This window comes from Gordonia effusa NBRC 100432 (genome assembly GCF_000241305.1).
Classification (GTDB): domain Bacteria; phylum Actinomycetota; class Actinomycetes; order Mycobacteriales; family Mycobacteriaceae; genus Gordonia; species Gordonia effusa.
The window spans coordinates 57153-99243 of the sequence record NZ_BAEH01000092.1; the positions used below are offsets into that span (position 1 = coordinate 57153).

Below are 42091 nucleotides of genomic sequence, written 5' to 3' on the forward strand. Positions count from 1 at the left end.
CTGGTCGCTCTACGCACTGTTCTTCGGCAGCGCCGGTGAGCCGGGCATGACTCACGGCTTTAGCTTCACCGTCTCGCCGACCGACGGCGCCGCCAATATCTACCTGGAGGTAGCCGCCGGCGTCACTACCTTCATCCTGGCCGGACGATACTTTGAGAAACGGGCCAAGCGAAATGCCGGTTCGGCGTTACGCGCACTACTCGACCTGGGCGCGAAAGATGTTGCGGTAGTGCGCAATGGTAGCGAGACCCGTATTCCGATCGATGACCTGCGCGTCGCCGACGAGTTCGCCGTACGGCCCGGCGAGAAGATCGCGACCGACGGAGTCGTCGTAACCGGCACATCAGCCGTCGACCTGTCATTGCTGACCGGCGAATCGGCCCCGGTTGAGGTTGGCCCGGGTGATTCGGTAACGGGCGCGACGATGAATGCCGGTGGACGCCTGCTGATTCGAGCCTCTCGCGTCGGTTCGGATACACAGCTTGCCCAGATGGCGAAGCTCGTCGAGGACGCGCAGTCCGGCAAAGCTGCCGTGCAGCGTCTCGCCGATCGAATCTCGGGCATCTTCGTGCCGATTGTCATCGCGATCGCGACCGCCACGCTCGGGGCCTGGCTGGGAGCTGGGTTCGGATGGACCGCGGCATTCACCGCAGCCGTCGCGGTGCTCATCATCGCGTGCCCGTGTGCGCTCGGATTAGCCACGCCGACAGCACTTTTGGTCGGCACAGGTCGCGGAGCCCAATTAGGGATCCTCATCAAAGGGCCCGAAGTACTTGAATCAACGCGGACGGTGGACACCGTCGTGCTGGACAAGACGGGCACGGTGACCACCGGAGCGATGGCACTCGTCGAAGTGGCGACCGCGCCCGGCGTACGTCGCGACGAGGTTTTGCGATTGGCCGGTGCGGTCGAGGACTCGTCCGAACACCCGATCGCCGCCGCGATCGCACGGGCAGCGCGCGACGAAGTCGGAAGTCTCCCTGCGCCTTCGGAATTCAGCAATATCGAAGGCAAGGGCGTACAGGGATCAGTTGACGGCCACGCGGTAATCGTCGGACGTGAATCATTATTGGCCGATTGGTCACAGCCGTTGACCGAGGGTCTCGCCGCCGATAAAGCTCGTGCCGAGAGTGCGGGCAAGACAGCCGTCGCGGTTGCCTGGGATGGGTCCGCCCGAGCCGTGCTGATTGTTGCCGACACGGTGAAACCGACTAGTGCGCAGGCGATTTCACAGCTGACCGACCTCGGGCTGGCGCCGATTCTGCTCACCGGAGACAACAAATCCACCGCCACTCGAATCGCCCAAGAGGTCGGCATCGACAACGTTGTCGCGGAGGTTCTGCCCGCCGAAAAGGTCGACGTCATCAAGGAATTGCAGGCCAACGGCAAAGTCGTGGCGATGGTCGGTGATGGCGTGAATGACGCTGCGGCACTTGCTCAAGCCGACCTCGGTATCGCGATGGGAACTGGAACCGATGTGGCTATCGAGGCATCTGACATCACGCTCGTGCGCGGCGACCTACGCGGTGCGGCCGACGCGATCTGTCTGTCGCGGCGCACGTTACGCACCATCAAGACCAACCTGTTCTGGGCATTCGCCTACAACGTCGCCGCCATCCCACTGGCCGCGTTTGGACTGCTCAACCCCATGCTCGCCGGTGCCGCGATGGCCCTATCCAGCGTGTTCGTCGTAGGAAATAGCCTGCGGCTCAAAGGATTTCGCAGCCTAAACTGACTATCGGCCCAAGTTTGGGACAATCAAGTACTTCTCGCCGGTCTTCTGCTGACTATAAGACGCCATCACGGTGGGGTCGAGAACGTCGAGAAGCGAAATCTGTTGGGTGTAGTTGCTGGCGAATGTCGTGGTCAGTGAATTCACGACTCGTTCGCGTAGCCGGTACTGGTCGTTGCCCAGCTTCGCCAGGGTCGGGGCAAGCAGCCAACCGTTTACGCCCCAGGCGAATCCGAATCCGCGAGCAAGTTCGGTCTTCCCGGGATTGAGGGACCCGTAGATATAGACCTGCTTATGGATGTTGGTCCCGTACACACTGAACTCGGTGGCGTCGGCGCTCAGCGCCGCCTCCATCGCGTTGAGAATATCGCTCGCCAGAGTTCCGCCACCGATAGCGTCGAAGGCGACCGTCGCGCCGGTCGCGGCAATCGCCGCGGTGAGATCAGCCCGGAAGGTTTCGGCGGTGGAGTCGACAATATGCTGTGCGCCAATCTCTTCCAGAATCTGCCGCTGAGCCTCACTTCGGACGATATTGACGATCCCGATGCCGTCTTCCAGACAGACTCGGTTAAGCATCTGCCCAAGATTCGACGCCGCCGCGGTGAAGACGATCGCGGTATGGCCGTCACGACGCATCGTCTCAACCATCGCCAGTGCGGTCATCGGGTTGACGAACCAGGACGCACCGTCCGCAGCGGTTGTCCCGGCCGGAAGTTCTTGGCACATGCGGTAATTGAGTGTCCGGTACTCGCCGAACATCGCTCCGCCGATCATGGCGACCGTCTTGCCGAGCAATGCCTGCGCTGCCTCCGACGATCCCGCATCGATCACGATGCCAGCGGCTTCGTTGCCGACCGGCAGCGACTTGTCCAGGCGCGCTGCCAATCTAGGCAGGGCGCGCTCGGGCACACTCGCGGTGACGACGCGATCTGCTCCCACACCGGTCGAGGTTGCGGTCGAGATATCTGCCTGCCCAAACATCAGGCCGAGGTCGGAAGGATTGAGCGGCGCGGCCTGCACTTCGACGACTACCTCGTCGGGCCCGGGTTCACCGATCTCGACTTCGGCGAAAGATAGCGCAAGCTCGCCCGTGGAGGTAATGAGCGACTGCAGTTGACGACCAGATGTCATCGGAGGTTCTCCTTCGTTAGAGCGGTTTCGTCGGCTCCGGTGGCAACCGGACGCGCCTGGTCGGCGGACCATTGAGACCACGAACCGGCGAACAGAGTCCCGCGCAATCCGGCGATCTGCAACGCCGCGATCTGATGTGCGGCGTTGACTCCCGAGCCGCAATACACAACGGGATCGTCCCCGTCGTTGATTCCCAACGTGGCGAAACGCACGCGCAGATCGTCGGGTGATCGAAAGGTGCCGTCGGCCGCGAGGTTCTCCGCCGTCGGCGCACTGATCGCACCCGGAATGTGTCCGGCCCGTGGATCGACCGGTTCGATCTCACCGCGGTACCGCTCGGCCGCTCGCGCATCCAGTAGTTGGGCGTCGGTGTCGCCGCCGATACCGATATTGTCGATCGTCACGCTGGGTAGGTGCCCGGCCGTCAATGTGACTGCGCCGGAACGGGGTTCGGTATCCCCTTGCGATACACGGAAGCCCGCCGATTGCCACGCGCCCAGCCCGCCGTCGAGCATGCGGACATCGGCGATACCTCCCCATCGCAGCAACCACCAGGCACGGGCGGCGGCAAGGTTGCCGGAGTCGTCGTACACGACGACCGGCACGTCGTCATCGATACCCCAACGTCGGGCGGCGCCTTGCAGGTCGGCTAACTCAGGCAGCGGGTGCCGACCCGATTCCGGCGAGGGCGGCCCGGCCAACTCGACGTCAAGGTCGACAAATACGGCACCGGGGATATGCCCTGCACGGTAGTGCTGATGCCCATCCGGGTCGCCTAGCTGCCAACGCACGTCGAGCACGACCGGCGGCGTCGAGGAAAGCATCGCGTCAGCGAGGCCATCGGGATCGATGAGAAGTTCAGCCACCACACCAACCTAGCCCGATGGAGATCAGTTGTGCCCTGCCGGCCGCTGGCAGACTCGAGCCACTGTGGTAACCGTGGAGGAGGACCGACCAAGAGAACGCGGGCGTGTCGACGCCCGCCGACAGGAGGGAGAATCCTTGACCACAACCGCTACCGAAGCCGTAGAAGACCACTATCCGTCGCGCCTCGCGACCGCCGCGCCGATGCTCGAGCGGATCGACCCAACCGTGTGGGGCACGCTGCCCGGGCCGTTTGCCGATACGGAGCTGAATAACTACGGAGACAACGGTTTTCATATCATCGATGGGCTACTGAACCCCTCACAGATCCAGCGCTGCTGGACCGAATTCGAGCGGCTATCCAATGACCCGTCACTTGCCAATAGCGATATGGTGATCCGCGAACGCGTCTCCGGCGCGGTCCGCTCGATATTTCGCGTGCACCGACTGAGCCCGCTGATTGATGCGCTCGCTCGGACGCCGAGGATCCTCGATCGGGCCCGGCAACTTCTCGGGTCAGAGGTCTACATCCATCAGTCGCGTATCAACGCGATGCCGGGAATGGTCGGTACGGGATTCTACTGGCATTCGGATTTCGAAACGTGGCACAGCGAAGACGGTTTACCCGCACCGCGCACGGTAAGCGTGTCGATCGCACTCACCGACAATTACGCCGTCAACGGCGGTTTGATGCTGATGCCCGGCGCGCATCGCATGTTTGTGCCATGTGTCGGACACACCCCGGCTGACAACTATCAGGAATCATTGCAGCGGCAGCGTATTGGCGTACCCGACGAAAAGTCGCTGACCGAACTCGGTTACGAGTTCGGCATCGAGCAGTTCATCGGCTCCGCTGGATCAGCACTGTTCTTCGACGCTAACTCGATGCACGGGTCGGCGAATAACATCACGCCATTCCCTCGCGCGAATATCTTCCTCGTATTCAACAGTGTCGAAAACGCGCCAACCCTCCCTTTCGGTGGCACTGCTCCGCGGCCGCAATACATCGCAGAGCGGGAAATCAACGCACTTACGCCGCTCTTCGACTCGCCGTTCACCTAATGCCTGTCGGCACCTGACCGGCGACGTCGCACGGGCCGGGCGTAGCGTCAGCGTCATCGGCAGATGAGGAGTTCGCAATGACGCAGACCGAGGGCAGACCGTTCGCACTTGATACTCGAGATGTGCGAGTCGCGGGCGATCATTGGGCGGCACGCGATCCGGGTGAGTCGGTGTCGTCGCTTGTCCTCTTGCATGGCGGCGGGCAGACACGTCACTCATGGGATCATAGTGCGGCCGACCTCGCCGCCGGTGGCCACGATGTGTACACCCTCGACGCCCGCGGGCACGGCGACAGCGGATGGGCATCGGATGGCAACTACGAAATCGACGGATTCGCCGACGATCTGCTGGGTGCGATAGACGCTCTTCGACTATCCGAACCCGTATTGATCGGGGCATCGCTAGGTGGCATTACCAGTTTGTGTGTCGTCGGCGAGAACCCCGGCGTCGCATCGGCTTTGGTACTTGTCGATGTCGTCGTGGACGTCGAGCGCAAGGGGATCGATCGGATCAAGAAGTTCATGACCGATCATGTGGCCGGATTCGACTCGCTCGACGACGTCGCCGACGCGATCGCGGCGTACAACCCGGAACGAAAGCGTTCCCGCAATCTTGAGGGCCTGCGGAAGAACGTCCGGCAACGCGACGACGGGCGCTGGTACTGGCATTGGGATCCGGCCTTCATCGCATCGGGTGAGGAGGCTCGACGGCACACCGACCCCGAACGCCTCGGGGCGGCTGCCCGTAAAGTGACGGTCCCGACGCTTATCGTGCGCGGCGGAAAATCCGACGTCGTAAGCGACGCCGGCATCGAAAGTATGCTCAAGTTGGTACCGCATGCCGAAGTCGCCGATGTACGCGCGGCTGGCCATATGGTTGCCGGAGACGACAATCAAGTGTTCGCCGGCGCCATCGAAGAGTTCCTGACCCGAAACCGCTTGTGACACCGCGGTTCTAGAGTCCAGCGCGTTCCAGCGCGTCCTCGAAGAGTTCGGTTGCCTCGTCCGCGGAGGCGCCCGAACTAATCGCGTCGTCGAAGACTTTGCGGAACTCGTCGCCACGTTCTTCGAACCGCCGCGACCATCGCTCAGAATCCTCGCGCCAGTAACCGATGATGTCGTAGCGATCGCGGGTGAGACCGAGTGCCCGCAACTGCTTCTTGGCCGCCCGGGTATCGGACGCTTCGCCCGAGAGCCAGACATAGTCCCGCTCGACGATCGACAGTTTCGCCAGGCGCGACGAAAGTCGGGTTGGCGCAACACCATTGCCCGAGCCGAGCACCTCGATCAACTCGACATTCGGCCGCGTCGAAAGATAGTCGAGTTCGCTGCGATCGAGAACCTCGGCGAGCACGGTGACCGGTATGTGGTCTGGAGTGGCCGCCAGAATCCTGGCTAGCGCGGGCAGCGCCGAGAGGTCCGCGGCCAAGATATGCCGCGTCGCGTCCGGCGGTGGGTCGTACCAAGAACGCGGGCCAGCCATCAGCAGCCGCCACCCCGGCTGCGCCGCTCGGAACCAGTCGATCGCCGGCCCATGTGGGTGAACCGCGACGTCGATGATCATTTCGCGGGTGCGCGCGTCATATTCGCGCACTGTGTAATTGCGGTGTCCGACACCGCGTTCCGGGTCGGCCACTTCCCAACCGCCGAGGGCTTGGGAATCCTCGCTGACGCGGGCCCGCAACTCGACGCCGTTATCGCTCAGATAGAGTGCGACAGCCTCATCTCCGGCGGTCAGCGGCTCGTATCCGTCGGCTAAACCTGAACCGATCTCAAAGCGGGCCCGGAGAAGGTTCGCCGCCACTGGGTCGCAATTCTTCAGTGTTCCAACGAAATTGGGCCACTTCACTATCTGGGTATCCTTCCGTATTTGCGTCTACACCCGAGGCTACCCGCCGTGTTCGGCAACCCTCACAGGATTCTTCCAGCGCCGCAGCAGATCCAGCCCAGACACCGACCATAGTTTGGATTATGCAAGAGATCGAAAATCCAAGCCGGACAACATAGTTCGCACAATTTATAGGAGATCACCATGCCGCAACGTCCTCAGATCGCCGGTAAGCACAACCGCAAGCCCAAGCCCAAGCGTCGCCAGTGGGACGCTCGGCGACGCCAGTGGATCTGGAAGTAAGATACAGCGCTTCGCACTGTCCGAACCGCCTCGCGTCCATCTCCCTGGACGCGGGGCGGTTCTCGTGTTGCCATCGGACTGCGCTCGCGCGGATCACACCCAGTAGATAATATCAGGTTATGCTTACCTCACTTGATCGATACGCGCCTTGGGCGATTGCCGCTTTCCGCGTCGTCGTGGGCTTTCTGTTCTTCTGTCATGGCACGACGACACTGCTGGGTTGGCCGACCGAGTCGCATGGCGGTGGCAGCCCATCGTTCGGGGCGTGGCCGTCGTGGTGGTCTGGAACGATCGAATTGATCGTCGGAGCGCTGCTCATCGTCGGCCTCGGGACGCGAATTGCCGCGTTCGTCGGCTCCGGCGCGATGGCGGTCGCCTACTTCTGGAAACACCAGGGTGACGGTCTGTTCCCAGCAGAGAACGGCGGTGATTCCGCGGCGTTGTACTGCTGGGCACTGTTCTTGCTGGTCTTCATCGGCCCGGGAAAACTGGCGCTGGACTCAATGATCGGCAGCGGGACGACCGCCGATCAACCCGCCACGGCCGCGGCAGACCGTCCGCTGGAAAAATCGTCCAAATAGTGCGCTGCCAAGGGCATACTGCCCTCGGCATCGGATTATTCGGACGATTTTCCCAGGTGGGTCAACCGCGCCCGACGTCGCGTATCGCTCTCGTGTCGTCGGGCGTGCTGAGCACCGTAATCTCATCGCCGGATTTGATCTCCCCGCGTTTGATCACTCGCAGATACGGACCGGGCCGCCGGGCGTCCGCGAACCGCTTGATCCAGGCGTCTTCGTCATCCATCCACCGCGCGAAGGTTTTGCAGGGAATACGCGGCGACGTCACTTCGACGATGACCCGCTCGCCGATCTGCCAGCGTTCGCCAATATGAGCGGCGTTGACCTCTATACCGACGGTTCGTAGGTTCTCGCCGAAGAAGCCGGGCGGGATTTCTCGTCCGAGTTCGGCGGCCCAGAAGTCCGCATCCTCCTGGGCGTAGGCATAAAGCGCCTTGTCCAGTCCACCGTGATGTTTGCGATCGGCTTGAACGTCCGCATATGCCCCGTATGGTCCGATGCGAACCGGACCGTCGACAGGCACTTTGTCGATCGCGGTTATCCCCACTTGACCAGGGTCGGGATGCAGGGTGCGTACCACGCAGATCGCGACCAATTCCGGCATGGGGCAATGATACGTGGTGCGGTAGTGCGGGTTTCGTCATGCGTCCGTGTCGTCGACTACCTCACCGCGAAGGCCGATCCGGTTAGACGCCGAGCGTGCGACGGTCCGCATACCGCAGGTTGTGATCTGATGTGTGATGTGGCAGCACGCAACTCCCCCGCCCCACAGGCGGCCGGCTCACTCTCGACCGACGACTGGCTGGCCGTCGGATACCGCCTTCTCGCCGAAGATGGCATCGCCGCTCTCAAAATCGACCGGCTCTGCGAGCGTGCCGGGGTGACCCGGGGCAGCTTCTATTGGCACTTCGCCACGATCGCCAGTTTTCGCACGGCGCTGGTGGAGTCGTGGACTCGGGCGCTGAGTACCGAACGGGACTACGTCGATAGCATCGCCCACCTACAACCACGACCGCGCCTGGCCGCGATGATCGACTGGCTGATGGGCGACCAGAAATGGCTACTCGAGCGCGCGATGCGCGAGTGGGCACGCCACGACGAGACACTCGCTAAGGCGGTCGGGCAGTCCGATCTACGTGTATGGAAGGCAGTCATCCGGATATTCGTCGATCACGGATTCGACGATGAACAGGCGTCGTTGCGCGCAGACCTCATCTTCTCCGCGGGAATCGGATCGATGCATCTCGCCGGCCCACGCCGCATCCGGTCGTCGGACCGGCGCGACGACCTACTGGATCTGTTGCTACGGAACGATTGACGCCCGTCATACCATCGACATCGGCGGCAATTTCTGGCCGATCGCTAGGGTGCCGGCCAGCAGGCGACTGATATCGAAATCGAACACGGCATGACCCGAAACGATGTCGACATCACGCTTACATCGCTGCAGCGGATTGTTCAGAAAGTGTGCACCAGCCCCGGCCGACTCCAACAATTCCGTTATCAGCGATCGTGATTCATGTACGACGTGGGCAGCCGCCATTCTGGCCTGGACACGGAGGTCCAGCGGCACCCTCGCGTCGGCGTTAACTGTGTCGTCGATGGTCGATGCGACGTCGTCGATGAGGGCACGCATGGCTCGCAGCCGGATGGTCGCAGAACCGATCCGCATCTTGGCGGTGGGCTGATCCTTTTGCGCTACACCGGAATAGGCGAGGACACGCTCGCTCACTCGCTTGGTGTAGAGCTCGAGTACACGTTCGGCCGTGCCAAGCACCGGCATCGCCGCGGTCAGCGCCAATCCCGCCACCAGCGGCCAACGGTATGTCCCGGCGTCGTATAACAATGCGCCGGGCGCGCAGCCTCGATAGAGATCCACCAGGTCAACGGTACGGTGCATCGGCACCCAGACATCGTCGACGACAATATCGTTGGATCCGGTGGCGCGCATGCCGGCGGTCTGCCACACATCCTCGACCCGCACCTGCTCTACCGGCATGACGACCATCTTCGGCGTGATCGAATCCCCTTCGGTGACAATCACATTCACGCCGACCCAATTGGCATCCATGACACCGGTAGCCCACGACCACCGGCCGGACACTCGGATACCTTCGCCATCGACGACACCAGTTCCGGTCGGCGCCAAGGTAACCGGCGAATAGGACGGGCCGTCGGCAAAGAACTCGTCCTGCGCCCGCTCGGAAAACTGCGAAAACATCCAGACGTGCAGCGCGTAGAACGACATCGTCCAGGCCGTCGACGTGCAACCGTGCGCTATACGGCGAGTGGGTTGGAGCAATTCGGCGATCGATCCCTGTTCCCCGCCATAGCGTTTGGGCAACAGCAGCTTGGTGAAATCACTGGCTTTGAGTTCGGCGACGGTGTCGTCGGGTAGACGACGGAGACGTTCTCCCTCGGCCGCGCGGTCAGCGAGCCGCCCGATCAATGCGTCGTCGACAAATGCGGTGGCACGGGTTTCTGTCTCGGTCATACTCCGACGCTAACATACTTTAAAGTATGGCCGATACAATTTCTGAGTGCTGTTCCATCCAATGGTGTTGGCTTGGTCGTGGAACCGGTCAATGAGATAACTTTGGGAGGTACGCATGCTGATCTTCAGCGAGCCATATGAAGCGCCGAACGGAACCGTGGTGGTCACGGTGACGCGTAACGGCTGGCGGTCCGGCGTCGAACACCCAGTCGGCGTCTACTCGGTCTCTGCGACTGGCACCCAGTGGCTTCCCGCCGTTGACGCGAACCGGCACGCACTCGTTGGTGTTTGCACGGGTTTCGTCGCGGCATTACTCGGCACCATTGCGGTTGTACGACGCCCGCCCTGGCCAAATCTGACGCCCGAGGTGATGCGAGCGATTGCCGCGGCCAAAGCCGCCGAATCGCGCGACTGACATGCCCCACAGTCGACTCACAGCGCATATCGCCGATACCGCAAGAATGAGTTCCTATCGTTGGTGAAGTCAGAGAAGACGGGGACAATGAAATATTCTCTGTCGCAACGGAATTCACTATCAGTAGGAGGCAATTATGCCACGTCCGAACAATACCCCCAACAACCGCGACCAGCCGCGCGGCGGAGCTCGCCGACAGCGCCGGCAGAATCGGCCGCGGCCGCGTCGGGGATTCCTGGGCTTCTTCGGAAGCTGACCCTCTCTCGGTACCGCCAACCGGTCGGGTGGTCGTCGCGAACACGCGGCGACCACCCTTACGTCGATCATCGGCTAGGTAGTCAACAAGTTCACTAGACTCACCGCATGGCGTTACGACACGCGATCCTCGCGACCTTGCTCAACGAAGGTCCGGCATCGGGTTACGACCTGGCGAAGAGTTTCGACATATCCATCGCGAAGTTCTGGGTCGCGACACCTCAACAGCTTTACCGGGAGTTGGACAAACTAGAGTCCGACGGCTGCGTCGTAGCGCAGGTTGTGGAACAGGAGAAGCGGCCGAACAAGCGGCTATTCAGCCTGACCGAAGTGGGTCGCGCGATGCTCGCGGAGTACACCACCATAGCCCCGAAACCAACTGCCATTCGCGACGACCTCCTCGTTCAGCTCCAAGCCATCGACGCCGGTGACGGGTCCGCGGTCTTGGCCAACGTCGGCGAACGACTACGAGGCGCACGGGAAAAGCTAACTGGATATCGCAAGCTGCGGGATCGGATCCTCAACGGCCGCAACGAATCGGACTTCTTCACAACCGCGGCACACGTCGGTCCCTACCTCACATTGCTGCGCGGCATCTCCTTCGAGGAAGAGAATATTCGCTGGTGCGAGATGGCAATCGCCGTATTGCGCGAGCGCGCGGCGGATACCGATTCGTCCCCCGCCGAGTAGATAATTCAACTTCCCGGGGATTTCCCAACACGGTATCCTTGGTGAGTCGCTCGAACGACCGAGCGCGCTCCACCCGCCGCGGCTCTGCCGGGGCACCCATGTGAAAGACGAGTTCGATGTCGCGGTCCATACATGGTTCCCTGTCGACGGAGCCCTGGGTTACCTTGCTGCCTTGGCTCGAAGACTATCGCGGCGGGCCTCCTATCCTCGCCAGTGATGAACTCATCGTCAACGCCTGGATTGATTCGACGCCGCAGCAAACCCTCACTAAGACGAATATCGACGCGTGCTGTTCGCGAATCGCCGAACGTTTCGTTGCCGACCGCCGCGCCCAAACCCTTGCGCTCGCCTTTCCCGCCAGCGTGAAAGTTGGTACCCTTCTCGACCTCGAGGTCTCTGCTGGCACGGTTAATGCGCTGACACACAACGGAATTCACGACATATCTACACTGACCGAGTATACGGTTGCCAGCCTCCTTGCCCTGCCGCGGATCGGTCATGGTGTAGTTCAGAATGTTCTCGTGGCCTTGGTCGCACTGAGCGCACAAGGCACGGCGGTTGAAAAGCCGGCCACCGCGCCGGAGCCGATTGCCGACTTTGTGCGGGGCCTGTCCAGTCGCGACCAGTTGGTCTTGCGTGAGCGCATATTGGCTGAGCGTCCCAGAACTCAGACTGAGCTGGCCACCCAGATCGGCAGTTCCCGCGAACGAGTGACACAGCTTGATCGGGTTATCCGAAGCAAGTTGGAAAGCCTTGTCACACAGGTTCATTCGCTGAGTACATTGCGATCCGACATACTCAGCCGCGCGCACCCGTTGCTCGCCGTCGACGCGCTCATCGCCGACCATCCGGATGCGGGCAAACCTGTTGCGGCACTTGACGTCGCGACCTGGCGGGTTGCCTGCGCCGGCACAGCTGGCATCACCACCAGTGAGGGATGGATCCTGCGGGGAAGCTTCCGGGACGTGACCGCGCAAACTCACGCCGCGGTCACCGCAGCCGCGACACCCGAGGGGACCGCCCCTGTTTTCCACGTCGCCACGTCGTTGGGACTACAAGCCGACGAGGCGGTCAGATGGCTGTCCCACAGCGGGTTTGCCATCCTTGGAGAACATGCGATATCGACGACGGCCTCCACGGGCGACCTGGTTGCCGCGGCATTGGGGATCGCGGGGACCGCACTCACTTTCGGCGAGATCGTCGCCGCACTGAGGGATTTCCCCCGCGCCGACTCGAGTATTCGCAATGCGCTTGTCTCCGACGACCGGATCATCAAGACCGACCGCAACCATTACGGGCTGGCCCGCTGGGGCGGCGAGCGCTACCTTCCCGTACATCGTCAGATCGGCGCTCTGCTCGACGCCGCGGGCGGTACCGCAACCATTGACGAGATAGCCGATGTGATCCAGGCCAAATATGCGGTGAGCGAAGCCAGTATCCGCGCCTATGCGAGTTCTGGTGAGTTCGAGACACGCGGACATACGGTCGCCAGACGCGCCCGACCGTACCGACCACGGAAGTCACCGAGCAGCACCCGCGCCCTCTATCGTGAGGGCGACACGGTCCATTGGCAGACGATGATCACCGCAGCACATATCAAAGGCGCGGCGTTCAATATTCCGAGTGCGCTCGCCGGGATCATCGGTGTTGGTCCAGGCTCACCGGTTACGTTGGAATCGCCCTTCGGCCCCCAGCACTTCACGTGGGCATCGGTGCAGGCACGCTGCGGATCCATCAAGCGATTCGTCACCAGAATGCCACTGGCACAAGGAAGTTCGGTCTTCATCGACTTCGGGCCGGGAACCTTTGACATCCGATCCGCGCCCCAACTGGCCGGCCGTTCAGCGACCTCGCAGATACTCGGGCACCTTGGTCGAACGCCCGCGCGACTGCGTAATGGCGACCTGATCGTGGTTCTCCGCGAAGCGCTCTGGTTGCCAGCCGACGCTACCGTCGACGCTGTGATCGCGACCCTCGAGCAACGCAAGGAATCCGCTCTGGCACAACTAGTTCGGTCCACTCTGGATTGACGACGCGTCGAGATTAAGACACGCGCCCGAAGCGGCACTCGCAAGGGTCGTCACGATGCGTGAGCGAATGCTGAGGTCCTCGTCGAATTCGATACGCGCCCCGGGCCAGTAATCGCGACTGCAGGCAACGGCGCATGCCTCCGCGAGCAAACTTTCCGCCGTCTCGCCCGATGAAGCCACGGTGGAGACGCGAGGGCCCTCGTCGTGGTCATGTTCGGTACCACCAGTTACGTCGAGGACCGTGAATTCATCGCCGATACAAAAGAGCGGACACGGAGAGTCCTGTGCGCCAATATATTCGGCGAGATCTTCGAGGATCTCGTCATATCTCGCCGGAGCCAATACACAATCGATTCGATCACCGTGTAGTTCGTCCACCTGTCGACCATCGCAGAGATCCACCGGAATAATGACCGAACCGAGATATACGAGCGCGTGCCAGGTAAGTACCGCTTCGATGCCGTCACACATGACCACCGCCACCCGGCTACCGCGGCTCACTCCACAGGCCGTCAACTCGTCGCACATGCAGTCGACCGATTCGGCAAAGCGCTCGAAATCGATTGCGGTGTCGCCCATCTGTACCGCGCACGCAAACGGATATTCGTCTTGCGCAGCAGCGAGCGGCGAACCCGCCACACTCATGCCACCCTCCTAGTACAACGCAAGAAGAGGCCCAACACGGGCGCCCGACTCGCTCGTCAACAAGCCATCGGAACGCGACGACTCCCAACGAAGTTAGGTTAGCTTTGCTTCAGTTGTAAATAGGGCTGCGGTAGATGTCCGAATCACGCCGACGTTCGACCAGGTCAGCGTCGGCTCCGTTGCGTCATCGTTACAGAAGTGCGTGACATATCACCAAGGGGAACCTTACTTTTTATTAGACTTTCCTAAGATTGCCGGTTACGGTACAACCGCTACTTCGACATCGTCGAACCGAGACGCCGGCCGCTCACGCGCGGCATATGATCACTGACCCTGGAGGAACTCGCTGAAGATGAGGCATCCGATCTCACGCCTTTCCGGCCTTGCACCAATCGCCGCCGTAGTAGTGGTGGCGGCTATTCTCACCGGCACCGGCACCGGCACTGCCGGTGCCGATACTTTCGTCCGCCTTCCGGCCGGCACCGCGTCGGGCGACGGCATCACCCTGACTCGCACCAACGAACATGCCCGGGTCTCGCCGTCATTGGCCGCCAATGGCGCATCACGCACCACCTGGGTGAGCGGCAGCATCAAACTCCGCGCACCAAAGCTCCATTCCGCCAAGGCTGGACCAAGCAACGGCCCAGCTGGGGAGAGCGAAATACCAGGCTCCAACGGAACGGCAACCAACGGCGCTGCCGCAACCTTGTCTACCGGCTACATCATCGGCTGCCAGGTCGATATCTCCGGCCTTGCGGCTGGCTTGTCGGGAACCCTATCCACCACTGCGCCAAGCCTTTCCGGAACTCTAACCGTGCCAATGGCAGCAGGCAAAGTAGTGTTCCTGCAGATCGAGGTCAAAGATATCGAAGGGCCGGGTACGTATTACATCGGCTACGACCACGCGCAGGTGAATATTCAGAATTGCGGTGGCTACGCGCAAGCGCGTGCCTTCACAACTGTTGAGACCACGGGCAATCCGCATCAGAAGATCAACCTTTACGGCAAGCCCTTCTCCATCGGATGAAGCTCTCCAACAACCACTTTCACCCCGACCACGACAGCAACCGAAGGCTCGACGTGACTACACAGAATCGACTCAGCACAATCCTCAGGCGGGCCGCCATCACCGGCGTCGCCCTCGCCGCCGCCATCCCCTTCGCCAATCTCGCAGTGGCACAAGCTGATACCAATATGCGCCTGCCATCACAGACCTTAGGCAAGACATTGCCGGATGGCACCCGGGTGCTGATAAAGCGCTCCAATGAGTCAGCGCGAATCAGTCCGTCGATGGGCTCGACTCCCTTGCACCGCAATGCCTGGGTGTCCGGCCGCTACGATGTCACCGTCTCTGACAAGTCGGCGAAATTCGGCATCGGGTCCGGCTATATCGTGGCATGCCAACTCACCCTCGGTGGCAGTGCCAATGGTGGGATGAGCGGAACGGCGTCGAACTACACCCCGGAGAACGCGACGGTCACCGCTCAGACTGGCGCAGGCGTGACAATTGGCCCAGGTCAGGCCGCGAACTATTTCATCAACGACATCGAATACCAGGACCCCTTCGGGGCCCGCGCACACGAGAGCGCGGTGAAGTTCCGAGGTGGCAACGGCGCGGTGGTCTACCGGAATGAAACGATGATGATCAACGGGTGCGCGGGGTATGCGCAGGCACGGGCCTATGTGAAAGTTCGGGTGATCACCGCAAAGGTGTCACAGTCGGTCTTCCTCTACGGCAAGCCGTTCAGCCTCGGGTAGCACAAGCGCGGAACAAATATGTCCCCTCGCTGACCCAAGCGCCTATATAACGTCTGGTCTTGCGAGGGGACATAATTCTCGGCCGGCTCGGGTCGGGTCAGTACGCCGCGTTGACGTTGTCCATCGATCCGTAATTGTGGGCGGCGTAATTGCAGGCCGCGACGATGTTGCTGACCGGATTCCAGATGTCGAATGCGGTGCCCTTCACGTGATAGGCAGCGAATGTCGGGTCTATCACCTGAAGTAGCCCTTTGGAGGGGATGCCCGCGGCAGCGTTGGAGTCGTACAGGTTGATGGCGCGGGGATTGCCGGTCGACTCGCGCATGATGTTGCGATGAATGCCATCGTAGCTCGCTGGAATGTTGTTCTTACGCAACACATCCAACGACTCGCGGATCCATCCGTCGAGGTTGTTCTGATACTTCGAGAGTCGCCGGGTTTGCGACACCTCTTCGATGACCGGCCCAACCTTGGCGGAAGTGACCCCGGTCGTACGAACCGGCGCGGGCGCCTTGAACGACGCTGCTTCTTGCTTGGTCTGTTCGGCGTGTGCGGGTTCGCTCGCAGCGACCGAGCCGACCGAAACACCAGCAGCAACAGCAAGAGTGAGTGCACCGGCGACATAGCGCGAGTGCTTGGGTGACTTACGTGGACGAGACAGCAGGTTTGAGACAACAGACATCAGATAATTCCTAAAGACTTACGGCCCTAACAACTTTCAGGCCGGGGGCGAAGTAGCGAGCAGACCCAGGCGATGGCGCGACTAGACGCCACGACGGCATCGTCGCGGTATGCATGAACTTTTGGGCGGAGGGGTGTCGGCACCACCTCGACGCATGACGCAACCGACCCAAACGGGCGAGGTCCAGACGAGAATCGCTCAGGCGACCATAGCGGGGGCTGTTGCCCCGTAAGCCGCGACGAAACCGCGGATTGCGCATGCGGGGAGAATCCGCATAGCTACTCGACTTTCTGGTGGGGTACGGGTTGTTGGCCCGTTTCCTGTCAGATAACAGATTGATATACCTGGCTGAGAAAAGCCAATGGAGCGAGCGCGATTTGCGACAAGTCGGCCAGGTAAACAACCACACCGCCAACCCCGCTATTACCCCTGACCTGTACTTATACCGCCGTTACCGGTTTGTGTCCGGACTCACAATATTCGTTCACTCTCCGGCTACCGCCTTGGGGAGCGTGTAGTCAACTGTGGCGAATGGGGTTCGCCGTGACATCGTGAAGATGCGCATAACGCCTGCGAAAGGTTCCACCATGCATGCCCTCGTCGCTCCCGACAAGTTCAAAGGTTGCCTGACCGCGGCTGAGGTTGGTGCGCGCCTGGCTCACGGCGCGCGACGCGCCGGTGCGACCACGACGGTGCTGCCGCTGGCCGACGGCGGCGACGGCAGTGTCGACGCGGCGGTCGCGGCGGGTTTCGCTCGGGAGATCGTCACGGTGGCCTCCGCACTGGGCGAACAGCATGATGCCTCGATTGCCGTCGGGCCGGACACCGTCGTCGCCGAATTGGCCAACACCTGCGGAATGGCAACTCTGCCAACCGGAGTGCTCGCGCCGATAGATTCGAGCACCGTCGGATTGGGGCAGGCCGTGCGAGCCGCATTGCGCCACCGGCCGCGGCGGTTGGTGCTCGCACTTGGTGGAAGCGCGAGCACCGACGGTGGGATCGGAATGCTGACGGCTCTCGGTTACACCTTCTCCAACGTTGACGGCGACGAGTTATCCCCCAGCGCCGCATCGCTTTCAGCCGTTGACCGCGTCGAGATAGAGTCGCCCGTTCTACTGAACGACGTCGAGATTGTTATCGCGGGCGATGTGACGAACCCACTAGTTGGCCCAAATGGCGCCGCGCATGTTTTCGGGCCACAGAAGGGCGCGGATCCGGCTATGGTCAGTCGGCTGGACAAGTCACTGGCAGATTTCGTGAATACTTTGGTACGCAACGGTTTTGACAACGCTACGGAGATCGCGCGATTGCCTGGAGCCGGAGCCGCCGGTGGCGCCGGATTCGCAGCCATGTTGCTAGGTGGGCAAATGGTGTCCGGTGCGGAATTCTTCCTCGATCTGCTCGGCTTCGACGATCACGTCTCACGGGCCGACGTCGTGCTCACCGGCGAGGGCAGTGTCGATACACAGACCATGGCGGGCAAGCTCCTCTCGGTGCTGACGCGAAGGGCCGCTTGCACACCGGTCGTCGTCGTCGCGGGACGAAACCTGTTGGATCACAAGGACTGGACGCGAGCGGGCTTTCGGCAGACATACGCGCTCGACGAATGGACGGATGTCGACACCGCATCGGACCCGCTACTCACCGGGGACCTGTTGGAGCACATCGCCGAACATGCCGTCCGAAATCTTCGCTAACTGCCGAACCCTCAGCGACCCAGTAGGCCCTTGGCCACGTGTGTCACCTGGGTCTCGCTGCTGCCGGAATCGGCGCAGCGAACCGGATCACCGTAAGTCGGTGCGTAACAATAGATTTGATCGTCCACATGCTGTTCGATGACGCGCCAGTTGCGTGGTGACTCGTTCGCCGTGGAAACTCAACCGAAGATCTCGATCGGGGCAACATCGACCGCCGCACGGCATTCAAGCAGTCAACTAAGTCTCCGACGACCCCGAGCGAGCGCGCAACTGCGGCTCGGTGCCGGGGAATTCCTCGACGAATGAAAAGTGTTAACGCACAATAGTTCTCATGCCGGCGGCAACGACTACTGATCGACTTCGATTCGTGCCGGAATGTACTTATGCCACGGAGAGCCGAAGAACTTATCGCGCCGGGCCGCTGAGGTCAACGTGTTGAGGGGGACTCCGACGGTCTCCACACCGTCCTCGGTGGGATAAGAAACGCCCATTCCGTTGGGAAGCGAGATATGCCCGGCTTGCATCATCTCACTGACCTCGACGGTGGCCTCGGCAGAGCCAGCTTCGGTCACGACTCGAACCGATGCACCTGTTTCGATGCCGAGAGTCGCTGCGTCATCGGGATTGATCCGCAGCGCCCCGGCCGCATCACGCCTGCGCCAGTGCGGATTTCGGATGATGACATTGGCCGTGAAAGCACGTCGTTCACCGGCCGACAAGATGAACGGGTACTGGGTCGGTCGGCATGGTGGCTCGGTGTCACGCAGGCGGGCGAACTCATCGAGTAATTCTGGAATCGCCATATGGATCCGTCGGTCGTCGTGCTGAATGTAGCCCCACGCGTCGCTGTACCGATCGTCGGTGAACTGAACTCCGGAATATGTCGCCCGAATGGCTTCAAACAACGCCTCGCCCCTCGCAAAACCGTTGCCGCCGAAGCCCGCCCGGGCAACGGCGTCCGGCTGCGCGATCGCGGCCAACTGCGCCATCCCCCAGATCAGCGCGAGCGCTTGCTCCCCGTCGTCGAATGTCTCGCCGAGGGTGCGGTACAGAAGGTAGGGCACCAGACCGGCAAGTTCCGGCCGCGCCTCGACGCTGCTGAAGAATGCCAAGGCGAATGCTGAGCGTCCGCAGCGGGCGGCCAAGGTGAGATCGTCAACCACCGAATCGTCCACGACTCCGAGACGATCGATGATCTGGGCATAGATCCACGGTTCGTCACGAGTTCCAGCTAGTGGCTCGATAAGTGGCCGCCGGACCTGAAAAGCGTTGTGCGGAAAGTGAAGAGTGAACAGCGATGCCTCACACTTCTCGAACTGGCTGGCTGCCGGCAGCACGTAGTCCGCATGACGAGCGGTCTCGGTCATAGCCACATCAATCACCACTGTGAGGTCGAGGGCACGCATCGCGTCACGAAAGCGCGCCGACTCGGCCAACGAATGTGCGGGATTGGAGGCATCGATCCACATCGCGTGCAGCCGGTCCGGATGGTCGGTGAGGATTTCGTCGGCGATGGCGTTGCACGGGGTGAGGCCGTATTGAATGCGAGCCCCGCTGACCGGTGTGACACCATCCTCGTCCGGACGCCCAATCGAGTCGGCGATACGTCGCGCCGCGTCCACCGCCACCGCGTCGAAGAAGACATCGAGGCCGATCGTCGCCACTCGCTCGGCGAGCGATCCGAACGTGGACGTTCTTGCCGCAGAGGCGATTCCGCGGCGAATCAGGGCCGAACCATTGCTCATCGCGAACTGACCGACAGTCTTGCGCGCTCGACGCGCCCGAATCGGTTTCTCGGACGGAACCGGATGCCATCGGCCAGTTATCGGCACCATCCATGAATGGATATGGACCCCGCCGGGTTTGCCGAAGTTGCCGGTGAGCATCCACATCATTTTGTTGAGATACGCGACCAGCGTGCTGTTGGGTGACTGTTGCACGCCGAGATCTTCATAAGTGGCCGCACTCTTGGCGTTAGCGATCCGGCGGGCGACCGTACGGAGGAGCTCCTCATCGACACCACAACGCCGGGCGTGGGCTGGGATGTCAACGAGCCGCAGATGACGCAGCACCTCGTCACTACCGGTGGTGCGCTCGGTCAGAAATGCCTTATCGTACAAGTCTTCCTGCACGAGAGTTGCCACGATCGCCGACACGCACCAGACATCGGTACCTGGACGGATCTGCAAATGAAAGTCCGCGATGTCAGCAGTCTCCGACCGACGCGGGTCGATGACAACTATCGCGCGATCCGGATCTCGTGAGATCTCGCGGAGAACCGGCCGGGCGCGAGCAACGCCATGAGACTGCCACGGATTCTTACCGATGAAGATGGCCACTTCGGTATTCTCGAAGTCACCGCTGGTGTGGTTTCCATAGAGCTGTTGATCCACCCATGCCTCGCCGGTTTTCTCCTGCGCCAAAGCATTTGACATGTAACGTGCGCCGAGCGCGGCGAACAGTGAGCGGCCATAGGCTCCACCGAGGTGATTTCCCTGTCCACCGCCGCCGTAGAAGAAGATCGACTCGCCACCATGCTCGTCCATGACCCGACGTAGTCGGCCTGCTATCTCGTCAAGCGCTGTGCCCCAATCGATTTCCTCATAGTCGCCAGTCGCGGTGCGGCGCATCGGCGACGTGAGGCGATGCGGTCCGTTCTGGTAGTAGTCGAGCCGCAGCGGCTTCTCACAGGTGTAGCCAGCCGAGCCCGGATGCTCTTTGTCGCCCCGAATCTTCTTCAGTTGCCGATCATCGAGGAGTACCTCGAGGCCGCAGTTACATTCGCAGAGAATGCACGCCGTCTTGAGCCAGGCATCTTCGCTGCTACGCTTCGAGTCTTTCGGGCTAGGCATCGCGATCTCCTCACTGTCGCCGGTGGGTTCAGCGACCGGTAAAGACCGCGTCGCGGCGCTCTATGAAGGACTGGACACCTTCCGCCGCGTCTGCGGTGGCGAATAGTTCTGCGACCTTCGAGCGCAACTCATCAGCCACCGGGATGCCTTGTCCCAGTCCATCCTGCGCTGCTTCGAGAGTGGCCCGAACTCCCAGTGGCGCAGCGCTATTCGCGATCTCCTGTGCGATGGTGACTGCGCGTTCGCGGGCGGTGATCGCATTGTCGGCCACCTCCTGAACAAGACCCAGCCGCAGCGCTTCTGGCGCATCGAACTCCGCGCCGGTCAACATCCAGCGCATGGCATTGCCCCAACCGGCTTCGCGGGGAAATCTCGAGGTCGCACCGCCGAAGGGGAAGATTCCGCGTCGCACTTCGTATTGAGTGAAGCGCGCGTCATCGGCCGCGATGCGAATGTCGGCGGCGAGCAGCAGTTCGATGCCTAGCGTCATCACCCATCCCTGGGCAGCTGCGACGAGCGGCGTGGCCCAGGGGCCGTCGAGACGCCAGGGGTCCCGACCGTTCTCGGGAATCGACATCGAATTGGCCGCGATATCGCCGACGACATCGGCAAGGTCGAGGCCACCGGTGAAATGGTCACCGTGCGCGAAGAGCACTCCGCTGCGAATCTCGTCGTCGTTTTCCAGGACGCCATACGCTTCGGCAAGCTCACCGAGCATCTGCCGATCGAAGGCGTTGCGCTTGGCCGGCCGGTTCAGACCGATGAGCAGAACATGTCCGTCGCGCTCGAGCGTTACTGTCTCACCCACGGATAACCTCCTGAGTTCGGAATCAAGACTCACTCGGACCTTAACTGCCCGACCGTCACTTCCACAAGTGCGTCTGTAAAACAGACTGATATCCTGGCCAGGTGAAACGCGAATCCTTCGAACGCTGGCCGTGCTCAGTCGCCCGGACCGTCGGCCTAGTCGGCGACGGTTGGACGCTGCTGATCCTGCGCGAACTCTTCTACGGCGAGACTCGGTTCGATGGATTGGTGACAACCCTGGGCATCGCTCGATCAACCCTGACCGACCGGCTACGGACTCTCACCGACAGCGGCATCGTCTCGCGGGAGATCTATCAGAGCGATCCGGTCCGTCACGAATATCTACTCACCGAGAAGGGCAGCGACCTCTTCGGCGTCGTCGCTGCCTTAAATTCGTGGGGTGATCGCTGGATGAGCGGCGACGAAGGTGCCCCGATGATCTTGCACCACGACAGCTGCGGTCACGATCTTGACGCCGCGGTAGTCTGCCGGGAATGCGGCACGCAGGTCCGTCACCGTGACATCAGCGTGCGGGTCGGGCCGGGATTTCCCCAGCGACTCAAGAAGCTTCCGGCTTTTGCGGGGCGGTTCGGGGAGCCGGAGAAGTGAAACTTGGTTGGATCCGCTATTTGTGAATAGCCCCCAAACCGCACCTGAAGGACTTTCAAGACTCTCCGTAGAATCCGCTGAGAATCGGTGTGCAGCGGCCTGATGCATAGATTTCGCGGGTAGCGTGGTGAAAAATATGTGCGTGGAGAAAGTTGACGATCATTCCGAGTATACGGGCGATACCTGGCAAACTGGCAAGATCCAAGAAACCTTCGATACCGCTGTCCGCAACCGGATTTCTCGCGATATTTTTGGGAACCTTAATCGTTGGTAGCGGGGCCTATTTGATCTTCCCTCCGCCAGAACAGAAGTCAGCCGAACCTGATCCCCGGCCACCGGCTGAACATATTGATTCGGCAGCCGAGTCGATATCGTCAGCCAAGATGCTTCTGCAATTGATGTCGAGTGCGGTTAACGGCGCCACTGGGAGCATCACGACTGTTACCGGCGGTGCTCGTGACTTATTCGATGCCGTTGATACCGCGACCAGCGCGTCGAATCAGCTGGTGACGTCGCTGCAAAACGCGCCGAATCTATCGGGAGCGGCAAAGCAGATCAATGACGGTTCACTTGCAATCTCCGGTGCGCTCACCCAGGCCAAATCACTGTCCGGGTCGGTAAAGCAGCTCGATTCGTTGGTCACACCGCTGATCGACTACTTGGAGACTGCGCAGACGCCCGGCTCCAAAGATGCCCTGCAGCGTCTTCGGACCTTGCAACAATCTAGCCGCGCAATCGCCTCGCAATTGGGGTCGCTGGGTCAGCTTCAGACTGAACTCGGAACTATGCGCGGCGCTCTCAACCGATCGGCAAGCAGCGCGGACGCGGCCATTTCCCAAGCCCGGACCGCGGCCGTACAGTTGCGGTCGGGCTTGACGAAACTGTCGTCGGCCAGGGCCGACACTCTGTCGGCCGCCAAAAAGGTCAACTCCGGCGTGAAACAATTGGACGGAACCCTGAGCTCCATCACTAGCAGTCTGGACAGTGCACAGGCGAATCTGGCGCCGCCGGATGAGGAGAGTGGCCCCACGCCGCCCGCCCAGCAATCTGCGGCCCCCTCGCCCGCAGCTGTCGCCGAACATGTCAGTTGGTCCGTCGCCGCCGGGGCAATGTTCGGTGTTCTCCTGCTGATCGGGCTCGCCGCCGTCAACTCACGGCGGCGGCCCGACCGGAACGAAGACGGACACGACGACGACGATTCGCACAGCGACGACTCGTCGCATGACGAAGTCGGGTCCGACACGCTCGAATTGGTATAACCAGTCGTTTGATTAGCGTCAGCTAGTGCACAGCGGTGTCGGCGCGCCCTTCCCCCGAACCGGTGTGACCAGGAAGAAGCATGTGTTGTAGCCGCGCGCGGAGATGACCTTCTTTATCGAGTCCCATTGCTTCTTGGAGACGTCGGAAGTTCTCTTCAAGACGAAGCCGGACAGCCGGTTCGGGTCACCGACGAGCGCCCACGAATAATCCGGTGCTATATAGGTCACCACGTAGTTCGTTGGTCCGGATTTGCTGCTCTGGAACGGTACGCCCGGGAAACTTACGTGCAGCTGCGCGAGTGTCTTGAGATCGTTTACCCGCGCATTTCCGACAATTCGATTCCGGCTCCCATTGTTCCTGATACAGGAATTTTCGACGCGGATGTTTCGATCATCGATCTTCGAGTACTTCGCCTGGGTGCTGCTTAGACAGTCGAGGTTGAACGGTTGCGGTACCGCGGCCACCTGATTCCACACTCCGAGGTAGCGGGGTACATCCAGTTTGCTTATCGGCGGCAGTTGTCCCGGCGCTGCCGAACTTATACCAGCTGCCATCGAACTCGATAGTGCTACGACGATAGCGAGTGTCGCGATGATTGATGCCCTGATGCGCAGGGAGGGTGCGAAATTCATGTCAGACCTGCTAATCCTTAGATTGTTTCTTGCTACGTCTTTGGAACCAGTGATTCGCTGTGCGACTCCTTCCTCGCTGTGGATTTCGACGCTGCCGACGGCCACCAGATTCGCTCGCCCGCTATCGTGAACAGCGCGGGAACAAGGACCGTGCGGACCAAGAAGGTATCGAGGAGAATTCCCAAGCCGACGATAATTCCCAGCTGAGTGAGTGTGATGAGCGGAAGGATGCCAAGCACGCAAAAGACCGCTGCCAGTACGATTCCAGCACTTGTAATCACCGCGCCCGTCGCCGACACCGCGCGAATCATCGCCGTATCGATCGGATGCTCCGAATTCTCCTCCTTCGCACGCGTGACGAGGAATATCGTGTAATCCACACCTAATGCAACGAGGAATAGGAACGAGAAGAGCACGACATTATTGTCGAGTGCCGGGAAGCCGAATACATATTTGCTGACCCAACTGCCGAGCCCGATCGCGCCGATCGAACTCGCGACGGTCGCACAAATCAGCACGACCGGGGCGGCGACGGCACGGAGCAATAGGAACAGTACTGCCATCACCACGCACAGAATCAACGGAATTATGAGCAGTCGATCTCGTGCGGCCGCATCGCGTTCGTCGAGCGCCTGTGCATCGCTACCGCCAACGAGCGCACCGGATCCATCGACTTCGCCAACCGAATCACGAATCGCCTCAATGGTTTTGAACGACTCCGCTGATGCCGGCGCGGAATCCAGCACAACCCGCCATCGAGTCTGACCAGTGTCGGAGGTACCAGACTGTCGCACCGATTCCACCCCGTCGGCAATCTTGAGGCGTTCCTCGACGAGGGGGGCCGCCGACGTCCGCGCGGTAACTACCGTCGGATCTGATTCGCCCGCTGGAAAATGTTGGCCCAGTACGTCAAATCCGGTCACCGAATCGGCGGTAACCCGGAATTGCTCAGTCTGGGACAGGCCGATAGACGCGGTGAGAAGACCACTCGCGCATATCCCCAAAATCACCACCGACCCAACTGCCGCTCGCCACGGATTGGCTACCACCGCCGTGGCGACGCGATGCCACATCCCGGTGTCGACCGATGAATTCTCACCGGCCTGGGGCGAATACTCGGGAATGAAGGGCCAGAACAACTTTCGCCCGAATAGCGCCAAGGCGGCGGGCAACACCAGCAGCACGAACACCGCGGCGATCACGAGACCTGCCGCCCCGAAGACCCCCAGACTTCGAGTATTCGGCAGGGTCGCCAAGAGCAGGACCAGCAGGGCCAGGACCACGGTCAGATTGCTCGCGAGAATAGCCGGCCCGGCGCGTCGCACAGCTACCCGAAGCGCCTCTCTGTGGTCGGGGAAGTTATGCAATTCTTCCCGATAGCGCGAGATCAGCAAGAGCGCATAATTGGTGCCGGCTCCGAATACGAGGACGCTGGTGATCCCCGACGTCGAACCGTCGAAACTCAATCCGGTGACATTCGCCAGCGCCGTGCCGGCACTGCTCGCGACGCGATCGGCTATTCCAACGACGATCAAAGGCACCAGCCAGAGCACCGGCGATCGATAGGTGACGATCAGCAGCAGCGCGACAACCAGCGCGGTGACCATTAGCAGCGTGACATTCGCGCCGGAGAAGGAGTTTGCGATGTCGGCGGCAAAGGCCGGTCCGCCTGTTACGTGACTAACCAAGGTCGGCGGCAAGCCGGACGCGGCGGCGGCGCGGAGTTCGTCGACGGTATCCCGCAGACCGAACCCGCTGAGTTCGGAAGACACCGGGATAGCTACGACGGCAGCCTTCTTATCCTCCGACAGCACGACCGGCGATTGTGCACTGCCGCTCGCCGTTGACCGGTCGACCGCCAGCATTCGGTCGCTCGACGCGGCGATCGCGGTCCGGTCGGAATCGGTCAGTGCACCGTCGTCGGCACGCGTCACCACCAGGATGGCCGACGCAACACCGCTGTCGGGAAATGACGCCTCAACCTTCTTGATCTGGGATGACTGCGCCGACGTCGGAAGTGAGTCGGGCGCGTCGTCTCCGGCGTCGTTGTCGCCGACCAGGAACATGAACCCGAGTCCGAGTACCAGAATGATCAGACCCACGGCCCACGAACGTTTTCCGGTGACAACTGACGCGACGCGATCCCAAGCAGAGGTAGCCACCTAGCAACCGTCTCAAATTATGAACTATTAAGCAACTTAATCAATTTGGCATCGTACACTTCAGGGATGTCCGAGCGCGCACAGTTGGAGACGTCACTGTCGTCGGCGATACGTGCATTGACGGCTGAGTCGGAACAAATCGGACGCATCTTTGCCAGACAGCATAGTTTGGGCGCCAACGACTTTCAGGCTTTACTGCGGATCATGGTCGCCGATTCGGCAGGTGAGCCGACGACCGCTGGACGGCTCGCGGCATCACTCGGCCTTACCTCTGCCGCGATGACATACCTGGTTGACCGGATGGTCGCCTCAGGTCACATTCGGCGAGAACCCGATCCTCACGATCGACGTCGGCTGACTCTCCACTACGACGCCCGTGGCATGGAGCTGGCCCGGGAGTTCTTCGGCCCGCTGGGTGAGCTGACCCACGAGACGCTGTCGGGGTTCAGTGACGAGGATTTGGCAACGACGGGCAATGTGCTCGATGCGTTGATCGAAGCAATGGTGAGATATTCGGCCGAGTTCGAGGGGTAGCGATATCGCCGACAGTCCCCTAGAGCGTGGATTCTCGTCTCCCTCAATGGCTTCCGAGGGCAATATGCCCTCTGATCATGCTGACGGGGACGAAATTTCGCCTGGGGCCATCGCTGCCGGTTAGTCAGGCGACGTCGGAGCCAGCAGGGCCTGGGCACGGATTCATGGGATTTCAAAAATCTGGAGATTAGCTCCACACCCAGGGCAAGATGCCCCCGGCGCAGCACTGATCTCCAGAATTCCGGGTCGCGCAAGCCCCGAAACGCCGACGAGTTCAAGTCCGAAGAGGTTTTTCTGTGAATTACGGTTACGCGTACTTCGATTCACAGCTACCATCGGTACGCCTGTGACTGTCTCAGTCACTTCGAACGACACCTCGTACCGACAAAAGGGAAGTCCAATGAACAAATTCGTCCTCGTCATCGCCATCGGTGCCGCACTCGTTTTTCTATGTGTGCTCGGCCTCGTCATCCTCGCGATCTTGGCAAGTGGGTCGAAGGGACCACGTCGGTTCTCCTTGACCACGCCGACAGACATTGAAGACTTCGTCAAGACAGCACCATGGTCGGCCACCGTCGCCCTTAGTGTTCCCGGCTCGCCGTCGGAGGTTCAGCAGCGACTTCTATCGGGCCCCACGGTGCGCGTACAACCGCTGTTCTCCGGGCCCGCTGTCGAGAACGGAACTCGTACTTATCGAGGGCTGATAGCAACAACGTCGCAAGTGGTGGACGAGCAACCCAACGGCGTCACCGCCGCGGGAACCGGCATATCTGTGCCTCTATTCGTCAAGTCATATGTCGAACGCTGGACGGTTGAGCCAACTTCGTCAGGCAGCAACGTGACGTGCACCTTGGCGTTCAGCCTAAAACTCTTCGGGTTTCTGCCAATCGGTTGGACGGCAGCGTTCGCCGAACCGTTTATCAAACTCGGTATTCGTCGGGCCTTCTGACAAGGGTGGGCGGCCGTCGACCGCCTACCCCCGGGCCATATCGACGAACCGCGACAGATGCAACTGATGCGCGACGGTGATCGTCGCGGTCGGACCGTTACGGTGTTTGCCGACGATGATGTCGGCTTCACCGGCACGCGGATCATCGCGCTCGATCGAGTCGGGCCGGTGGAGCAGGATCACCATGTCGGCATCCTGCTCCAGCGAACCCGACTCACGAAGGTCCGAGACCTGAGGCCGCTTGTCGGTTCGCTGTTCCGGACCACGGTTGAGCTGCGAGATCGCCACCACAGGAACCTCAAGTTCCTTGGCTAGCAACTTAATTGAGCGCGAGAACTCGGAGACTTCCTGCTGGCGAGACTCGACCTTTTTGCCCGACGTCATCAGCTGCATATAGTCGATGACGACCAGCGACAGGTCGTGCCGCTGTTTCAATCGCCGAGCCTTCGCGCGGATCTCCATCATGGTGAGGTTGGGCGAATCGTCGATAAACAGTGGCGCTTCGGAGATCTCACCCATGCGCCGGGCCAGTCGTGACCAGTCGTCGTCGGTCATCGACCCCGAACGCATGTCGGCCAGTTTGATTTTCGCTTCTGCCGAGAGCAGTCGCATGACGATCTCGGTCTTGCTCATCTCAAGGGAAAACATCGCGCTGGTCTTACCGTTATGAATCGAGCACGACCGCAAGAAGTCCATCGCCAGCGTCGAATTGTGGGTCGGCACCATCGATTCGCCCGCGAGATACATCGCATCCGCGTTGTCCACCTGCACACAGCGCACCGGCACAGAATCAACCTGGCGGATCGCCACTATGCGCCGCACCCCGGACGCGCGACGCAACTCCTTGTGTCGAATCGCCTTGTGGTGCAACGTAAATACATCATCGTCGGCGTCTACGCGAACCCAACCGGTCGCCGACACTCGATATGTATAGCCAAGTCCCGCAGCGAGATCCGCTACCACGTCGGTCATGTGTCGCGTGGCCGCGGGTACCGTAATCCACCCGTCGTCCTCAACAATCGCCCGCGCGTCAAGCAAGCCGGCAAGTAGCGCCCGACGTTGCGCGATCGATCCGCGGAGATATTCAAACGGGATCCGACCGCCCAGGTCGGCCATCAACGTCATCACGTCGACCGGGCCCTCGGCGTCGATCCGCATCCCGATCTCCGGGTCGTCGAAGGCCATACCGGCAAGTGCCGCAACGGTATACGGGCCGTAGACATAGCGGCGATTCGGCAACTCCAAAGGTGCGGTATTGCGTACGACAGCCTTGCCGACCTTCGAGCGCAACGCCGCGGTAGTCATCACGTCACGCTCGCCGTCAATCTCCGCGACCCACTGATGCTCCTCGTCTGCGATCAGAACTGCACCGTCGGAGAACTCCACCTCGTAGCAGGGCCGCTCGGTCATGACTTCGGTTGCCGCGACCACGGTCGTGGGGCGCCCCCGGGCGTCGAGCAACTGTTCCCCGACCGCGATGGTGCCCATCGTGGTCCACCCGGTGGGCGTAGGCAGCGGTGTATCAAGTGCGAGTGCCTTACCCACACCCGGCCGGGCCGCGACAATGATCATCTGTCCGGCATGCAACCCGTTGGTCAGCCGATCAAGGTCGGCGAAGCCGGTCGGCACGCCAAGCGAGATTCCGCCCCGCGAAGCGATGGAGTCGATCTCGTCCATCGTCGGCTGAAGCAATTCCTCGAGTGCGACGTAGTCCTCAGAGGTGTTGCGCTCGGTGACCTCGTAAACCTCCGCCTGCGCGCGATCGACCACCTCGGCGACGTCCTGCCCGTCGCTGCCGGCGTAGCCGAACTGCACGATGCGGGTGCCTGCTTCGACCAGGCGTCGCAGGATCGATTTCTCGGCGACGATCTCGGCGTAATACCCGGCGTTGGCCGCGGTCGGCACCGTCGAAATGAGCGTGTGCAGATACGGCGCACCGCCGACCCGTTTCAGTTCGCCCGCGCGTTCCAACTCGGCCGCCACCGTGACGGCGTCGGCCGGCTCGCCCTTTCCGTAGAGCTCCAAGATCGCGTCGTATACAGCCTGATGAGCGGGGCGATAGAAGTCGCCGGGCCGAAGTTTCTCCAAGACGTCTGCGATCGCGTCTTTGGACAGCATCATTCCGCCGAGCACCGATTGCTCAGCTGCCATGTCTTGCGGCGGCTGCCGGCCGAATTCTTCAGCTGGCATCTCCGCTGGAGCCTCGTCATGGCCCCGGTCGTCGACTACTGCCAAGTCCGTCTTACCTCTCACGCGAAATGTCCACCCGATGCCGCGTTCACGTCGGACTCCTTTGTCATACCTTCGACCTATGACAGGCGAGCCCCGACGTCTGCACCTACCGCGACCCCGAACGATAAAGCTCCGATACAGATCACTCAAACCCCGGTGTGGATAACTTTGTGAACAAGATGTGGAGTGTTTGGGCACAGCGCAGGAGCGCTTGTTGACCACCTGTGGGTAACTTGGGAACTTCTGTGGAATGTTGTTTCAAAGCCGCAGGTAAAGCGGCTATTTTCTATACACAGGAGAGAATTTTCGGTTCTCTCGGCGTGTCGGACGATTGCGAAGGTCGGGCGTGTCGAATTGCACATGCAACTGACTTAACTCAACGACTGGGTGAACATCGCGTTACCGGCGAATCGGACGCGTCCGAGCATCGCCGATTCACTATTTCACGCACTCGAACGGGCGGCGGCGTGGTGCAATGGTTCGGTATGTGCCAAAAGTCGGGCGGATCGGAAGGATCACTAATGACAACCCGCTTGATGAGCGTTCTGCGCCGTACCGCGGCGGCGTTTCTAGTCGCGGCGTCGTTCACGACGCTCGGCGTCGGCGCGGCGACCGCGGCACCTTCCGGACCGAGTCTGCCCGTAGAATTCGACCTCGCTCGCTATCAGCCGGTGAATCCGACGAAGTACCGCTCGCTGGCTTACTCCGACAACGGCCGCAGCTTCTTCACGGCCGGACAATGGCTCTGTTCGTTCGGGCCGTCGTATCGGTATGTCAGCTGCAAGGGCACCCCCGCGACGGCGCCGCCCGGCACCCAGGGCGCCATCATCACCGGCGATCAACAGGGCCCGTGGTGGGTGACTCCAAAGGGAATCTTCGGCCCGGACACCCAGCTCACTCCGACGTCGGGATTCCGACCCCCCACGTTGGGCGTCGGCAAACGGCTCACCGTCGGTGGGACGACATGTACCGTCCCGCGACCCAACGTCGTCGCCTGCACCACCGGCGCCCGCGCCATCATCTTTACCCGCGCCTGGCACAAATTCTTCTACCCATCGGGCGATACCGCACACAACGCCAACCCGGCACCGCGTTATCTACCACCGCGACTGCGGTACTGGAACCAACTGCCGCTGAGTTTTTCGCCGCCAAAGTAGCGGCATCATGACGTCACCGCGACGTCAGCATGAATTGATCGACCCTCGGATTCGCACCTCAAGCACCCGTGCCGACCTGCTAAAACATCGAGTTTCTTGACAATGACGTCACCATGACGCCACACTGACGTCATGCAACTTTCCGGATATGTCGATGACCTTCGCAACCAACTCTCCGTCGCCGCGGCGGCGGGCGGAGACGAAGCCCGTGATCTCGGCGAGCGACTGACCGCCTCGCTCGACTCCGCTGTTCGCCTCGTCCTGCTCGACGCCCTGTCCACCGCGGCCGGTGAGATCACAAGTGAGCTCGCGCCTGGCTCGGTCGAGGTCCGACTGCACGGACGCGATCCCGAGTTCGTTGTCACCGCGCCACCCACACCGACAGCGCCAAGCGACGACGTCATCACCACCGCGAAATCCGTGAGCCCCGATGTCGCAGACGACGGCACCACCGCGCGCGTCACCCTTCGCTTGCCCGATCACCTCAAGCAACGTGCCGAAGCCGCCGCCGCAAACGAGGGCGTATCAGTGAACAACTGGCTCGTCCGAGCCGTCGCTACCGCACTCGACACCGCGACCACCATCACACCAGCCCCCCGTCGCGACTCCGGTTCAAACTTCACCGGCTGGGTGCGCTGACCTCCCACTACCCCCAAATCCTCTCTACGCCAAGGAATTACGATGACTACTTATCCACTAACCGGGCCGCTTACCGTCGAGCTCGACCTGACCATCGGCGACGTACGCATCATTGCCTCTGATCGCGACGACGCCGATGTCACCATCCGTCCGCAGCTTCCGGGCAAGGCGTCGTCGACGCGTGCGGCCGAACAAACCACCGCGACTCTCACCGGCAACAGGCTGCGCATTCACAGCACCCGCTCGTGGCGGACCTTCACCCCATTCGGCTCGCCCGACGCCGTCGACATCATCATTGAGATCCCTTCCGGCACAAGCATTACCGGCTCTCTCGGAGTTGGCAGCATCCGTTCCGAAGGCACACTGGGCTCGTGCGTCCTCGATATTTCTCACGCCGACCTCGACGCTGAGTCGACCGCCACGCTCACGGTGAAATCGAATTCGGGATCAGTCACAGCCGGATCGGTTGCCGGCGACGCGACGGTGACTGCTAGTTACGGAGCGGTCCGGCTACGCGAAGTCGCGGGCACACTGGCCGTGAAGGCCAGTTATGGTGACATCTCCCTCGGTACCGTGCGCGGCGCACTGCAGATCCGCGGCGCATACGGCGCTATCGACGTCGACCACGCGCTGGACTCCGTCGGAGTCAAGACCGCACACGGGCGTACCGCGATACGCGAGGTTCGGCGGGGCGCGGTTACCGCTGAAAGTTCCTACGGTGCAATCGAAATAGGCATTCACGACGGAACGGCCGCCTGGCTCGACGTCAACTCCGACTACGGACAGTTCCACAACGAACTAACTCCGTCCACCACCCCCGGCTCCGATGACGACACCGTGGAGGTACGCGCCCACACCAGTTTCGGCAACATCACCGTCACCCGCACTCGTTCCAACTTCACAAAGGAAGCATCATGACAACGGCTATTCAGATAGATCAATTGCGAAAGTCCTTCGGCGACAAGACCGTTCTCGACGGAATCGACCTCAGCGTCGACGCCGGCACCGTCTTCGCACTACTCGGCCCCAATGGTGCCGGTAAGACCACGCTGGTTCACATTTGCTCCACACTCCTGCGCCCCGACGCCGGAACCGTCCGAGTCGCTGGCTACGACGTTGTCACACAAGCTGATTCGGTCCGCGATTCAATCGGTCTCACCGGACAGTTCGCCGCTGTCGACAGCTTGCTTACGGGCCGCGAGAACCTTCAACTGATGGCCGATCTCCGCCACCTACCTAAGAAGCTCGGGCGAGCTCGGGTCGAGGAACTACTCGAACGGTTCGACCTCGCTGACGCGGCCAGCAAACCGCTGGCCAGTTACTCCGGCGGCATGCGCCGTCGGCTCGATCTTGCGATGACATTGGTCGGCGGCGGCGCGTCCGGCGAAAACCCCAGTGGCACAAGCATTATCTTTCTCGACGAGCCGACAACCGGGCTTGATCCACGTAGCCGCGCCACCATGTGGGAGATCGTGCGATCTCTGGTCGACGACGGTATGACCATCTTCCTCACCACGCAGTACCTGGAAGAGGCCGACCAATTGGCCGATCGTATCGCGGTCCTCAACGACGGCCGGGTCGCCGCCCAAGGATCTCCCGCCGATTTGAAACGGCTGGTGCCGGGAGGCCATGTACGACTTCGCTTTTCGGACTCTGACGCACGAGACTCCGCACGCCGGCAACTCGCGGGCCTGGGTCCTCGGCCCGGCGAGATCGGTCACGACGACTCGGACGCACTGACCCTCACCATCGACAGCGACGGCAGCTTCGCTTCGGTCAAAGCCATCGTCGACCGGCTCGACGCGACGGCCCGCGTCGACGATTTGTCCATCGGCACCCCGAATCTCGACGATGTGTTCTTCGCTCTTACCGGTTCCACTTCGACTGCGACCCAGGAGGTTTCGCGATGACAACCTTTACCCACACCGTGACCGACTCGAACACGATGCTGCGCCGCAACTTGCGTCATATGCTTCGCTATCCAGTCCTCACCGTCTTGACCATCGGCACTCCGGTTATCTTGCTGCTGATCTTCGTGTATGTGTTCGGCGGCACTCTAGGAAACGGATTGCCAACGGGCGCAACAGGTTCTGCTCCCAGTGCGGATACGGGAACTGCCGCCTACCTACGCTATGTGGTACCGGGCATCCTGCTGATCGCGATCGTCATGAGCGCACAGGGAACGGCCATCAGTGTGGCGATGGATATGCGCGAAGGAATCGTCGCGCGGTTTCGCACGATGGCGATCTCGCGGGCTTCGGTTTTGACCGGACATGTCATCGGAGCGGTGGCGCAGACACTTATTTCGGTTGTCGTGGTTTTCGTAGTTGCGGTGGCTCTCGGATTCCGGACGTCGACCGACATCGGCAGCCTCATCGCCGCGCTCGGCACCCTCGCGCTCGTCGCCCTGGCGATCACGTGGCTCGCCGTCGGAATGGGCATCGCGGCGAAGAGCGTCGAGTCGGCCAGTAACACTCCGATGATCCTGCTCCTCCTCCCGTTCCTATCCAGCGGCTTTGTCCCGACCGATTCGATGCCGTCAGCAATCGCGTGGTTCGCACAACATCAGCCTTTTACCCCGTTCATCGAAACCGTGCGCGCCCTACTGCTGGGCACACCGATGGGCAACAACGCACTTGAAACGGTCCTGTGGTGCGTCGGGCTCAGCGTCGTCGGGTATGTGTGGTCGATGCGGCTGTACAACAAGAGCTCGCTGGCGTGATCGGAGATTCCCCGAAGTCTCCTGGGCAAGCTGGCCATTCGTTGACACGAATGGTCAGCTTGCCTTGGTGTCGTCGGGGGATGTTGGCTGCAAACTGCACTGTGGCCGGCGTCGAGGGAACATCTCCCTCACCTGGCTTCACGACGCAGACTTCAACCCCGCCCAAACGAAAACCGCCGCCCGATATTGCCGGGCGGCGGTTCTCCACTAACAAACAGACTTACTCCGCGACGACAGCCAGGTTCAGCTTGGCCGAGACGCCAGTGTGCAGGTCGATGACGACCGGGTAGGTACCGGTGGCCTTGATATGCCCCTTGGGCAGATCAACCGTGCGCTTGTCGACGGACGGGCCGCCGGCCTTCTTGATGGCACCGGCAACGTCGGCTGCGGTAACCGAGCCGAACAGCTTGCCCGAGTCGTGGGTCTTCACACCGAGCGAGACGTTTTCCAGACCCTCGAGGGCCTGCTTCAGCTCATTGGCGTGCTCGACACCGCGAACTTCGCGGGCTTCCTGCGCGCGGCGGATGCCTTCAACCTGCTTCTGGGCGCCACGGGTGGCTTTGATGGCCAGACCGCGGGGCAGCAGGTAGTTACGGCCGTAACCGTCTTTGACCTCGACGGTGTCGCCAGCGACACCGAGCTTCTCGATAGCGGCGGTGAGGATGAGTTTCATTATTCTGATCCCTTCCGCTTATCGACCGGTCGAGGTGAAGGGCAGCAAAGCCACCTCACGCGAGTTCTTGACGGCAACCGCTACGTCACGCTGGTGCTGCACGCAGTTACCAGTCACGCGACGCGAACGGATCTTGCCGCGGTCCGACAGGAACCGACGCAGCAGCGCGGTGTCCTTGTAGTCGATGTCGTTCTTCTTGTCCTTGCAGAAGGTGCACGCCTTGGTCTTGGTGACCTTTTCGACGCGGACCTTCCGTCCTTTTTGCTTTGCCATGTAATGCTCCAGTTAGGGCCCGGACACCGCGGCGGGTGATCCGGAAATCTCTTTAGAAGGGTGGTTCGTCGTTGTTCGCGCCGAATGATCCCGACGATGCCGGGGCGCTGCCCCAGGGATCTTCAGCCGCGGCCGGTTGACCCGATCCGCCGCCACCGCGGTTCGCACCGCCGCCGCTTGGCGCACCGAATCCGCCGCCGCCATTACCGCCTCCGCGCGAAGCTCGATTGACCTTCGCGGTGGCGTAACGCAACGAGGGACCGATCTCGTCGACTTCGAGTTCCACAACCGTGCGCTTCTCACCCTCGCGGGTTTCGAACGAACGCTGACGCAGCCGGCCGGAGACAATCACGCGCGAGCCCTTGGTGAGGCTTTCGGTGACATTCTCGGCGGCGTCGCGCCAGATATTGCAACGCATGAACAGTGCTTCGCCGTCTTTCCATTCATTGGTCTGACGATCGAAGGTGCGTGGCGTCGATGCAACCGTGAAGTTGGCGACTGCTGCTCCGGACGGTGTGAACCGCAATTCCGGGTCGGCGGTCAGGTTGCCAACAACGGTGATGACTGTTTCGCCTGCCATGTGTTTCCCCTCGCTCTAGCGGGTTGTGAAGTGGGCACTCGATATCTCGACTGCACCGATTGGGTTGGAGTCGAACTCCAGCCTAAGCATCGGCACCGACATCCGCTGCGAACTTGGACGCAGCAGGGCTGCGTTTGGTTCCCGGCGGACGCAAGATCACTTACGCAGGACCTTGGTGCGCAGCACCGATTCGTTCAGTTTGAGCTGACGATCGAGCTCGCTGACCGTTGCGGGTTCCGCGTTCAGGTCGATGACCGCGTAGATGCCTTCGCTGTGCTTGGCAATCTCGTAGGCAAGACGGCGCTTGCCCCAGATATCGACTCCATCAACTTTGCCGCCATCTGTGCGGACAACATTGAGAAAAGTATCGAGTGAGGGTGCGACGGTACGTTCGTCCAAGCTTGGATCGAGGATGACCATCAATTCGTAGTGACGCATAAGACCACATCACCTCCTATGGGCTAGGTCGGCCGCGGACTGTCCGCGGCAGGAGGGTCGCCTGCGTCGGCAACCGCTCCAAGATACACGACGCACCCGTGACCTGGGAAATCGGCGATACAACGAGTAACCGGCCGCAGCGTCGCCGACTCGATCGGCCAATGGCATGAAGATGCGTTCGGACACTCGGCCTAGCGAGCGGAATGCCTCAGGCGATTGGCTCACAGCACCCGCCACCACCTAATCTGTAGGCCATGTCTGAGCTGCGTCCACAACTGGCCCCGACCAGGCCCGGTGCCCGAATGAGCGCATACCTCGCGGGCCGCGGCGCCGAGGCGCTTGTACTCCTGAACTCGCTGCTCATCACCGGTTACGCACTCGTGTGGAGTTACTATGCGAAGGTCGCTTGCGGCGGCCCGCCATTCGGTGCCGATGGCCGCAGTCACCATTGGCCGGTTGGCAATCCCGATTCCGCGATCCCCTGCTACTCCGACATCATGTTCCTCTGGGTTGGACGCGACATCAATAACCACGTCTTCCCCTACGTCAACGGCGGCATTGACGCGAGCGGCCATCTCTTCGGCGGCTCGGTCGAATACCCGGTGCTGTCCGGGATGATGATGTGGCTGGGTGCGATTGGCGCGCATACCGATACCGCGTTCTTCACCCACACCGTGTGGCTCCTAGTGCCGTTCGCCCTCGCGATCACCATCATGCTCGCCCTCATGACCCGCTGGTGGGTGCTGCTGTGGGCGGCGACCGGACCGTTAGTGCTCTACGCGTTCCACAACTGGGAACTGCCGGTCGTATTCACCTCGGTCGCCGCCGTCGCGGTCATGGTGTGGGGTTCAACCATTTCGCCGACGTCGGGTGAACGACGAATGTCGTTGCGCACCAGCGCGATACTGGCATCAATCCTCCTCGCGCTAGGGTTCTGCCTCAAGCTCTATCCCGGATTCTTTGTGCTGCCGCTTGCCGCCTACGTCCTCACCGCTGGCTCGTCGCCGGCGCGCAGGGCCCTCGATTGGGTAGGTGCGGCATGGGTGATGGCGACCGCCGCGATCACCGTAATACTGGTCCAACTCCCATTCATGATCGCCGGTTTCGACGGCTGGAAAGCCGCGATGACATTCCAGGGCAAGCGTCGCGCCGAAGTGGACACCAACTCCATTTGGCATTGGGGTTTTCGATTCATTGTGGGCCGCAACAACATCGACACCTACAACACCCTGGTCGGCATCTTGTCTCCGCTGCTGATCCTCGGCGCCTGGTGCGTCGCGATGTACCTGGGTTGGCGCGTTTATCAGCGTCGCGGAATCTTCCCGTGGGTCGGCGTCGCAGCCGCGATGCTCGCCGGGTTCATGGTCTTCCACAAGGTCAACTCACCGCAGTACGTCCTCTGGCTCCTGCCCTTCTTCGTATTGCTGCAGATCCGCTGGCAGGTTGTCGCGGCCTACATCATCGCCAATGGCATTCTCGATATGACCATCTTCCGCCTGTTCGGCATTATGAACTCCGGCGCCGAAATGAAGTGGTGGGTCATCGGCGGCGTCAACTTCGGCGTATGGGTGCAGTCAATCCTATTGGTGTACTTGATCTATGCGTTCGTAGTTGCCGGCTTCCGCGAACCGCTGGCGTCGATGATCTTGCGCCCCAAACCTATTGAGCTTGCCGACGCCGACCTCACCGACGACGCATTGGCTCGCGCATGACGTGGCTCGGCTCGCCGACATTTTCCCGTGTCGGGGTTACGTTGCGTCCCTTGGCAATTGGCGACGCCGATGCACTGGGGTCCTTGGTCAGCAATCCTGAGCTCTTCAAATGGTCACCGGGGGTGCCCCTCAACCGGGCCGATGCGCTCGGCTATATCGAGGCCGCGTTGGCCGACGAACGCAGACAAGCATTCGCCGTCATCGACGAGTCGACCGGCACCATCGTGGGATCAACGAGCTACTACGACATCGACCAACAGAATCTGTCGCTGGCGATCGGCTACACCTTCTACACCGAGTCAGCTCAAGGAACCATGGTTAATCCGGCGTCGAAATACCTTCTGCTGCACCATGTTTTCGAGACATGCGGCGCCGTCCGAGTGGTGTGGCATACCCACGAGAACAATGCGCAGTCGCGAGCGGCGATCGCCAAACTCGGCGCATCATTTGAAGGGTTGCTCCGCAAACACCGACGATTCGGCGACGGCTGGCGCACGACCGCGCTGTACGCGATGACCGACGACGACTGGCCAGCGGCGAAGGCTCGGTTGTCGACGCGCCTGGGCTGATTCGGGCCCTACTGCCGCGCTCTGGCGAGATCCAGTTTTCCGGCGTCGGGAACCCATTTCGCCAATCGCCTGGTGTCGAGCTGCAATACGTCGGAGATCACCACCACGCATAGCGCGATCACCATGCCGGTGCGGATCAGTACCGCGAGGGTGAACCACTGCGATGTCAGCCACATCCGGTCGGGATCGAGATACTGCGACATCCGGGGTATCCAAATGAGGGCGTCGATGACCATCCAGGCGATGAGCAAGCGGGTCCGCGGAATCGCGAGTACGGCAAGGGGCACCAGCCACAGGGAGTACTGCGGGCTCCACACCTTGTTGGTGAGCAGATAGGCGGCTACCAACAGGAACATCAATTGGGCCAGCGACGGCGGTCGCGGCGCGACCACCCCGACGATCACCACTCCGACGATCGCCATCAGCAATAGGAACAGCGACAGCGCGTTGAGTACACCGGTGTTCCACGTGAAACCACCGAGGTCACGGGCCACTCCGAACAGAGAGTCCGACTCGGCGGCCCGGGTCAGGTCATAGCGGAAGTATTCCGACCATCCGGTCGGATACAGAATCAGTACGGCCGCGTTCACCGCGATCCACGCCGCTACCGCCGCGGCAAAAGCAGCCAATACCGGACGCACCTGACGGCTACGGCCACCGAGAACACCGATGGCTACCAGCAGTAGCACCGGATACCAATTCGATGACGCCCCGAGCCCGACACACGCTCCGGCTACCCATGGCGCCCACGGACTCTGATCGCGCTCGAAACGCGTCCAAGCCAGCATCGCGAGTGCGACCAGCGCGATCGGAATGGCGTCGAAATTGGTGAATACATGCACGAATACCAGCGGGGAGAGCGCCGCCAGCCATGGCGCCCATATTCGAGTTCGCGCTGTGCGGCCAGTCGCCCAAATGGTGACCAGCCAAAACAGGGCCAAGCCGAGCGCCGCGAAATTGAAGAACATCACCGCGCTCAGCGCCGACGGCAATCCCCACTTCTCATGCCCGATCTGCCACCAGTGGGTCAGTTTCGCGACGCCATACATGAAGGCACCGGTGAGCACCGGGTACTCCATGTACTGCTTGACCTCTTTGCCGGTGGCGTCCTTACCCATCCAATAGGTGCGGTAGGGAAAAGCGCCGGTGTCGAGCCGTTCGTTTCCGTAGAGCGGGACCACGTCCGAATAACAAAGGGCGAAGAATTGCCGCTGATTCTTCCAATCGAGGTCTAATCCGCCCTCGGCGGTACGTGACTGAGCCGACGATGTCGTATCGACCGGCGCCTGCTGAAGACACCCCGCTTTACCGAACCAGCCGAATGCCAGGCCAACCAATGCGAGCGCGAAGAGCACGCGAATAGGTGTCAGGTACTTCGCCCGGCCGACGATCGCGTGCCGGCCCACCGGGCCACCGATGACCGAGCTGGCCGGCGCGACAACGGGATCGATCGTCGAGGGTAATTCCCGGTCGCCGTTGACCCGCCGATCAGCAGCAAGCGGCCCCGGCGACTCGATGTCGTCGGGGCTCGCCTGCTCGCCGGTATCGATCACCAATCGGTACCCGAATTATCACCGTTTCCACCGGTATCTCCACTGTCCCCGCTGGAATCTCCTCCCGAGTTTCCGCCGGAGTTCCCACCGGAGTTCCCGCCCCGCCGGGGGTTGCCGCCGGGGAACGGAATCGTCACGCCGGGCGCGAGCGTCAGGTTTCCGCCGCTGCCACCGTCGTTATTGTTGTTGTTATTGCCCCCCCGACCATTCCGGTCGTTCTGGCGACTCTTGGGCGGAGTGTAGGTCACCGGCGGCGGCTCATAGGGGACACCTGCCTGACCGCCGACGGCCGCCGGCTCGGGGAATTGCTTGATCGGCTTTCCCTGCAACGCCTCATCCATCGCGGCTTTCCAGATCTGCGCGGGCAAACCGCTGCCGTACATCGGGCCGCCCCATGCGTTCTTGAGTGCGATGCCCTTGTCGGTACCGACCCACACCGCGGTGGACAACTGCGGCGTGTAGCCGACCATCCACGCATCCTTGTTCTGCCCGGTGTCGCCCAGCTGCGCCGTTCCGGTTTTAGCGGCCGACGGACGCGTGCCGTAGGTGTCGTCGGACAGCCCGTTGCCATTGGAGTACGCCGCGACCGGACCCAGTGCAGCGGTCACGTTGTCGGCGACCTTGGCGGGGAACACTCGCTTGCCCGGATCTTTCTGCCGGTCGAAGAGCACGTCGCCCTTCGACGTCTCGACCTTCTGCACGAAATGCGGTGCGCGGTAAATACCCGATGCGGCGAGCGTCGCATACGCCGACGCCATATCGATCACGCGCGACGGATACTGGCCCAGCACGACACCACCCTCGGGCACACCGTTCTTCTCCTGCAACGTGTGCTGGATGTTGCCGAAGCTCTCCGCGACGCCAGCCTTATGAGCGGCGTCGGCGACTGCCTGTGCCTTACCGTCGAGGTCCATCATTAGCCGGTAGTAGACGGTGTTGAGCGACATCTTCATCGCGGTAGCCAGGTTGCACGAACCGCAGCTCTCGCCGTCGGAGTTGTTAACGGTCAGACCGCCGGTCGCCTCGTATGGGGACGAGCTGTACACCTTAGACAGCGGAATATCCTGTTCCAACGCCGCGACCAGTGCGAATACCTTGAACGACGACCCCGTCTGCAGACCAGCCTGAGCGTGATCCCAGCCCATACCGTCGCTGCCGCCGTAATAGCCGCGTACGCCGCCGGTCTCGGGGTCGATGGAGACGATCGCGGTTCGCGTCGTCTTCTGCTCACCCTCGAGTTTGCTCGTCGCCGCGTTCACCACACCGGCCTGAACCTTGGGGTCGATCGTCGTGGTGATCTTCAGCCCTTCGGTGCGGACCTGCTGTTCGGAGATATTAAGCGATTCAAGTTCGGCGAGTACCTGCCGCTTGATCAGACCGGTTGGTCCCGGATCTGTTGAAGCTGCCTCGCGGTACGCGGGCACCCGCGGGTATTTCATCCCCGCACGCTCGGAGGGCGGAAGTGCGCCGATTGCCACCATGCCGTCGAGCACATAATTCCAGCGACCGAGCGCGGCGTCGGGGTTGACGTCGGGGTCGTAATACGACGGCGACCGAATCGACGACGCGAGGACC

Annotated in this window: 40 protein-coding genes (1 of these 40 running past the window's edge); 22 read left to right on the plus strand and 18 right to left on the minus strand. The window is 61.5% G+C overall.

Annotated features, from left to right (window positions below; genetic code table 11):
* Nucleotides 1-1735, plus strand: partial view of a heavy metal translocating P-type ATPase gene (locus tag GOEFS_RS15955; RefSeq protein WP_007318967.1) — the 3' portion only. It extends 485 nt beyond the left edge of the window; only the last 1735 of its 2220 coding nucleotides appear in the window; its start codon lies beyond the left edge, outside the window; the stop codon is at nt 1733-1735.
* Here GOEFS_RS15955 and GOEFS_RS15960 read toward each other — a convergent pair whose 3' ends face one another.
* Complete coding sequence (locus tag GOEFS_RS15960) at nt 1736-2863, minus strand: MDR/zinc-dependent alcohol dehydrogenase-like family protein (protein WP_007318968.1); 1128 nt, start codon at nt 2861-2863, stop codon at nt 1736-1738. It abuts the gene before it with no gap.
* Nucleotides 2860-3729: a sulfurtransferase gene (locus GOEFS_RS15965; RefSeq protein ID WP_040525287.1), complete on the minus strand. Its 870-nt coding sequence runs from the start codon at nt 3727-3729 to the stop codon at nt 2860-2862. The genes GOEFS_RS15960 and GOEFS_RS15965 overlap by 4 nt, the downstream gene beginning before the upstream one ends.
* Nucleotides 3730-3865: 136 nt before the next feature.
* On the opposite strand from GOEFS_RS15965, the gene thpD reads away from it, so the two are divergent.
* Nucleotides 3866-4789, plus strand: a complete 924-nt coding sequence (gene thpD / locus GOEFS_RS15970; protein WP_007318970.1) for an ectoine hydroxylase — start codon at nt 3866-3868, stop codon at nt 4787-4789.
* A gap of 77 nt (nt 4790-4866) precedes the next feature.
* Nucleotides 4867-5733 carry an alpha/beta fold hydrolase gene (locus GOEFS_RS15975; RefSeq protein ID WP_007318971.1) on the plus strand — a complete coding sequence of 289 codons (867 nt, stop codon included), beginning with the start codon at nt 4867-4869 and terminating at the stop codon, nt 5731-5733.
* A gap of 10 nt (nt 5734-5743) precedes the next feature.
* Here the strand turns inward: GOEFS_RS15975 and GOEFS_RS15980 are convergent, their stop codons facing one another.
* A complete protein-coding gene (locus tag GOEFS_RS15980) occupies nt 5744-6637 on the minus strand; it encodes a siderophore-interacting protein (RefSeq protein ID WP_007318972.1) in 894 nt (297 codons plus the stop codon).
* A 401-nt stretch (nt 6638-7038) separates the two neighbouring features.
* Between GOEFS_RS15980 and GOEFS_RS15985 the strand changes: the two genes are divergently transcribed.
* On the plus strand, nt 7039-7500 hold the full coding sequence (locus GOEFS_RS15985; RefSeq protein WP_007318973.1) for a DoxX family protein: 462 nt from the start codon (nt 7039-7041) through the stop codon (nt 7498-7500).
* 61 nt (nt 7501-7561) lie between these two features.
* Here GOEFS_RS15985 and GOEFS_RS15990 read toward each other — a convergent pair whose 3' ends face one another.
* On the minus strand, nt 7562-8101 hold the full coding sequence (locus GOEFS_RS15990) for an MOSC domain-containing protein (protein ID WP_007318974.1): 540 nt from the start codon (nt 8099-8101) through the stop codon (nt 7562-7564).
* Nucleotides 8102-8125: 24 nt separating this feature from the next.
* Between GOEFS_RS15990 and GOEFS_RS15995 the strand changes: the two genes are divergently transcribed.
* Complete coding sequence (locus GOEFS_RS15995) at nt 8126-8815, plus strand: TetR/AcrR family transcriptional regulator (protein ID WP_245549873.1); 690 nt, start codon at nt 8126-8128, stop codon at nt 8813-8815.
* A 6-nt stretch (nt 8816-8821) separates the two neighbouring features.
* On the opposite strand, the gene GOEFS_RS16000 is transcribed toward GOEFS_RS15995, so the two are convergent.
* Nucleotides 8822-9991 carry an acyl-CoA dehydrogenase family protein gene (locus tag GOEFS_RS16000; RefSeq protein WP_007318976.1) on the minus strand — a complete coding sequence of 390 codons (1170 nt, stop codon included), beginning with the start codon at nt 9989-9991 and terminating at the stop codon, nt 8822-8824.
* A 115-nt stretch (nt 9992-10106) separates the two neighbouring features.
* Between GOEFS_RS16000 and GOEFS_RS16005 the strand changes: the two genes are divergently transcribed.
* The 3 genes from GOEFS_RS16005 (at nt 10107) to GOEFS_RS16015 (ending at nt 13381) form a co-directional block, all read left to right on the plus strand.
* Nucleotides 10107-10406 (plus strand): hypothetical protein, encoded by a 300-nt coding sequence (locus GOEFS_RS16005; protein WP_007318977.1) that lies wholly within the window; start codon nt 10107-10109, stop codon nt 10404-10406.
* A gap of 363 nt (nt 10407-10769) precedes the next feature.
* Nucleotides 10770-11351, plus strand: a complete 582-nt coding sequence (locus tag GOEFS_RS16010) for a PadR family transcriptional regulator (protein ID WP_007318978.1) — start codon at nt 10770-10772, stop codon at nt 11349-11351.
* A gap of 116 nt (nt 11352-11467) precedes the next feature.
* Nucleotides 11468-13381 (plus strand): hypothetical protein, encoded by a 1914-nt coding sequence (locus tag GOEFS_RS16015; RefSeq protein WP_007318979.1) that lies wholly within the window; start codon nt 11468-11470, stop codon nt 13379-13381.
* On the opposite strand, the gene GOEFS_RS16020 is transcribed toward GOEFS_RS16015, so the two are convergent.
* A complete protein-coding gene (locus GOEFS_RS16020; protein WP_007318980.1) occupies nt 13358-14026 on the minus strand; it encodes an acyl-CoA synthetase family protein in 669 nt (222 codons plus the stop codon). The two genes, GOEFS_RS16015 and GOEFS_RS16020, sit on opposite strands and share 24 nt — an antisense overlap.
* A gap of 352 nt (nt 14027-14378) precedes the next feature.
* On the opposite strand from GOEFS_RS16020, the gene GOEFS_RS16025 reads away from it, so the two are divergent.
* Both GOEFS_RS16025 and GOEFS_RS16030 read left to right on the plus strand, forming a co-directional pair.
* A complete protein-coding gene (locus tag GOEFS_RS16025) occupies nt 14379-15053 on the plus strand; it encodes an MspA family porin (RefSeq protein ID WP_007318981.1) in 675 nt (224 codons plus the stop codon).
* Nucleotides 15050-15784 (plus strand): MspA family porin, encoded by a 735-nt coding sequence (locus GOEFS_RS16030; RefSeq protein WP_007318982.1) that lies wholly within the window; start codon nt 15050-15052, stop codon nt 15782-15784. The genes GOEFS_RS16025 and GOEFS_RS16030 overlap by 4 nt, the downstream gene beginning before the upstream one ends.
* 97 nt (nt 15785-15881) lie before the next feature.
* Here the strand turns inward: GOEFS_RS16030 and GOEFS_RS16035 are convergent, their stop codons facing one another.
* The gene (locus tag GOEFS_RS16035) at nt 15882-16466 is read right to left on the minus strand and encodes a transglycosylase SLT domain-containing protein (protein ID WP_007318983.1); all 585 of its coding nucleotides are present in this window, start codon (nt 16464-16466) and stop codon (nt 15882-15884) included.
* Nucleotides 16467-17053: 587 nt separating this feature from the next.
* Between GOEFS_RS16035 and GOEFS_RS16040 the strand changes: the two genes are divergently transcribed.
* The gene (locus tag GOEFS_RS16040) at nt 17054-18163 is read left to right on the plus strand and encodes a glycerate kinase (protein WP_007318984.1); all 1110 of its coding nucleotides are present in this window, start codon (nt 17054-17056) and stop codon (nt 18161-18163) included.
* 347 nt (nt 18164-18510) lie between these two features.
* Here GOEFS_RS16040 and GOEFS_RS16045 read toward each other — a convergent pair whose 3' ends face one another.
* Together GOEFS_RS16045 and GOEFS_RS16050 are read right to left on the minus strand one after the other, a co-directional pair.
* Nucleotides 18511-21015, minus strand: a complete 2505-nt coding sequence (locus GOEFS_RS16045) for a molybdopterin-dependent oxidoreductase (protein ID WP_007318985.1) — start codon at nt 21013-21015, stop codon at nt 18511-18513.
* Between the two features lie 28 nt (nt 21016-21043).
* Nucleotides 21044-21823 carry a crotonase/enoyl-CoA hydratase family protein gene (locus GOEFS_RS16050; RefSeq protein ID WP_007318986.1) on the minus strand — a complete coding sequence of 260 codons (780 nt, stop codon included), beginning with the start codon at nt 21821-21823 and terminating at the stop codon, nt 21044-21046.
* Nucleotides 21824-21924: 101 nt separating this feature from the next.
* Here GOEFS_RS16050 and GOEFS_RS16055 point away from each other — a divergent pair, with 101 nt between their 5' ends.
* Nucleotides 21925-22431: a winged helix-turn-helix transcriptional regulator gene (locus tag GOEFS_RS16055; RefSeq protein ID WP_007318987.1), complete on the plus strand. Its 507-nt coding sequence runs from the start codon at nt 21925-21927 to the stop codon at nt 22429-22431.
* Nucleotides 22432-22814: 383 nt separating this feature from the next.
* On the plus strand, nt 22815-23690 hold the full coding sequence (locus GOEFS_RS16060; RefSeq protein WP_138918034.1) for a hypothetical protein: 876 nt from the start codon (nt 22815-22817) through the stop codon (nt 23688-23690).
* 18 nt (nt 23691-23708) lie between these two features.
* Here the strand turns inward: GOEFS_RS16060 and GOEFS_RS16065 are convergent, their stop codons facing one another.
* A complete protein-coding gene (locus GOEFS_RS16065) occupies nt 23709-24323 on the minus strand; it encodes a lipocalin family protein (protein WP_007318989.1) in 615 nt (204 codons plus the stop codon).
* 32 nt (nt 24324-24355) lie between these two features.
* Nucleotides 24356-26485: an MMPL family transporter gene (locus GOEFS_RS16070; protein WP_007318990.1), complete on the minus strand. Its 2130-nt coding sequence runs from the start codon at nt 26483-26485 to the stop codon at nt 24356-24358.
* A 66-nt stretch (nt 26486-26551) separates the two neighbouring features.
* On the opposite strand from GOEFS_RS16070, the gene GOEFS_RS16075 reads away from it, so the two are divergent.
* Nucleotides 26552-27019 (plus strand): MarR family winged helix-turn-helix transcriptional regulator, encoded by a 468-nt coding sequence (locus GOEFS_RS16075; protein ID WP_007318991.1) that lies wholly within the window; start codon nt 26552-26554, stop codon nt 27017-27019.
* Between the two features lie 400 nt (nt 27020-27419).
* Entirely contained in the window at nt 27420-27968 is a 549-nt protein-coding gene (locus GOEFS_RS16080; RefSeq protein WP_007318992.1) for an SRPBCC family protein, read from the plus strand.
* Nucleotides 27969-27992: 24 nt separating this feature from the next.
* Here GOEFS_RS16080 and dnaB read toward each other — a convergent pair whose 3' ends face one another.
* The gene (dnaB, locus tag GOEFS_RS16085) at nt 27993-30203 is read right to left on the minus strand and encodes a replicative DNA helicase (RefSeq protein WP_040525290.1); all 2211 of its coding nucleotides are present in this window, start codon (nt 30201-30203) and stop codon (nt 27993-27995) included.
* 518 nt (nt 30204-30721) lie between these two features.
* Between dnaB and GOEFS_RS16090 the strand changes: the two genes are divergently transcribed.
* The 5 genes from GOEFS_RS16090 (at nt 30722) to GOEFS_RS16110 (ending at nt 34718) form a co-directional block, all read left to right on the plus strand.
* The gene (locus GOEFS_RS16090; RefSeq protein WP_040525291.1) at nt 30722-31357 is read left to right on the plus strand and encodes a hypothetical protein; all 636 of its coding nucleotides are present in this window, start codon (nt 30722-30724) and stop codon (nt 31355-31357) included.
* Nucleotides 31358-31489: 132 nt separating this feature from the next.
* Nucleotides 31490-31996 (plus strand): toxin-antitoxin system HicB family antitoxin, encoded by a 507-nt coding sequence (locus GOEFS_RS16095; RefSeq protein WP_007318995.1) that lies wholly within the window; start codon nt 31490-31492, stop codon nt 31994-31996.
* A 42-nt stretch (nt 31997-32038) separates the two neighbouring features.
* Nucleotides 32039-32914, plus strand: coding sequence for a DUF4097 family beta strand repeat-containing protein (locus GOEFS_RS16100; RefSeq protein ID WP_007318996.1), 876 nt, complete (start codon nt 32039-32041; stop codon nt 32912-32914).
* Nucleotides 32911-33906: a daunorubicin resistance protein DrrA family ABC transporter ATP-binding protein gene (locus GOEFS_RS16105; protein WP_007318997.1), complete on the plus strand. Its 996-nt coding sequence runs from the start codon at nt 32911-32913 to the stop codon at nt 33904-33906. The genes GOEFS_RS16100 and GOEFS_RS16105 overlap by 4 nt, the downstream gene beginning before the upstream one ends.
* Nucleotides 33903-34718 carry an ABC transporter permease gene (locus tag GOEFS_RS16110; RefSeq protein ID WP_007318998.1) on the plus strand — a complete coding sequence of 272 codons (816 nt, stop codon included), beginning with the start codon at nt 33903-33905 and terminating at the stop codon, nt 34716-34718. Before GOEFS_RS16105 ends, GOEFS_RS16110 begins: the two co-directional genes overlap by 4 nt.
* 220 nt (nt 34719-34938) lie before the next feature.
* Here the strand turns inward: GOEFS_RS16110 and rplI are convergent, their stop codons facing one another.
* From rplI to rpsF, 4 genes are all read right to left on the minus strand, one after another.
* Nucleotides 34939-35391, minus strand: coding sequence for a 50S ribosomal protein L9 (gene rplI, locus GOEFS_RS16115; protein WP_007318999.1), 453 nt, complete (start codon nt 35389-35391; stop codon nt 34939-34941).
* An 18-nt stretch (nt 35392-35409) separates the two neighbouring features.
* Complete coding sequence (gene rpsR / locus GOEFS_RS16120; RefSeq protein WP_007319000.1) at nt 35410-35664, minus strand: 30S ribosomal protein S18; 255 nt, start codon at nt 35662-35664, stop codon at nt 35410-35412.
* A gap of 52 nt (nt 35665-35716) precedes the next feature.
* On the minus strand, nt 35717-36244 hold the full coding sequence (locus GOEFS_RS16125; protein WP_007319001.1) for a single-stranded DNA-binding protein: 528 nt from the start codon (nt 36242-36244) through the stop codon (nt 35717-35719).
* Nucleotides 36245-36400: 156 nt separating this feature from the next.
* Complete coding sequence (gene rpsF, locus GOEFS_RS16130) at nt 36401-36682, minus strand: 30S ribosomal protein S6 (protein WP_007319002.1); 282 nt, start codon at nt 36680-36682, stop codon at nt 36401-36403.
* 254 nt (nt 36683-36936) lie between these two features.
* Here rpsF and GOEFS_RS16135 point away from each other — a divergent pair, with 254 nt between their 5' ends.
* Both GOEFS_RS16135 and GOEFS_RS16140 read left to right on the plus strand, forming a co-directional pair.
* Nucleotides 36937-38394, plus strand: a complete 1458-nt coding sequence (locus GOEFS_RS16135) for a glycosyltransferase family protein (protein ID WP_007319003.1) — start codon at nt 36937-36939, stop codon at nt 38392-38394.
* Nucleotides 38391-38963, plus strand: coding sequence for a GNAT family N-acetyltransferase (locus tag GOEFS_RS16140; protein WP_007319004.1), 573 nt, complete (start codon nt 38391-38393; stop codon nt 38961-38963). The genes GOEFS_RS16135 and GOEFS_RS16140 overlap by 4 nt, the downstream gene beginning before the upstream one ends.
* Nucleotides 38964-38971: 8 nt before the next feature.
* Here the strand turns inward: GOEFS_RS16140 and GOEFS_RS16145 are convergent, their stop codons facing one another.
* On the minus strand, nt 38972-40516 hold the full coding sequence (locus tag GOEFS_RS16145; RefSeq protein ID WP_007319005.1) for a glycosyltransferase family 87 protein: 1545 nt from the start codon (nt 40514-40516) through the stop codon (nt 38972-38974).
* Nucleotides 40513-42091: transglycosylase domain-containing protein (locus GOEFS_RS16150; protein WP_007319006.1), on the minus strand; the 1579-nt coding region annotated here is incomplete at its 5' end. The genes GOEFS_RS16150 and GOEFS_RS16145, both read right to left, overlap by 4 nt.

Bases quoted from the DNA above. Each gene is read 5' to 3' on its own strand.
- rpsR (WP_007319000.1), bottom strand. From the start codon at position 35,664: ATGGCAAAGCAAAAAGGACGGAAGGTCCGCGTCGAAAAGGTCACCAAG.
- GOEFS_RS16035 (WP_007318983.1), bottom strand. From the start codon at position 16,466: ATGTCTGTTGTCTCAAACCTGCTGTCTCGTCCACGTAAGTCACCCAAG.
- GOEFS_RS16090 (WP_040525291.1), top strand. From the start codon at position 30,722: ATGACAACCCGCTTGATGAGCGTTCTGCGCCGTACCGCGGCGGCGTTT.
- GOEFS_RS16100 (WP_007318996.1), top strand. From the start codon at position 32,039: ATGACTACTTATCCACTAACCGGGCCGCTTACCGTCGAGCTCGACCTG.
- GOEFS_RS16095 (WP_007318995.1), top strand. From the start codon at position 31,490: ATGCAACTTTCCGGATATGTCGATGACCTTCGCAACCAACTCTCCGTC.
- GOEFS_RS15990 (WP_007318974.1), bottom strand. From the start codon at position 8,101: ATGCCGGAATTGGTCGCGATCTGCGTGGTACGCACCCTGCATCCCGAC.
- GOEFS_RS16110 (WP_007318998.1), top strand. From the start codon at position 33,903: ATGACAACCTTTACCCACACCGTGACCGACTCGAACACGATGCTGCGC.
- GOEFS_RS16125 (WP_007319001.1), bottom strand. From the start codon at position 36,244: ATGGCAGGCGAAACAGTCATCACCGTTGTTGGCAACCTGACCGCCGAC.
- GOEFS_RS16040 (WP_007318984.1), top strand. From the start codon at position 17,054: ATGCATGCCCTCGTCGCTCCCGACAAGTTCAAAGGTTGCCTGACCGCG.
- GOEFS_RS16005 (WP_007318977.1), top strand. From the start codon at position 10,107: ATGCTGATCTTCAGCGAGCCATATGAAGCGCCGAACGGAACCGTGGTG.
- GOEFS_RS16010 (WP_007318978.1), top strand. From the start codon at position 10,770: ATGGCGTTACGACACGCGATCCTCGCGACCTTGCTCAACGAAGGTCCG.
- GOEFS_RS16140 (WP_007319004.1), top strand. From the start codon at position 38,391: ATGACGTGGCTCGGCTCGCCGACATTTTCCCGTGTCGGGGTTACGTTG.
- GOEFS_RS15975 (WP_007318971.1), top strand. From the start codon at position 4,867: ATGACGCAGACCGAGGGCAGACCGTTCGCACTTGATACTCGAGATGTG.
- GOEFS_RS16015 (WP_007318979.1), top strand. From the start codon at position 11,468: ATGTCGCGGTCCATACATGGTTCCCTGTCGACGGAGCCCTGGGTTACC.
- GOEFS_RS16075 (WP_007318991.1), top strand. From the start codon at position 26,552: ATGTCCGAGCGCGCACAGTTGGAGACGTCACTGTCGTCGGCGATACGT.
- GOEFS_RS16105 (WP_007318997.1), top strand. From the start codon at position 32,911: ATGACAACGGCTATTCAGATAGATCAATTGCGAAAGTCCTTCGGCGAC.
- GOEFS_RS16060 (WP_138918034.1), top strand. From the start codon at position 22,815: ATGCTTCTGCAATTGATGTCGAGTGCGGTTAACGGCGCCACTGGGAGC.
- GOEFS_RS15985 (WP_007318973.1), top strand. From the start codon at position 7,039: ATGCTTACCTCACTTGATCGATACGCGCCTTGGGCGATTGCCGCTTTC.
- GOEFS_RS16000 (WP_007318976.1), bottom strand. From the start codon at position 9,991: ATGACCGAGACAGAAACCCGTGCCACCGCATTTGTCGACGACGCATTG.
- GOEFS_RS16080 (WP_007318992.1), top strand. From the start codon at position 27,420: ATGAACAAATTCGTCCTCGTCATCGCCATCGGTGCCGCACTCGTTTTT.
- GOEFS_RS15960 (WP_007318968.1), bottom strand. From the start codon at position 2,863: ATGACATCTGGTCGTCAACTGCAGTCGCTCATTACCTCCACGGGCGAG.
- GOEFS_RS16065 (WP_007318989.1), bottom strand. From the start codon at position 24,323: ATGAATTTCGCACCCTCCCTGCGCATCAGGGCATCAATCATCGCGACA.
- GOEFS_RS16020 (WP_007318980.1), bottom strand. From the start codon at position 14,026: ATGAGTGTGGCGGGTTCGCCGCTCGCTGCTGCGCAAGACGAATATCCG.
- GOEFS_RS16025 (WP_007318981.1), top strand. From the start codon at position 14,379: ATGAGGCATCCGATCTCACGCCTTTCCGGCCTTGCACCAATCGCCGCC.
- GOEFS_RS16135 (WP_007319003.1), top strand. From the start codon at position 36,937: ATGTCTGAGCTGCGTCCACAACTGGCCCCGACCAGGCCCGGTGCCCGA.
- rplI (WP_007318999.1), bottom strand. From the start codon at position 35,391: ATGAAACTCATCCTCACCGCCGCTATCGAGAAGCTCGGTGTCGCTGGC.
- GOEFS_RS16030 (WP_007318982.1), top strand. From the start codon at position 15,050: ATGAAGCTCTCCAACAACCACTTTCACCCCGACCACGACAGCAACCGA.
- GOEFS_RS16045 (WP_007318985.1), bottom strand. From the start codon at position 21,015: ATGCCTAGCCCGAAAGACTCGAAGCGTAGCAGCGAAGATGCCTGGCTC.
- rpsF (WP_007319002.1), bottom strand. From the start codon at position 36,682: ATGCGTCACTACGAATTGATGGTCATCCTCGATCCAAGCTTGGACGAA.